This is a genomic window from Halorussus lipolyticus (assembly GCF_029338375.1).
GTDB classification, from domain to species: Archaea; Halobacteriota; Halobacteria; order Halobacteriales; family Haladaptataceae; genus Halorussus; species Halorussus lipolyticus.
In genome coordinates this window covers 224743-281431 of record NZ_CP119805.1, presented here as the reverse complement: position 1 = coordinate 281431, position 56689 = coordinate 224743, and the positions used below count along the sequence as shown (strand labels likewise).

The following is a 56689-nucleotide window of genomic DNA, read 5'->3' as shown; positions in this document are numbered from 1 at the left end:
TCGGTGACGCGGAGCCATTCGAGCGACCGGACGGCCCACGCGACCAGCAATACCGTGAGCATGAGATACACCAGCGTCGGGACTAGTGCCGCTTCGTCCATACTACCCACCGCCGGGAATTTATCGGCGCGAGCGGTAAAAAAGTGACTTCCGTTCGGCGACGCGGCGGTTTTACCACCGAGATGGGGCCTTCGACCGCGCCCCATCCGAGACAGAAATATTGACTACTCTGCCGGTCGAAGGCCTCCCCATGACCCTCCCGCTTCACGCCGGCCACTCCGGAATCGAACCCGAACCTATCTTCGTCGGCCTGCTGGCCGGCGTGGCCATCTGGTATCTGATTCGGTTGGCGGCCCGCTCGGACGCCCGCGGTCGGAACGGGTGAGTCAGTTCGGGTGCGTCGGTTCGGGTGCGTGAGTGCGTCTGCGCGTCCTCATCGTCTCATTCAAACAACAATTTTGTTGTCTTAAAAATCAAGAATATTCCTCAAGTAATTGTGTGCCTGTCTAACTCATCGCTTGGTGAAGAAACACACGAACACCAAAGCGACGGAACGCACGACGAGGCCCAACCCCAGTAGCGAACTTCCGAGACCGATAGCACTCCCGCTTTGCCCGTGCCCACACGCTCAAGACGCCGGCCCCCGACGCTTCCGGCATGACCGACTCGCTCGAACTGGCGGATTTCTACGACCTGACGCTCGTGACCGACCTCGCCGTCTCGCCCGACGGGGAGCGCGTCGCCTTCGTCGCCGACGAGTTCGACCGCGAGGAGAACGAGCGAAAGCAGTCGCTGTTCGTCGCCCCGACCGACGGGACCAGCGACCCCCACCGACTCTCGCGGGCCTCCGACGCCACCGCTCCGGCGTGGTCGCCCGACGGGTCGAAACTCGCCTTCGCCGCGGCGCGGGAGACCGACACCGAAATCGAGGTCTCCCGCGGCGACGAGCAGGAGAGCGACGACGGCGAACAGGACGACGGCGAGGCCGACGAGGAGTCAGACCAGAACGGAGGCGACGACCCCGAGACCCAAATCTGGGCGTTCGACCTCGAAATCGGTGGGGACGCCCGCCAACTCACCGATTTCGAGGAGGGCGCGCGAGGCTTCGACTGGGGACCGGAAGGCGAGCGCCTCGCGGTTTCAGCGCGGGACCCGACCGACGACGAGCGTGAGTACCTCGAACAGCGCCGCGACGACGGCCCAATCGAGACCGAGCGCCTCCAGCACAAGTTCGACGGGCAGGGATGGCTCGATTCGGTCACGACCTACCTGTTCGTCGTGGACTACGAGACCCGCGAAATCGACCGCCTCGACGACGCCTACGGCGGCGGGGCCAGAGAACCGGCGGCCGGACTCCAACCGGCGTGGTCGCCCGCCGGGACCGGGGAGTCCGACGACGGGCGAATCGCCTTCCTCTCGAACCGGACCGAGCGCCCCGACGACAACTACGTGCTGGACCTCTACACCATCGCGCCGGATGGCTCTGGCCTCCGGAAAGTGACCGACTCTGAACTCACCGCGGGTCGTCCTCGGTGGCATCCCTCGGGCGACCGACTCGCGTTCGTCGGCGGGAACCCGGAGAACTGGTATGCGCCCTCGGAGGTCTACGTCGCCGACGCCGGGGGTTCGGCGGACGCCGAGGAGAGCGGTTTCGAGTCGTGGTCGGCCGACTTGGACCGGACCGTGGCCAGATATGGGGACCTCGGGTGGGACGGCGACGACCTCCTCGCGCCAATCGGCGACGAGGGCCTGACCCGACTGGTGCGCCTCGGCGAGGAGGCCGACCCCGAGCGAACCTTCGGCGCGCAGGGCCGAGACCGGACTCTCGAAGGGTTCGACCTGCGAGGCGACACCGCAGTCGTCGCGCTCGCCGACCCCGAGGACGGCACTGACCTCCACGCCATCCCGACAGACGAACTGGATGAAGGTGGGGAAATCACCCGACTCACCGCGCTCAACGACGACCTCATCAGCGAGCGCCACACCCCCGACTTCCGGCGTCTCACCTTCGAGTCCGACGGGCAGGAAATCGAGGCCATCGCGTACTTCCCCTCGGACTTCGACCCCGACAACCCCGACCCCAAGCCCCTCGTGGCCTCGATTCACGGCGGTCCCATCTCCTACGACGCGCCGACGTTCTCCTTCGAACACGCCTACCTGACCGGGCAGGGCTACGTCGTCCTCCGGGTCAACTACCGGGGTAGCTCCTCGTATGGCCGAGCGTTCAGCGAACAGATTCGCGGCGAGTGGGGACCGAGAGAGCGCGACGACGTGCTTGCCGGCGTCGAGGAGGCCGTCTCCCGCGGGTGGGCCGACGACAATCGGTGTTTCGCCACCGGGTTCTCCTACGGCGGGATGACCACGGGCTACCTCGTCACCGAGTCCGACCGGTTCGCCGCCGGCGCGGCCGAACACGGCATCTACGACTTCCGGTCGGCCTACGGCACCGACGACAGCCACGTCTGGTGGGAGAACGACTTCGGCCTCCCGTGGGAGAACCCGGAAGGCTACGAGAAGTCGTCGAGCATCACGGATGTCGGCGAAATCGAGACGCCCCTCCTCGTCACCGCGGGCGGCGAGGACTGGCGGTGCCCGCCCTCCCAGAGCGAGCAACTCTACGTCAGCGTCAAGAAACAGGGCGTGCCCGCCAGACTCGTCGTCTACCCTGACGAGCATCACAACGTCGGCGACCCGGACCGGGCGGTCCACCGCCTCCGAGAACTGACCGACTGGTTCGACCGATTCGACCCACGGACCGAGGAGTGAGCGGGTCGATGGCCGGGTTACTCCTCGGCGTAGAGTTCCCGCTGGAGTCGTCGCCGGTAGAACTCCACGAGGTGATACCGCGTCACTAACACCGCGGCAATCGCCATGACGACCGCGAACGCGCCGGTCCGGGTTATCGCCACCCCGTGGACGTAGCCGTTCAACACCTGCGCGAACCCCAGTAAGACGGGGACGACGCTGGCGAGGGTCGTCCTGACGGGCAGTTCCCGGTACATTTCCCAAAACGAAATCTCGTCCGTGACGGCCATTCGGTAATCGCTCCTTGCCTCACCCTGCGGCTATCACCTGATTACCTTTTCGCATCCGTAATCGGACTTTTCCTCACGGTCGGACCCTCTCGGGCGATACGTTATCGCTGTCAACCCCCGAATTAACGTAGAAACGTCACTGTAGAATTAGGACGACCGAGTTCGGTGGAGTGTGGGTCTCCACCCGGAGTTAGGCCGACTGAACTGCTGACACGGCGGATTCCCTGTCGTTTTCGGGTTCGTAGATGACGTGTTCACCGTCGGCCCGGACCTCGACCCGGCATCCGTGAAGTTCGAAGACGACCCGGCCGACCGAGGCCCGTCCGGCGGTTCCGGGGTCGCCCGAATCACGCCCGGCGAACAGTCGGTTCAAGGCGTCTGGGTCCACGACGTCGTACAGTACGCAGTCGTCGGCCAACAGGTCACAGTCGGCGACTTCGGTGACTGCTCTGACGACGGTAGTACTCGTGTCCCAATCGTTCGATACGACCCGATATGCCGCGCGTCCGTCTCGGTCGAGCGACGGCGCACGCTCTGTGAGGCTCTCCATATCCCGGTTCATGGTTGAGTTGCGCTCCGACTCCGCTTCGTCGTATCACTTTAAGGACATAGGAGTATAAAAAATTCACGGTGAAATCGGGGTGAACAGAGTGTTATAACCGAATAATCGGAATCGGTTGAAAAGTTGTAGCTTCTAAACGGATACTGAAACTATCCGAAAATCATTCCCTACCGTAGTCCGGCAGGGTGTCGTCCTGCATGACCGCGGTCCGACCGCCGTCCACTACCAGACTCGTCCCGGTCACGAATCCGGCGTCGTCGCTGGCGAGGAAGGCCACCGCGCCCGCCACGTCCTCGGGGTCGCCGATACGCCCGGCGGGGTGGATGGATTCGAGGTGGTCGCGCTCGTCCGCCGAGAGGTTCTGCTCGGTGCGCTCGACGGCGACCCACCCCGGATTCACGGTGTTGACCCGAATCTCGGGTCCCAAGTCGAGCGCCATCGCGCGGGTCATCCCGTCGATACCGGCCTTGACGGCATTGTACGGGAACATCTCGGGCATGGTGAGTCTGGCGTGGTTCGAGGAGACGTTGACGATGGCTCCCGACTCCATGTACTCGACGGCGTGCTTGGCCGTCAGCCAGTAGGCCCGGAAGTCGGTTTCGAGGACCAAATTCCAGTCGTCCATCGTCGCCTCCGTGACCGAGGTGTTGGTCTCGACGCCCGCGTTGTTGACCAGCACGTCGATACCGCCGAACTCGTCGGCGGTGGCCTCGACCAGCGCAGAGATGTCGTCTGGGTCGCGCATGTCGGCCTGCACGAAGACGGCCTCGCCGCCCGACTCCCGGATTCGCTCTGCGGTCTGCTGGCCGTCGTCCTCGGTCCGACCGGTCACCACGACTGGGGCACCCTCGCTGGCGAATCGCTCGGCGATTCCCTGTCCGATGCCGCGGGTCGAACCGGTGACGAGGACGGTCCGGCCTTCGAATCGGTTCATGGCCCGACTCTCGGGCGCAGTCTGCTTCAGTTCTGCGCTCGGCGGTCAGTCCTGCCGACTTCTGCGTTCCACCTGTCCGACCGTCGCGTCGGGTTCGACCACCGCGCGGACCTCCTCGCCGTCGTGGCCGAACCGGACTTCCATCCGAGGAGGCTCCTCGGAGAGAATCTCCACGTCGCAGGCGTCGAGTTCGCCCCACATCTGGGTCGGATGGCGGGCCGACACGTCGAAGCCGTGTTCGGCGAAAAAGCCCTGCGCGACGGGGTGGAAGGTCGCAAGCGTCTCGGCGGCCGAACTGGCGACCGTCCCGCACCGCTGGCAGGTGAACTGCAGGAGGGACGTTTCGGGGTTCCGTTCGGTCCCGCCGGGCAGGCGGACGAACTCGCCGTCCATCCGGCCGGCGCAGACGCCGCAGAAGCCGTGGAACAGGCGAGTCATGAGGTGGTGGTACCAGCGAGCGAACGCGCCGGGCAACTCGTCGCGGTCGAACTGGTCTACGGTGCCCGGCGGGAAGGAGAATTTGGCTCCCTCGTCGCAGGCCGAACACCAGAAGTGAGCGCGCTCGTCGGCGTACCCCACCACCATTTCTCCACTGCAGAGCAGACAGTCCCACCCGGCCGAGATGGGTTCGACGGCGGCGTCGGTGGTGTAGGTTCCGGCGTACATCGCCCCGACGATTTGCTGTCCGGCGCGGGTCAACTCGTAGCCAGCGCCGTCGCGTCCGCCACCGCTTTCGCCGGTGTCGGCGTCGCCGTCGCTCCCGTCGCCCACCTTGCGGACGAACGCCCCGACCAATCGGTCGAGGTGGTAGTTGAAGTTCCCGCTGTCGGCGATGTCCACCCGGTCGTGGAGTTCCGAGAATCCGAGCGTCTCGCGCGGGTCGTCGCCCAGCGCCCGGAGGATTTCGACCCGGACCTCGTTGGCGAGCAACTCGAAAGTCTCGTCCGGCGACCGGCGTTCGACCCGCCGGTCGGTTCCGTCGCTTCTCCGGTCGGCCTCGTCGTCCTTCCGACCGGTTTCGGGGTCGCTCGGCCCGGCCTCCTCGGCCGATGCGCCGTCGGTCATGTGTTCGCTGTCGTCGCCGCCCGGCATTGGTGTTTTGATGTGGTCGGGAGCGACGGTCCGGAGCTATGCGGTCCAGCGATGTGGTCGGGAGAGACCATCCAGCGGCCTACCGGTGTGGTCGTCCGGTCGAATAAATCTGGCTTAAAGAAACAATATTATATCTTAAAAGATTGAAAATGTGTCTAAGAGTTCCTTCGACCCTGCCACGCCGAGCCGACGCGGGGGTAGTGTCAGAAAATTTGCAGTAGCGCGTTGCAGATTAGACTTATGCGGCTTTCGCGCCTGCAACTCGAACGATGACCGACGCGGACGCGACTCGAACCGACCCGAACGAAGACGCTTCTCCGCCGATTCGCTACCTCCTCCGGCGGTTCGCCGGCGCTCGCTGGCGGACCTTCGCCGGGGCGCTCGGCCTGCTCTTGGTCGGCCTGTTCCTCCAGCGCGTTCCGGCGCTGTTCATCGGTGTGGCGCTCGACGCGCTTCTCCTCGACAGTCGGGCCTACGTCCTCCCGCTGGTTCCCACCGACTGGATTCCGGCGTCGCTGACCGGGCAGGCCGCCCTGACCGTCTCGGTCCTCGCCGTCGCCATCGTCGCCGAGAGCGGTGCGAAGTGGTACGGCCGACTCGTCTACGAGACGGCCAGCCTTCGGACCCTCCACGAGATTCGGACCGCGGCCTACGAGGCTGGGACCGCGCTCTCGATGGATTTCTACGACGCCGAGGAGACCGGCGACGTGCTGAGCGTCCTCAACGACGACGTGGACAACCTCGGAGACCTCTTTTCGGGGGTCCGCGACGGTCTCGTCTACGGCGGCGAAATCCTCACCGCCTTCGCCTTCATGTTGCTTTTGAACTGGAACCTCGCGCTCGTCCTCGCTCCGCTCCCGGTCCTCATCGCGGCGACTGGCCGAGTCTACGCCCGACTGCTGGAACCCCGCCACGACGAGATTCGGGCGAGCGTCGGCACCGTGAACGGTCGCCTGCGGGACGCTATCGAGGGTCTGAGTACCGTCAAGGCGTTCACCCGCGAGGACCGAGAGCGAGAGCGCGTGGCCGAGGCCTCCGCCGAGTACAAGTCCGCGGCGTGGTCCGCGCTCCGCCTGCGCGCCGTCTACAACCGCGTCTCGTGGGTCCTCGCGGCGGTCGGCATCTGGGGCCTGTTCGCGCTCGGTTCCTACTGGATTCTCGCGGGACCGCCGGTGTTTTTCACGCGGGAACTCTCGGCCGGGACGCTTCTGACGTTCGTCCTCTACACCTTCTCGTTCTTGGACCCGACGCGCCGCCTCGCGGTGGACGTTATCGACCAGTTCGAGAGCGCCCGAGCGTCGAGCAAGCGGGTCGTCGCGCTCCTCCGGAGCGACCGGCGACTCCCGGAACCCGACGACGCGCCGGACCTGCGCGTCACCGAGGGCCGGGTCGAGTACGACGGCGTCTCCTTCTCGTACCCCGCACAGTCACCCGGCGACGCGCCCGACGAGACAGCAGACGACTCGACACTCGAAGACGTGTCGTTCACGGCCGAGGCCGGCGAGTTCGTCGGCGTCGTCGGGCCGACCGGCGCGGGGAAATCCACGCTCGTCAAACTCGTCTTTCGGTTCTACGACCCCGACTCCGGGACCGTCCGCATCGATGGGCAGGACATCGCCGGGGTGAGCGTCGAGAGCCTCAGAAAGCACGTCGGTTACGTGAGCCAAGACCCCTTCCTCTTTCACGGGTCGGTCCGGGAGAACGTCGCCTACGCGAACCCCGAGGCCTCCGAGCAAGCGGTCGTCACCGCCGCCAAACGGGCCGGTGCCCACGAGTTCGTCGCCGACTTGCCGGAGGGCTACGAGACCCAAATCGGCGAGCGCGGCGCGACCCTCTCTGGCGGCCAGCGCCAGCGCCTCGCCATCGCTCGGGCGCTGGTCGGGGACCCGCCGGTGCTGGTACTGGACGAGGCCACCAGCCACGTGGACAACGAAACCGAGGTCGAAATCCAGCGGCGTCTCCTCGAACTGTCGGGCGACCGAACCGTCTTCGCCATCGCCCACCGACTCTCGACGGTCCGGGACGCCGACCGGTTGCTGGTGCTGGACGACGGGGCGGTCGTGGAGTCGGGCACCCACGACGAACTCCTCGGGGCAGGCGGGACGTATGCGAAACTCTGGCGCATCCAGACCGGCGAAATCGCCGCCGGCGACGAGCGGTCTCGTCCCTCCGAAACGGGGGTGACGCGATGACCGACGAGACCCTCGGGGACCTGTCCGACCGACAGTATCCCCTCCTCGCGCTGGTCCGGCGACACGGCCGGTCCGACGCCCACTATCTGGCGGTCGCGGTGGTCTGCGAAGTCGTCTCGACCTTCCTGAGCTTCGCAGACGTGTTCCTCATCGGTCTCGGCATCGACGCGCTGTTCAACGGCGAACCGTTCGCGGTTCCATTCCTGCCCCAGTCGTGGATTCCGACCGCGCCGCTCGACCTGCTGGCGTTTATTACCGGCCTGCTGGTCGGCCTGAACCTGCTGACGAACCTGCTGGCGTTCGTCTCGGAGTACAGTTTCGCCGTCTTCACCCAGCGACTCCTCCACGCGGTCCGCGTCGGCGAGTTCGACGCTGTCCAGCGACTCGACTTGGGATTCTTCGACGGGAGTCGGACCGGCAACGTCATCAGCGTGCTGAACGACGACGTGAACACCCTCGACACGTTCTTCAACGTCATCGTCGGCGCTGGCCTCTGGATTACCGTCACGCTGGTCAGCGCGCTGGTCTACATGACTGCCCTGAACTGGCAACTCGCAGTCGTGGTCCTGCTGTCGGCCCCCGTCATCGCCGGCCTCAACCTGTGGTTCTCCGGGAAACTCGAACCGCTCAAGGACGCGGTGCGCGAGGAGCGCGGCGCGCTGAACGCCCGCCTCGAAACCAACATCAGCGGTATCGACGTTATCAAGTCGTTCACCGCCGAGGACTACGAGCGCAATCGAGTCGCGTCGTCGTCGCTCGACGCCTTCCGGGCGCGACTGGCGAGTCGCCGGACCTCGGTTCGCCAGCCGCCGCTGAATCGACTCGTCGCCGGGGCGTGGTTGCTCCTGACGCTCGCGCTCGGCATCTACTGGATTACGGTCGAACCGCCGCTGTTCTTCTCGGGGACGCTGACCGCCGGGCAACTCGTGCCCTTCCTCTTTTACATGGAACGGCTCACGCTCCCGCTGAAGAACCTGAGTGACGTGGTGAACCACTACAAGTCCTCGAAGGCCGCCGCCAAGCGAATCGACGGTCTGACGAACGCGGGCCGGAATCTCGGCGCAGGCACCGGGACCGCTTCGGACGCCGACCTCGCACTCGACGCCGCTGGTGTCGAATTCGAGGACGTCGAATTCGGCTACCCCGACAGCGAGCGCCGGGTCTTCGACGGTCTCGACTTCGACGTCGAACCGGGCGAGACGGTCGGCCTCGTGGGTTCGACTGGTGCCGGGAAATCGACCCTCGTGAAGCTCCTCGTGCGATTCTACGACGTGAACTCGGGTGCGGTCCGGGTGGACGGGCGGGACGTGCGGGAGGTTTCGACCGAGAGCCTTCGGGAGGCCGTCGGCTACGTGAACCAAGAGGCCTTCCTGTTCGACGGGACGGTCCGCGAGAACATCGCCTACGGAGCGCCCGAGGCCTCAGACGAGCGAATCGAGGAGGCCGCCAGAACCGCGGGTGCCCACCAGTTCGTCACCGACCTGCCCGAGGGCTACGACACTCGGGTCGGCGAGCGCGGCACCAACCTCTCGGGCGGTCAGCGCCAGCGACTCGCCATCGCGCGGGCAGTCGTCGGCGACCCGCCGATGCTGGTGCTGGACGAGGCCACCAGCCACGTTGACAACGAGACCGAACTGGTCGTGCAGGAGCATCTGGACGAACTGACCGCCGACCGGACGACGTTCGTGGTCGCCCATCGGCTCTCGACGGTCCGGGACGCCGACCGGATTCTGGTGCTTGACGACGGCGAGATTGTCGAGCGCGGGACCCACGAAGAGCTTCTGGCACGGGACGGCCGGTACGCGACCCTCTGGCGGATTCAAGTCGGGGAGGTCGAGGAGGTTCAGGTGTGAGGGTGATGAGATGGTTCGGGTGTGAGGGATGGGAGTCAAGTCGAGACGAGAAGCCGTGTCGGGTCTGAGCGGACGAACCTACCGCACTTCGACCCGGTCGCGGTGAATCTGAACGACCCGCGAGCAATGGTCGGAAATCTCTGTTGCGAAGCGATGCCCGTTCGGGCAGAAGGTGTTGGGCACCTTTCCCCTGAGTCCGCAACAGCCGAAGAAGTCGGTGTACTCCTCGATTGGGACGGCCTCCATCCGGTCCATCGTGAGAACGTCAGTCGGATGCAGTAGATAATCGCCCCCGACGCCGGGATAGATGTGGCTCTCTGCTCCGACCACGTAGAACCCCTCGGGAAGGTACTCCCGTCGGCCCTCGCCGGAGTAGCCGTCTTCGCAGAGCCGAGTCTCGTCTTCGAGGAGGGCTACCTCCTCGGAGACCCGAGCGCCGCAGGTCGCACACTCGAAAGACACCATCTGCCGGACGAACGAACAGTCGGGATATAGACTCACCGATAGTGTTTCTCGGATGTCAAATGAAGAAAAACCTGTCCAAAAGAATCAAAATTACTTCTTAAATATATTCAAATTTATGTATCGGCCTCCGATTTGCTCCGTTTCTCCACGGCCAACCCGCCACCTACAAATACCGACCGCCAATCTCTCAAAGCATGTACGACGCGGGCATCGTCGGTTGTGGGGTCATCGGGAATCGACTCGCCGAAGCGTTCGCCGATCACGAGGACACCGCCGTCAGCGCGGCGTGCGACGTGGACGAGACCAAACTCCGCGACTTCGCCGACGAGTACGACTGCGAGGCCTACACCGACTACCGCGAACTCGTCCGGGACGAGAGTATCGACATCGTGTACGTCGGGGTTCCGCCAAAGCACCACCACGAAATCGCTACCACGGCGCTCGACGCTGGCAAGCACGTCCTCTGCGAGAAGCCCATCGCCGAGGACGCCGAGCGCGGCCGGGAGATGATTGAAGCGGCCCAGTCCAGCGACCTGACGACGGCTATCAACCTGCCCTTCCGCTACACGCCGGGGTTCGTGGAGATGCGCGAGCGAATCGCCGACGGCGACATCGGCGACCCCAAGCGCGTCACCCTCAATTTCCGATTCCCGCGGTGGCCCCGCGAGTGGCAGGACGTGGATTGGCTCGAATCCCGCGAGCAGGGCGGGCCGCTTCGGGAGGTCGGCACCCACTTCCTGTTCGGCGTGCAGGAGCTTTTCGGCCCCATCGAGGAGGTCAGCGCGAACGTCACCTATCGCGGTCCCGGAAAATACGAGGAGTCCGTCGCCGGTCACTTCTCTGTCGGCGGTGACGATGCAATCAACGGCACCATCGACCTCGTGACCGACCACGAGCAATCCGAGGAGAACTCGATTACGGTCCTCGGGTCGGAATCGAAACTCTCGCTTCTGGACTGGTACCGACTGGTCGAGAACCGCGGCGAGGACGCCGAGGCGGTCCTGAACGACACTCGAGGCCAGACCACCCTGACGCTCGTGGACGAGTTCGTCGCAGAATTGGACGGCGAGGGCGGGGATTTGGTCTCCTTCTCCGAGGCGAATCGAGTTCAGTGCGTGCTGGACGCGATTTTCGCCTCCAAGGGGGAGACGACCGCAGTCTCGGAGTAAGCCGAGTTCTCACTCCTTCGTCAGAATCATCGGTTCGTCGTTCCCGTGGTCCGCTTCCTCTCCGACGCTCGCCGCGAACTGCTCGGCGTGAATCTCCTTCAATCGCGCCAGTTCGTCGTCGCTCAGGCCCATTCGCTCGCCGAACTCGTCCCAGACGTGGCCCCGGACCGAGAGGTAGTAGGCCTCGTCGGTCTGGGTCACGAGTGGGTCCCGGTGGAACTGGGTCCGGTACTCGTAGACCAGTCCATCGACGCCCGTGCCCTCCCAGTCCCGGACCGCCCGCTGGTGGCGCTCCGCGAGGTCCCGGTCGGTCTCGTCCTCGACGTTCGGAAACGCGGCGAGTGGGTCCGCCATCGTCACCACTCCGCGACGCTCCCGTCGTCGTGTCGCCAGACGGGGTTGTGCCAATTTACTTCGCCCGCGCGCTCGCGGACCACCTCCTCGTCGATTTCCACGCCGAGGCCCGGCGCGTCGGGGAGTTCGACGTAGCCCGAATCGTATGCGCCGACCGAGGAGTCCGCCAGATAGTCCAACACGTCGCTGGTCTGGTTGTAGTGAATGTCTAGACTCTGCTCCTGAATCAGGGCGTTGGGGGTGCAGGCATCGACCTGCACGCAGGAGGCCAGCGCGATAGGTCCGAGCGGGCAGTGGGGTGCCAGCGCCACGTCGTAGGCTTCGGCCATCGAGGCGATTTTCTTGACCTCCGTAATCCCCCCGGCGTGGCTCAGGTCGGGTTGAATCACGTCCACCGCGCCCGATTCCAGCACCTCCTTGAAGTCCCACCGGGAGAACATCCGTTCCCCCGTGGCGATAGGCGTGGTAGTGTGGCCTGCGATTTCGGGGAGCGCGTCGTTGTGTTCCGGCAGAACCGGCTCCTCGATGAACATCGGTTCGTAGGGTTCGAGGGCCTTGGCGAGTCGCTTGGCCATCGGCTTGGCGACCCGGCCGTGGAAGTCCACGCCGATGTCGATTTCCGGGCCGACCGCCTCGCGGACCTCGGCGAGGCGCTCCTCGGCCGCCCGAATTTTGGCGGGCGACTCGACGCGCTCCATCTCCGACGTGGCGTTCATCTTGAGCGCGGTGAATCCGGCTTCGACCTTTTCTCGGGCCGCGTTTCCAACGTCTGCGGGCCGGTCACCGCCTATCCACTGGTAGACCCGGATTCGGTCCCGCGCTTTCCCGCCCAGCAGTTCGTACACCGGCGCGCCGAAGTGCTTGCCCTTGATGTCCCAGAGGGCTTGGTCGATGCCCGCGATGGCCGACATCAGGACCGGTCCTCCTCGGTAGAATCCGCCGCGGTAGAGCGTCTGCCAGTGGTCCTCGATTCGGAGGGGATTTTCGCCCAGCAGGTAGTCGTCCAGTAGCTCCTCGACGCCGGCGCGGACGGTGTGGGCGCGGCCCTCCACGACCGGTTCGCCCCACCCGACGGTCCCGTCGCTGGTTTCGAGGCGCAGGAACAGCCATCTCGGAGGCACCTCGAACAACTCGTAGTCGGTGAGTTCCATGCTGGCGGGGTACGCGGCCGACCGACTAAACCCTCCGGGACTTAATCTCGCAAGAGTTAAAACCCGGAAATCTGAAAATTCAGAGCGATGGACAAGCTCGACGGCGTCCCGCTCTCAGCACTGCAGGAGCAACTCGACGCGGCCGAGAGTTCGAAGGCGACCAAGCGTCTGATGGTGGCTATCGCCTACAAGGACGGCGTGCCGGTTTCGACGCTTTCGGACCGATACGACGTGCCCGAATCGACGCTGTACTACTGGCTGGACCGTATCGCCGAGAAACCGCTGTCCGAGGCCGTCGAGGACGACGAGCGTCCCGGCAGGCCCTCGGAACTGGATGACGCCGAGCGCCGGTCGGTGTTCGACGCCATCGCCGACTCGCCGGAGGCCTACGGCTTCGAGGCCACCTCGTGGACGCCCGAACTCGTTCGGGAACTCATCGAGCGCGAGTACGGCGTCTCCTACTCGCTGGGCCACGTCCGCAGGCTGATTCGAGACGCCGAAGCCTCGATTTAGCTGATTCTCGGGATTCGAGTCCTCGTTTCGGGGTTGCTCGGTTGCTGTAATCGTGAACCTCGGCGCGAACCGCGAGACGAGGACGGAAATAACGGTTTCTCAAACTCCGCCCGGTCACTTCGCACCTCCTCAGTCTCGACAGTAACTGGGGCTGTGAACGTTTGTTGAAGCCCCCGGTCGCTCGCGTGACCGCGAGCGACCGGCCCCTTCATCCCGCCCGATGGGCTGAGTAACCGAGCGTCTGCTGGCGGTCGGTCGGCCAAGCGCATTCTTGTTGACTGGCGCACCGAGCGCGACAGCGGTGCAAGTCCGGGTTTCCCTCGCTCGCTGAAAGACAACTACTCAATTCCTTAGAAAACAAAAACATTGCTAAAGAAACTAAACGCAATCCTCTACGCGCTATCGTCGTCGTCGCACCGCCAGTATCCCCGCGGCCGCTAGCCCCACCGTCGCCGTCGCGGCCTCGCCAGCGAGGAGGCCCGCCGCTCCTCCGAGACCAACGCTCCCGAGGACCGGAATCCCGTCGCTCGAGGCGCTCTGCTGGCGGTTGGGCGTCGCCGGGTCGTAGCAGAACGCCAACTGATCGATGGGGAAGGGGTTGCCGCCGGGGTTGTCCGGCGCGCGGAGTTCGGCGCGCTCGGTGACGGTCTCGGGGAAGGCGTAGACGTTCGCGCCCGGTCCGCCGTAGACGATGGCGGCGTCAACCCGGAGCGACGAGTCGAACGTCACCGAGACGGGTTCGCCCGCCCCGTTGCGCGCTACGTTCACCAGTTCCATCTCGAAGGTTTCGCCCGCGACGGTGAACTCGAAGGTGTTCGGTCCGACGCGGGTCGCGTTCTCGCTGGTGAACGCGCCGTCCTCGTAGGTCAGGCCCACCGCCCGTTCGAGACCGAGGTTGTCGCTACACTGCGGGAATCCGGCGACCGGCCTCGGCGTGACCTCGGGCGCGGGAATCGTGGTGGTTGTCGTGGTGGTCGTTGTGGTTGTCGTGGTAGTCGTCGTAGTTGTCGTAGTCGTGGAGGTAGTTGTAGTGGTCGTCGTAGTCGTCGTTTCAGTGGTCGTCGTGGTGGTGGTCGTGGTGGTAGTTGTCGTGGTCGTGGTTGTGGTCTCTGTGGTGGTCGTGGTCGTCTCCGTCGTTGTCGTCGTGGTTGTCGTTGGTTCCTCTGTAGTCGTGGTGGTTGTCGTCGTCGGTTCTTCGGTCGTGGTAGTTGTCGTCGTCGGTTCTTCGGTCGTGGTAGTTGTCGTAGTGGTTGGTTCCGGTGTCGTCGTTGTCGTGGTGGTCGGTTCTTCGGTCGTCGTGGTAGTCGGTTCTGCAGTAGTCGTGGTCGTCGCCGTGATGGTCGTCGTCGCCGTGGTCGTTGTCGTCTCGTCTGCCACTTCCGGGCAGTCCGCCACGCCGACCGCGGCCGACTCGGAGCCGTTTATCGCCACGTCCTCCGTGACCGGCGTGACGACGTACTCGCCGGGCGCGAGGTCGTCCAGCGTCCTCGACTGGCCGGGCGGTAGCGTCACCGTCTCCTCGAAGCCGTCCGGTCCCGCGACGGTCACCCGGACCGCCCGACCGTCCTCGTTCGTCAGCGTCAGGGCCTCGCACTCGTCGCTCGCCGCGGCGACGTTTATCCCAGCGGGGGCTGGCTCCTCGGTGGTCGTGGTCGTGGTGGTCGTGGTGGTCGTCGGCGGTGCCTCGATTGTAGTGGTCGTGGTCGTCGTCGGTGTTGGCGTCGTCGTCTCTGTCGTGGTAACTCCGGTAGTCGTCGTCTCGGTCGTGGTGGTCGTCGTCGGTTTTTCTGTCGTCGTTGTCGTCTCGGTCGTCGTCGTGATTTCGAGCGTGGTGGTCGTCTCAGTCGTCGTTGGCGGCGTTTCGGTCGTGGTAGTCGTCGCCGGTGTCGTCGTGGGGGTCGGTGTGGTCGTGGTCGGCGTTTCAGTCGTGGTGGTGGTCGTGGTCGTCGGCGTCTCGGTGGTGGTCGTGGTCGTCGGCGTCTCGGTGGTGGTCGTGGTCGGCGTTTCTGTCGTGGTGGTGGTCGGTTCCTCGGTAGTCGTGGTGGTCGGTGTGGTCGTGGTTTCCGTCGTCGTGGTAGTCGTCGTCTCGGTCGTCGTGGTCGTTTCCGTGGTGGTCGTCGTGGTCGGCGTCGGGCACGCGCCGACCGTGACGCTGGCTATCTCGTCGCCGTTGACCGTCGCGGGCCGAGTGGGTTCGACCAGTCCGCCGGCCTTCGCCTGCACCCGGTAGGTGCCGGGCGGAATCCCGAACGTCTCGCTCTGGCCGGGGTTCAGGATGACGACCTCGGTCAGGCCCGACTCGCCAGTCACGGTGAACGTGATGCGCTCGGTGGTCGGGTTGGTCAGTCTGAGGCGCTCGCAGGCCGGACTCGCGGCTCTGGCGTTCGGCGGTGGACCCGGCTCCTCGGTGGTGGTCGTGGTGGTCGTCGCCGTGGTGGTCGTGGTCGTCGGCAGGTCCAGCGTCGTGGTGGTCGTGGTCGTCGTCTCGCGCTCGACGCACTCCTCGAAGTCCGGGTTCGACTGGCGGGCCACGTCGCCGCCGCGCCTGACGACGACTTGCCGGATGACCTCGCCCCGGTTGTCTCCGGTGCCGAAGAAGACGTTCCGGCTGGTGAACGTCCCGCGGAAGGTCTGTCTGTCGCCGTCCTCGAAGACGAGCGTCACCGAGTCGTAGCGGTGGGCGTCCACCGCGACCTTCGCGCAGTCGAAGTCGTATCTGGGTTCGAGCGGTCTGGGGGTCTCGGTCGTCGTGGTCGTCGTGGTTGTGGTGGTCGTCGTGGTGTCCGGTTCCGCGCAGGCCTCGAAACTCGGGTTTCTGCGCGTCACCGTATCGCCGTCTGGTCCCCGGACCGTGACCGATTTGAGGACCTTCCCCTGATTGTCGCCGGTGCCGACGAACTGCGCTCGGTTGGCGTAGTCGCCCCGGAAGGTCTGGCTCGCGCCGTCGGCGAAGGTCAGCCTGACGACCCGGAACTGGTCGGCCTGCACGACCGCCTTCTCGCAACTCACGAAGAAGATTCGCGGGACGAAGGGTTCCTCGGGTTCGGGGGTCGCGGGTTCGCAACCGCTCACGTCGTTTCGCCGGACCTCGAACCTGTCTGGGCCGTTGAACACTTTGACCTGCGTGACGACCTCGCCGTCGTTCGCCCCGGTGCCCGAGAAGGTGTTGACGCCACTGTAGATGCTCCGGAAGGTCTGGGTGTCGCCGTCTCGGAAGGTCAGGACGACGCGGGTGTACTGCTCGGCCGCGACGGTGACTTTCCGGCAGTCGAAGGCCACCCGGATGCGGAGGGGTTCGGGCGTCGGGGTCGCGGTGGTCGTCGTCTCGGTGGTCGTGGGTGTCTCGGTCGGGGTCTCTGTCGGTGTGTCAGTCGTAGTGGTGGTCGTCTCGGTGGCTGTCTCGGGCTTCTGCGGGCAGTCGCCGTTCACGACGTAGGCCGACCCGGTGTTGGTGCTTCCGTCGGTGAAGGGCGCGCCGACCAGCAGGTCGGTGGCCGAATCGTTGTTCACGTCGCCGCCCGAGAGCGCGTAGCCAGCCAAGTCGCCCTCGGTCTCGCCGCTGAACTTGGCGTGCGCGCCGGACAGCGAGTGTCGCTCGGCGATTTGCGAACCGTAGAGGAGGTACGCGGCCCCCGCGTTCGGCGCGGTACTGTTGTTGAAGGGTGCGCCGACCAGCAGGTCCCCGTAGGTGTCGTCGTTCACGTCACCGGCACCAGCGAGCGACCACCCGGCGAGGTCACCGCCCTCCTCGCCGGGGAGCGCGGCGTCGGCCTCTGTCGAGAGATTGACCACGCGCGGGATGTCGCCGCCGTACTGGACGTAGGCCGACCCGGCGTCCTCGGCGGGCACGTCGTGGAAGGGCGCGCCGATGGCTACGTCGTCCCGGCCGTCGCTGTTCAGGTCGCCAGCGTCGGCGACGGCGAACCCGGCTTGGTCGCCCTCACCGGCCCCGCGGAAGGTGACCGGGGCGTTCACCAGCAGAGAGGTCCCCGAGAGTTGCGGGCCGTAGGAGAGGTAGACAGCGCCGGCGTCCTCGGCCACCGAGTCGTTGCCCCGAGCGCCGATGAGTACGTCGCTGGTGCTGTCGTTGTTCGCGTCGAGCGCCGCGACGGACGACCCGGCGTAGTCCCGTCGGCCAGCGCCGAGATAGGTCACGTTGGCGTTGCCGAGGCCGAACGTGCCGACGCGGGGCATGTACGTCAGGTAGGCCGCGCCGGAGTCGGGGGCCACGCCGTCGTGCTGTGGCGCGCCGACCAGCAGGCCCGCGCTTCCGTTGCTCGCGTTGGGCATCGTCGCCAGCGACCACCCGGCCCGGTCGCCCGCCGCCGCGCCGAGGAGGGTCGCGGTGGCGAACTTGAGTCGAACCGTCTCGGGCAGGTTCCCCCCGCCGTAGACGACGTAGGCCGCGCCGGAGTTCGGGCCGTTCACGTCCGCGAGGGGCGCGCCGACCACGATGTCGGCGTAGCCGTCGTCGTTCAGGTCGCCCAACTCGACCGAGAACCCGGCGTGTTCGCCGGGAGACCGCGCCCGGAAGGTGACGTTGGCCTCCGAGAGTTCGACTTCGCTCCGGTTGACCGGGCCGTAGAACAGGTACGCTGACCCGGAGTCCTCGCCCGCCGAGTCGTTGCTCGGCGCGCCCACCAGCAGGTCGGCGTGGCCGTCGTTGTTCACGTCGCCCACGTCGGTCGCCCACCCGGCGCGGTCGTTACTCGCCGCGCCGGTCAGTTCGGCGTCGGCGTCCGAGAGGTTCCCAGACCCGGCGGGTCCTCGGGGGATGGCTCCTCGGCCGCACCGAGTCGCCGGGTCCGTCTGCCCTTGGTCCTCGTTTCTTTCGGCATTCCCTGAATTGCTACTAGAATCTTTTCGGTTGCTATTAGATTGCTCTATATTTCCTTCATCGCTTGCGCCCGCTGGCGGAGACGAGGACGCAGACGGCGCGTCCGGTCCGGACGCGCCATCCGAACCGGGCGCGGAGGGTGAGTTTGCATCGGGCGCAGGAGGAGGCCCGTCGGCGTTCGCAGGCCCGTCCACCTGCTCGGGGCCGCCGACCGGCGGTCCCGCTGACGCGAGCGGCATCCCGCTCGCGCCGACGATGCTACTGGCGACGAGAAGCCACGCGAAAACGAGCGCGTCTCTCCGGCGTCTCAAATCGCCTCCCTCCCCCGGTGTCATTGTGACTCTCTCGCAGAATAACCCACCTCCCGTCTTTGTTATGGGGAGGTCAAAGGGAGCGTAACGTCGCGTTGGGACTGCTTGTCGCAGAATAAGCTCGGCTTATTCGCCGATGAGAGGACTGAATCCCCGGCCTATGGCCAGAGGGCCGGACCCCTCCCTTTCGCTGGAGGGCCGGACCCCTCCCTATCGCTGGAGGGCCGGACCCCTCCCTATCGCTGGAGGGCCGGACCCCTCCCTATCGCTGGAGGGCCGGACCCCTCCCTATCGCTGGAGGGCCGGACCCCTCCCTATCGCTGGAGGGCCGGACCCCTCCCTTTCGCTGGAGGGCCGGACCCCTCCCTATCGCCGGAGGACGAGGAGGGCCACCGCGAGCGCGAGGACGGCCGCGCCGACGCCGAATCCGGGCACACTACCCTCCGGTTCTTCGGTCACCGTCTCGGTTTCGCCCTGTATGGCCTCGTTAGTGGTGTCGTCGGCGTCCTCGCCGCCGTCGGCGGTCGTCGTCGTCTCGATGGTCACGTTCTCGCTGGAGACGGTCGTGCCGGGGGAACTCGACTCCTCGCCGATTCTGACCAGCCAGCCGTCTTTGGCCTGCGCGCCGTTTCCGGAGGTCTGGCCCGCGAGGACGTACCCGCCGTCGTCCCGGATGGCGGGCCACGGCTTGTCCCACCCGTCGGTGCCGTAGTAGTTCGTCCAGTTCGTCTCGCCCTCCTCGTCGGTCATCACGACGTAGCCGTCCACGTCGCCCTTCGGCCCGGCGTCGGACCCGCCAGTGACGAGGTAGCCCTGTTCGGTCCGCATCGCCGAGTCGAGCCACTGGGTGCCCTCGCCGCCGGGTCGCCGTTCCCACTCGACCGCGCCGTCAGCGCCGAACTTGACCAGCCACCCGTCTCGCGGGCCGGTGCTGTCGCTCTCGGTCTCGCCCGCGACGAGGACCCCCGCGCTGGCGTTGCCCTCGACCGACCCGGAGGCGGCCGCCCACACGTCGTCTCGGTCCGGTCCGCCCGCGGTGGCCTGCCACGCTTTGCTCCCGTCGTCCTCGATTCGGAGCGCCCACGCATCGTCGCTGTCGCCCTCGATTTTCCCGGCGAGGTAGTAGCCCGAGTCGGTCGGCACGACCGCCCGGAGGTAGCCGTCGGAGTACTCGTCGGGCGTCCGGTAGCCGGTCTGCCACGACTCCGAGAGGTCGCCCGCGAGTTTGACCGCCCATCCGGCGTTGCCGCCGTCGCCGGGGGTCCACCCCGCCAGCAGGTACTCGGTGCCGGCCTCGGCCTCTCTGCTCTCGACTGCGTAGAACGCCCCGGACCCGAGGACGCGCTCGTCACGGACCTCGCCCGCGGGGTTGAGTTCCACGACCCACCCTTTTGCGCCGTCGGCGTCGGTCCGGCCCGCGAGGAGATACCCCTCGCCCGCTCGGGTGACGCCCCAGAACCGGTCGGTGCCGGGGCCGCCGAGGGTCTTGGACCACTCGCGCTCGCCCTCCCCGTCGGTCTTGACTATCCACGCGTCCCTGCTCCCGCCGCTCTCGGTCCACCCGACCAGCAGGTAGCCCCCGTCGTCGGTCTTCACGAGGTCGGCGAAGATGTCGTCGCCGCTCCCGCCGTAGGTCCTCTGCCACTCCTCGGGGAGTTCCGGCGGCGCTCGCGCGTCGATGGGGGTCGATGCGTTCTCCTCGGGTGTCTCGGCCACTGCCTCCGGTGTCTCGGCCACCGGTCCGCCGGTCGCAGTCGCCGGGACGACCCCCGCGAGGCCAGCGCCGACGACCAGCACTGCCAGCGCCACTGCACGTGCCTGTTTCATGCGCGTCTCTGGGGGCCAGACGAGTTTTGTTATAAACCGTCTGTAGTCCAGTACAGACGGTCTACGACCGCGTAGGGACTGCCTATGGCGGATTGAGTAGTTGATTTTATGTCCCGGCGCGCGCCGGGCGCGCGGTTCTGCGCGCCCAACCCGCGCGAGGTCTGCGGAAGCGAAGCGACCGCAGGCTCGGCGGACGCGGTTTGTCCGCCGGTGGACGAGCAACGGACCGAAGGGAGTAGCGCAGGAGGTTGGGGAGGTGTGAGGCTGTCGCGGTGCGGTTGCGGCGTTGTGCGGAGCGTCGCGGTGCAGGGCGGTGCTGTGCGGTGGACGGCTTTGCTCACGCCTGAAGCTAGCTTTTCAGCATTCCTCTGCTGGCGGTCACGATACTTGCCCCGGAGTCCAAAGCCAAGGCGAGACCCAAAACAGAACCCGAAATCGAGGAGCAACCCACGAGTGCCTAGCCGGGACCCGGCGATTTAACCGGCCTCCGGACGACGATTCCCGTATGAAAGCCGCCGTCCTGCGCGAGTACGCCGACCTCCTCGAAATCGAGGAGGTCCCGTCACCCGAACCCGACCCTCACGGCGTCGTCGTCGAAACCGAGGCCTGCGGCATCTGCCGGAGCGACTGGCACGCGTGGCAGGGCCACGGCGAATGGGCCGACGACCGCGTGCCGAAGGGCCAGATTCTCGGCCACGAACCCGCCGGGACCGTGATTTCGGTCGGCGAGTCGGTCCAGCGCGTCCGGGAGGGCGACCGCATCGCGGTGCCGTTCAACCTCGGCCGAGGAGACTGCGAGTACTGCCGGAACGGGCACGGTAACGTCTGCGCCGATGGACTCGCGCTCGGGTTCGAGGCCGACGCGCCCGGCGCGTTCGCCGAGCAGGTCCACGTTCCCTACGCCGACTACAACGCGGTCGAACTCCCCGCGAACGTCTCGCCGGTCGAGATGGCCGGCCTCGGATGCAGGTTTGCGACCGCGTACCACGGGTTGGCCCATCGCGCGGACCTCGCGCCCGGCGACTGGGTGGCGGTCCACGGGTGCGGCGGGGTCGGCCTCTCGGCGGTCCACGTCGCCGACGCCCTCGGCGCGAACGTCGTCGCGGTCGATTTGGCCGACGAGAAACTGGCGAAGGCCGAAGAACTGGGGGCCGACGAGACGGTGAACGCCGAGGAGGTCGGCGACGTGCCGGACCGAATCAGGGCGCTCGTCGGCGGTGGTGAGCGCGAACACCGCGAGCCTCGTCGGAGTTCGTCCGACGGTGCGCACGTCTCGGTGGACGCCCTCGGAGTCGCCGAGACCTGCCGGAACTCCATCGACTGCCTGCGAAAGCGCGGCCAGCACCTCCAACTCGGCCTGACCACCGACGACGAGCGCGGCGAGGTCGCCCTGCCGACCGACGCCATGACGATGCGCGAGATTACTTTCCTCGGGTCCAGAGGGATGCCCCCGACCAGATACGGCGAACTCCTCCGGATGATGGACCGGGGCACCGTCTCGCCCGCCGAACTGGTGACCCGAGAGGTCGCGCTTGAAGACGTGCCCGACCGCCTCACTGCGATGAACGACTACGGGACCGTCGGCATCGAAGTGGTCACGGAATTCTGATTTCGCAATCGTAATTACTTCTTAAGACATTACTATACTATTTTTGGGAATTAGAATTATTGCCGATTCCCGCCTGAAACGCCGGTGCAAGCCCACGCAGGGTTTATCTACCACACCGCCTTACTAACAGACTCATGAGTGGGCCCATCCGCCAGCGAGAGCAAGTGCAGGAGTCCGAGACGGAGGCGCAATCCGAAGACACCGAGACCTGTCCGGAGTGTGAGGCCGGCACGCTGGTCGCGGACGCTGGCGGAAGCGAACTGGTCTGCGAGGACTGCGGCCTCGTCGTCGAGGAGCGCAACGTGGACCGCGGTCCCGAGTGGCGCGCGTTCAACCATCAGGAGCGCCAGTCGAAGAGTCGGGTGGGGGCACCGACCACGAACACGATGCACGACAAGGGCCTGACGACCACCATCGACTGGAAGAACAAGGACGCCTACGGCCGGTCGCTCTCCTCGGAGAAGCGAAGCCAGATGCACCGCCTGCGCAAGTGGCAGGAGCGGATTCGGACCAAGGACGCCGGCGAGCGCAACCTCCAGTTCGCGCTCAGCGAACTCAATCGGATGTCCTCGGCGCTGGGCGTCCCGCGGTCGGTCCAAGAAGTCGCCTCGGTCATCTACCGGCGGGCGCTCAAAGAGGACCTGATTCGCGGGCGCTCCATCGAGGGGGTCGCCACAAGTTGCCTCTACGCCGCCTGCCGGAAGGAGGGCATCCCGCGGAGCCTCGAAGAAGTATCGGAAGTCGCGCGAGTGGACCGCAAGGAAATCGGCCGGACGTATCGGTACATCTCCCAAGAACTCGCGCTGGGGATGGAACCCGTAGACCCCAAGAAGTACGTCCCGCGGTTCTGCTCGGAACTCGACCTGTCCGAGGAGGTAGAGAGCAAGGCCAACGAAATCATCGACGTGACCGCCGAGAAGGGCCTGCTCTCGGGCAAGTCGCCGACCGGGTACGCGGCCGCCGCGATTTACGCCGCGTCCCTGCTCTGCAACGAGAAGAAGACCCAGCGAGAGGTCGCCGACGTGGCGCAAGTCACCGAAGTTACCATTCGAAATCGGTATCAAGAGCAAATCAAGGCCATCGGACTTTACAACTGAGAAGCACGTAGTAGAGTCTGCGACCCAATCGTTCGGCGGAGACGACAATGGAAATGAAAATCGACCAGCGATTCGAGAGCAGACTGGACGAAGCGTTCGGGGGGAACGCCGGGACTCGGCGGGTTGTGGCTCGACAGGCGCGGGACTTGGCGGACTCGGGGCAGTTCGAGGCCGACATGGGCCGGGAGCTGACGGTTTCGGTCGTCGTGGAGAACCTCAGAGACGCCCCGGAGAGCCTCGCGCTCCCCGAGAAGTGGAACTGGTGGATGGGTGCGCTCGAACTCGCCTACGGAGGGTACGACCGGTTTCGCGTCCTGCGATGGGCGGGAAAGCAATAGCGGTCAGGCCAACCCGCCGGTCGCGCCGAGATACGCCACGTAGAACTGGACCGCGTTGAATCCGCCGTGGATGAGCGACGGCACCACCAGATTTTCGGTCCGCTCGTAAGCCAGCCCCAGAATCGGCGAGAGGACCAGCAGGATGGCCAGATACGCGAGTTTCCCCTGTCCCTGTAGCGAGAAGATGTGAACCACCGCGAAGATGAAACTCGCTATCCCGATGGCGACCCACGGGCCGAAGGCCTCCCGTAGCCGACCCTGCACGACGCCTCGATAGAGTAACTCCTCGCCCGGCCCGATGAACAGGAACGAGAGGGGCACCAGCAGGAGGAAGACGGTCGGGTCCTGCTCGCCGAACTCCGTGACCGCGTTCGACGCCGACTGGACGCCCAGCGCCGAGAACAGCGCCGAGAGCGCGATGAGGCCAGCGAACAGCGCGACGAGGCCCCCGACGAACCAGCCCAAATCCCGGAGCGTCGGCACCCGCGCCCGGACGAATCCCAGTCCTCGGTCGGTGTAGGTCAGATACCCCAGCGCGAAGGTTCCGAACGCGACACCCTGTCCCATCACGACCGAAATCGCCAGCAGGAGCGTCGGCTGTTCCATCAGCGGAATCCCCGCCTGTATCAACACCAGTGCGGTCAGGCCGACGACCAGAATTGCGAATCCGTACCCGCCGAGACCGAGCAGGGCCGCCGCGAGGAGGCTCCTGCCCGGCGAGGAGGGCGTGACGCCCTCGACGTTGACTTGTTCCATCGGTCCTCCCGGACTACGACCCGGAGCTACTTGAAGTTCGCTCGCAGGGCCTCGGCGGGCGTCGTGGCCCGGCGGACGTAGCGAGTGGTCTCCTCGCGCTCGACGTCGAAGACCTGCATCGAAAGTACCAACCGACCCCCGTCGAGGGTCGCGCGGAGCATCGGTCCTCTGCTCGTGGCGACGACGTAGGGCGGGGCCGCCACGGGCGTCGCGGAGAGCGAGTGGCCGGTGGCCCGGACCGCGCCGACGAGGACGTGGGGCAACTGCGCCCAGACCTCCTCGGCTTCGAGTTCTGCGCGGAGCGAGTCGGCGACTCTGGCGCTGTCCGCGGTGGCGTCTCCGTCCCACCCCGAAGCCACGCTGTCGGCGCATTCGAGGACGGTTTCGAGTGTTTCGGCGTGAGATTCGAGGACGAACCGGCGGGCGCGCTCGGCGAGGTCGGTCACGGATACACCCCTCCTTTGGAGGCCGAAGCATAAATCTCGGGGGAAAAGCCTACAAGTGAGGGGCCGAACGGATGAGGTAGAGATGGAACAAATGATTCCGCTATTCGGGCCGATTCCGGGCGGGATGGAGATGATGGTCATCCTCCTCATCGCCGTCCTGCTGTTCGGCGCGAACAAGATTCCGAAACTCGCCCGTTCGACCGGCGAGGCGATGGGCGAGTTCAAGAAGGGACGACAGGAAATCGAAGAGGAGCTTCAGGAAGCGCAGAACGAGGTCACGTCGCCCGATACCGACGCCGAACCCGTCAACGAGACGGAGACCAACACGGATACTTCGGAAGCGTAACGACGGCGATTGACTTTTTGCGGCTCTCGTAACCTAATTCGATTACACAGCCGGCGGTATCGGCCCCGAGGTTAAGGGGCTTCGGTACCCAGTTACGAGTACATGAGTAGCGAAGAACTTCAAGAAACCAACACCGAGGAGCGTTTCTCGTTCAAGAAAGACGAGAGCGCGGCGCTCAAGTCCGACAAAGGGCTGACCGAAGAAGTCGTCCGACTCATCAGCGACGACAAGGGCGAACCCGACTGGATGCTCGACCGGCGACTTCGGGCGCTCGAACATTGGCAGAACATGCCGATGCCGACCGACTGGCCGGGCCAACCCGACCTGACCGAGTTGGACGTAGAGGAAATCGTGCCCTACATTCGCCCCGACGTGGACAAGCGCGAGGGGGCCGACAGTTGGGACGACCTGCCCGAGGACATCCAAGACACCTTCGAGAAGTTAGGGATTCCCGAGGCCGAGCGCAAGGCGCTGTCGGGGGTCGGTGCCCAGTACGAATCGGAGGTCGTCTATCAGAACATGCAGGAGCGCTGGGAGGAGAAGGGCGTCGTGTTCTGCAACATGGATGAGGCCGTCCAAGAACACGAGGACCTCGTGAAAGAGTACTTCATGACCTCTTGCGTGCCGCCGTCGGACAACAAGTTCGCGGCGCTTCACGGCGCGGTCTGGTCGGGTGGCTCGTTCGTCTACGTCCCCGAGGACGTGACGGTCGAGATGCCGGTACAGGCCTACTTCCGGATGAACTCCGAGGGAATGGGCCAGTTCGAGCATACCCTCATCATCGCCGAGGAGGGGTCGGAAGTCCACTACATCGAGGGGTGTTCGGCCCCGAAGTACGGCACGCACAACCTCCACTCCGGCGGCGTCGAGGTGTTCGTGAAAGACGACGCTCACGTCCAGTACTCGACGGTCCAGAACTGGTCGAAGAACACCTTCAACCTCAACACCAAGCGCGCCATCGTCGAGAAGGGCGGACGCATGGAGTGGGTCTCGGGGAGCATGGGGTCGAAGGCGACGATGCTGTATCCCTCCTCGATTCTGAAGGGTCGCGGGGCCTCGGCCAATCACATCTCCATCGCGTTCGCCGGAGAAGGACAGGACATCGACACCGGCGCGAAGGTCTACCACAACGCGCCCGACACCAACTCGACCATCGAATCGAAGTCCATCTCGAAGGACGGCGGCCGGACGAACTACCGGGGACTGGTTCACATCTCGGAGGGCGCAACTGGGTCCTCGACGGCAGTCGAGTGTGACGCGCTGATGTTCGACAACGAATCCACCTCCGACACCATGCCCTACATGGAAATCGCCGAATCGAAGGTTGACGTGGCCCACGAGGCCACGGTCGGCAAAATCGGCGACGAGGACATCTTCTACCTTCAGAGCCGGGGCTTGGACGACGACGACGCCAAGCAGATGATCGTCTCCGGCTTCATCGAACCGATTACCGAGGAGCTACCCATCGAGTACGCGGTCGAACTCAACCGACTCATCGAGTTGGAGATGGAAGGAAGCCTCGGATAGTCGTCGCGCTCGGACTGGTTTCGCCGTTCTTCTTTCTGCGCTGGCGTCTCTGGATTTCCACCGCCCGTGAAACTCGTCGGATTCCGATAGCCGTTTAAACGAGAAGGAAAATTGTCGCGTATGACCGAGGACCCCGCCGCGAGCGACGACGCCGACTGCGGCGGGTCCCTCTGCGTGGACAAGGTGCTGACCCTTCTCAGCGACCGATACCGACGCCACGTGCTGGCGTGTCTCGACGGTCTGCCCGCGCCAGTCACCCTCGAAGGCCTCACCGACCAAGTTGCAGGCCGAGAGTTCCAGCAACCGCCGGACAAGGTGTCGATGATAAAGCGGACCCAAATCGCCACCGCGCTCCACCACACCCACCTGCCGAAACTGGAGGAGGCCGGCATCATCACCTACGACACCGACGAGGGGCAAGTGACCGAGATTACCATCGACGAACTCCTCGAAGGCTTCCTCGACAAGATTCGCCGCCACGAGGGCTGAGCCGACTTTCTGCGGCGGGCGCTCGGTGGAACAGACCACCAGCGAACGCTCGGCCGGACAAGTAACTGGGTGGGATGAAGGGGCCGGCCGGTCGCGTACAGTTTAGTCGCCTGAGCAGGCAACTATTCGGGGTCGGTCGGTGCGGAGAGACCCCGAATATCCTGCTCAGCGACCGCGACCGGGCGGGGGCTTCACGAAACGTTCACGGCTACGATGTCCGCGGAATTCGTAGTGGTGGAAAACGAATGAACGAGGACTTCCGAAACGACGTTTCGCGCCGCAACCGCAAAGTCACTCTCGCCCGTCGGGTGTGGTATGGGTAGCACTCAGACAGACGGCGGACGGTCGCCGCTCGGAACGCTCGTTCTCCTCGGGTTGACCTTCGCGGTGGGGTATCTTCTCGGGTCCCAGACTGACAGCGAGGCCGAGGAGTGGCAGGACGTCGAGACCGAACCGACCGAAATCACCATCGACGGCGACGAGGACGACGAGAAGTAGCGGCCTCGGCAAGCGGCCTCGGCAAGCGGGTCGAGAACCGGGCGAGGCAATCGAGCGGCGACGAGACAATTCTAAAGGAGTCTTTGAAGCAACTATCTCGTTCTTTAACACCTGCATAGGATTTTCTGGTGGGGACGCTAGCGGGTGAGTGAATCAATCGAACTGCACGGCACTCCGACCGCACGACTGCAACCACAGGACCGCACAGCACTCCGACCGCACGACCGCACAGCACTGCAACCGAAGGACCGCACGGCACTCCGACAGCACTGCCCGCACCACCGCCGCACCGCGCCCCGTTCCTCCCCGCACCGCCCGCGCAGAACTGCGCGCGGGCGGTGCGCGTCCCGTGGGTCGTGAAAATTCACGAACCGAGGCCCGTCGAGATGCGCGAAAGGGGCAGGGCGGTCGGTCCCCGCGGAAGCGGCAGGGCCGGTCCCTGCGGAAGCGGCGGGGTCGGTCTCCGCGAAGTTGGCCTCAGTACCCCGTCGCGTTCCCGTCCTTCCGGGGTTCGGTCGCGCCCGAGATAACCGGATTTCCGGATTCGACGCCCTCCAACCGGGTAATCTGCGCGCCGCCGAACATCACCGGCGGGAGGACCCGCACGTCGTGGCCCATCCGGGCGAGTTTCGACTGGGTTTCGCCGTCGAGTCGCCCCTCGACCGCCAACTCGCCGGATTCGCGGTAGCGCCACCGCGGTTGGTCGAGCGCCGCTTGGAGGGGCATGTCGTAGTCCACGACGTTCGAGACCACCTGCACGTGACCCTGCGGTTGCATGTACCCGCCCATCACGCCGAAGGCGGCCCAGTCGTCCTCGCCGAACTTGGCGAGGGCCGGAATCAGGGTGTGGAAGGGCCGCTTGCCCGGTTCGAGACTGTTGGGATGCTCGGGGTCGAGCGAGAACGACGCGCCCCGATTCTGCAGGGCGATGCCGGTGTCGCCAGCGACCAGTCCTGATCCGAACCCGGCGAACCGGGAGTTGATGAACGAAACCACGTTGCCCTCGTCGTCGGCGACGGTGAGGAGGACCGTATCAGCGTCCTCGGCATGGGAATCCGGCACGCCGAACGACACGTCCGAATCGGCCGTTTCGCCGATGCCCTCCGCCCGCTTTCCGGCCCACGACTTGGATTCGAGGGGCGGAATCTCCTCGAATTGGGGGTCGGTGATGTAGCGGTGGCCGTCGTGGAAGGCCCGCTTCATGGCCTCGGCGAAGTAGTGGATGCGCTCGGCCGAGTCGAGGGGATGGTCGCCCGCGCCGACCTTCTCGGCGATGTTGAGCGCCTCCAGCGCGATGAGACCCTGATTGTTCGGCGGGAGTTCGTAGATTTCCGCGCCGTTGTAGGTGGTCGAAACCGGGTCGAGGAACTCCGCTTCGTGGGCAGAGAGGTCCTCGACGGTCATGAACCCGCCCTTGTCCTGAATCTCGCCCGCGATTTGCTCGGCAATCTCGCCCTCGTAGAAAGCGTCCGCGCCCTCCTCGGCAATCGTCCGCATCGACTCGCCGAGTTCCGGCAGGCGCATGGTCTCGCCGACCGACGGAGCGCGGCCGTCCTTCAGGTAGGCCTCGCGGGCGTGGTCGTCGGTAAACAACTCCTCCGCGCCGGTCCAGTGTGACGCGATAATCTCCGAGACCGGATACCCCTCGGTGGCGTACTCGATAGCGGGTTGAAGGGCGTCGGCGAGCGTCAACTCGCCCAACTCCTGCACGGTGGCCTCCCACCCGCGGGCCGTGCCGGGGACCGTGACCGCGTGGGGGCCGAGGAAAGGCATTCCGGCGTCAGCGTCCGCGTCGGTCGCGTACCCCCGCGATTCGGGGTAGTAGTCCGAGGAGTCCTCGTCTTCTCGCAGGGCCTGCTCGACGTTTTCGATGGTGGCGTCGGCCGGGGCACCCCCACACGAACGCATCGCGCCGACCTCGCCGTCGGCGGTCCGGTAGCACGCGAACACGTCGCCGCCGAGGCCGGTGCTGGTCGGTTCCACGACGTTGAGCGCGGCGGCGGTCGCCACCGCCGCGTCGAAGGCGTTACCGCCCTCGCGGAGCATCTGGACGCCGGCCTCGCCAGCGAGCGGTTGGCTCGTGGCGACGAGTCCGTTCGGCGCGTAGACGGTCGAGCGTCGGGACGCGAATCTATCGGGATTTGGGTCCATCGTCCGTGCTTCTCAGAACTCGTCCTAAAACAACCCACCGAATATATTTGGGTCGCCGACTTTGAGGGTGGCCGTCGCTGGTCCGCCATGACGTTCTCCATCTGCGTCCGCGAGGAGACCGACGAAACAGACGACGGCCCCGTCTTCGGCGTCGGCGTCGCCACCGATGCGCCAGCGGTTGGAGCCTTAGCGCCCTACGTCGGACACCACGGCGTCGTCAGCACCCAGAGCTTCGTCAACGTCCGATTGGGCAGGCGCGGCGTCGAACTCCTTTCGGACCTACCTATCGACCACGCGCTGGAGGGCCTGCTGGCAGTTGACGACCACAGTCAGAACCGGCAGGTCCACGGACTCGACGCCCGCGGCAACGCCTTCGCCTTCTCCGGCGAGAACTGTGACGGGTGGTTCGGCCACGAGGTCCGCGACGCATCCGGAATCACCGCGGCCGGGAACATGCTCACCGGCGAGGACACCCTGAGCGCCGCAATCGAGGCCTACGAGGCGGCCGAGGGAGACCTCGTATCCCGGCTCATCGACGCCCTCACAGCAGGCAGGGAGGCCGGCGGCGACGAGCGCGGGCACTCCTCGGCCGCGGTCAAAGTCAAAGCGCCGAAGACCGAGGCCTACCACGACCTGCGGGTCGATTACCACGACGAGCCGATTTCGGAACTCCGAGGAGTCTACGAGGCCGCGAAGGACGCCAGCGAGGGGTTCAGCGAGGACTCGAAGGGTCGAATCTTCGACTGAGTGCTTTTCAGCGTCGAGACCCTATCGGTGGTAATGGGAGAGGGAACGCAGGTAGCGAGGCGACACTCCGCCGACGAGACGCCCGACGAGGCCCCGGCCGCAATCGCCGTCGAGGGACTTCGCAAGCAGTTCGGCACCGGCCCCGACGCGGTGACGGCGGTAGACGACGTGTCCCTCGAAATCGAAACCGGGTCGGTCGTCGGTCTCCTCGGGCCGAACGGCGCGGGCAAGACCACGACCATCAAGTGCATTCTGGGCATGGTCCTGCCCGACGAGGGCGAGGTCCGGATTCACGGCGACGACGTGTACCGGAACCCCCGCAGAGCCTACGCCCACGTCGATGCGATGCTGGAGGGCGCTCGCAACGACTACTGGCGACTGACCGTCAGGGAGAACCTCCGGTACTTCGCCACCATCAGCGGGGTCCATCCCGACTCCATCGCGGACCGCCACGAGCGCCTGCTGGAGAAACTCGACCTCGCCGAGAAGGCAGACGAGCCGGTTCGGAGCCTCTCTCGGGGAATGAAACAGAAGGTCTCGCTGGCCAGCGTCCTCGCCAGCGAGTCCGACGTGGTGTTTCTGGACGAACCCACGCTGGGCCTCGACGTGGAGAGTTCGCTGACGCTCCGGCGGGAACTCCGGCGAATCGTCGAGGAGCGCAACCTGACCGTGGTGGTCAGCAGTCACGACATGGACGTCATCGAGGACGTTTGCGACAGGGTGGTCATCATGCGCGACGGCCGGGTCATCGCCGACGACACCGTGTCGGCGCTCCGCGGGAGCTTCGACGCGCGGGGGTACCGAATCACCAGCGAGGACTTCGACTCGGACCTGCTGGCCGGGATTCGGGACCGGTTCGAGGTCGCCGACGTGGAGCGACTTGACGGTCGCACTCGGGTCGAAGTGGCGACCGACAGCGAGGGATTCTACGCGCTGATAGCCTACCTCCGGAGCCACGACGTGACCCTCGATTCGGTCAACACGGTCGAGGCCGACTTAGAAGACGTGTTCGTGGAACTGACGGGAGGAGAGAAATGACGGAGCAGTCCGGAAGCGCCGCCCGGTCCGACGGTCGGCGACCGGCGGGGTACGCCCAACTCGCCAAGGCGGTCCTCTACCGGGAGTATCTGGTCTTCGTGCGCTATCCCGCCAACGCAATCGGGGGCATCGTCATCTCGGTGTTCTTCTTCGGCCTGCTGTTCTACGGTGGCCGAATGTTGGCCGGGCAGGCGCTCACCGACTCCATCGAGGGCATCATCGTGGGCTACTTCCTCTGGACGCTCTCGGTCGGGGCCTACAGTTCCATCTCGAACGACATCGGGAGCGAGGTCCAGTGGGGGACGCTGGAACGCCACGTCATGACGCCCTTCGGGTTCGCGCCGGTCGCCTTCCTCAAGGGGGTCGCCAAGGTAGTTCGGACGTTCGTGACCTCGGTGGTCATCCTCGGCGTGATGCTGGTCCTGACCGGGACGACGCTCCGACTCAACGTCTTCACGACCGTGACGATTGCGGTCCTGAGTATCTCCTCGGTGCTTGGCTTGGGGTTCGCGGCGGGCGGGATTACCGTCCTCTACAAGCGCGTCGGGAACTGGTTGAACCTGCTCCAGTTCGGATTCATCGTTCTCATCTCCGCCCCGGCGTTCGACGTGGGATGGCTGAAGTTCCTGCCGCTGGCGCTCGGGAGTTCGATGCTCCAGCGCGCGATGATAGACGGGACTCGGCTCTGGGAGTTCCCCGCAGGAGAGGTAGCGATTCTCGTGGGTGTCGCTGTCGGCTACGTCGCGCTCGGGTATCTCGTCTTCCAGTACTCGACTCGGCGCGCGCGGCGGTTGGGCGTGCTGGGCGACTACTGACGGGGGATGTCCCCGATTACCGCTCGTGAACCCGCATCGGCATCCCGTTCCGGGGGTGCATCGTCAGGGAGGGGAGCAGGTCGAGGTCACCTTCGCGGGTGTATTCGAGGCTGTACTGCTGGGCGGTGCGCGCGAGGATGAGTTTGGCCTCCAGTTTGGCGAGGTGCTTGCCGATGCAGTGGCGCGGCCCGCCGCCGAACGGGAAGTAGGTGAACCGCGGGCGGTCGGCGTTCCGGGTCCAGCGGTCGGGATTGAACTCGTCGGGGCGGTCCCAGTAGCGCTCCGAGCGGTGGAGCGCCCACTGCGAGAGCATGACGGCCGACCCCTCGGGAATCCGATAGCCGCCGAGTTCGGTGTCCTCTTTGGCCTCGCGGAACATGGTGTAGACCGGCGGGTAGAGGCGCATGGCCTCGTCGATGACTCGCTCGACGTACTCCAGTTCGCGCACGTCGGCCATCGTCGGGCGCTCGTCGCCGAGGACCTCCTCGATTTCGTCGTGAACCCGGCGCTCGGCCTCGGGGTGCTGAGAGAGGAGATACCACGTGTAGGTCAAAGTGAGCGCAGTCGTGTCGTGGCCCGCCAACAGCATCGTCATCACTTCGTCCCGAATCTGGCGGTCGGACTGCTCGCCGCGGTCCTGCGCCCGGAGGAGAATCGACAGCAGGTCGTCGGGTCCCTCGTCGGTCTCGGGATTCCCGTGGGTGCCCCGGCGTTCGGCCACGATGTCGTCGATGACGCCCTCCAAGGTTTCGACCGCAGTCCGGTACTCGCTGTCGCCGGGCATCGGGAGCCACTGGGGCGCGGCGAATCGCACGGGGTCCGGTTCGAAGCGCGCGCCGAGGGGGACGAGAGCCTCACGGATGGTCTGGACGCGCTCGTCGTTCAGGTCGGTGCCCAGCATCAGGTCCACGATGACCGCGAGCGTGACTTGGGTCATGTCGAGTTCGACGTCTACCTCCTCGCCGTCCGCCCAGTCGGCCAGCAGGTCGTCGTTGTGGTCTACGATGTCGTCGGCGAACCCCATCACGCGACTCGGTGAGAACGCCGGATTGGCGAGTTCGCGCTGTTCGCGCCACATCTGGCCCTCGCTCAGGAGGAGGCCCTTGCCGAGCAGGTCCCCGAGCGCGTCGCTCTGGAAGTCGGGCTTGCGGTACTTGTCGGCCTCCGAGACCAGCACGCGCTCCACGTCGTCGGGGTCGGTCAGGAGGTACGTCTCCAGCGGGCCGAGGTCGAACTGCACCACGTCGCCGTAAGCCTGTTCGCACGCCGACAGAAATCGGAACGGGTCGCGGGCGTACCGTCGGCTACTGCCGAACAGCGGTTCCCCCTTCGGTCCGGGCGGTGACGAACTCATCAATACACTGTTGGGCGCGAAAAGGATGAATCCAGCGGTCACCAGCGGTAGCAATCGGCAGGTGCAATTCGCTGTGCCTCGCTACAAACTCGACAGTCGCCGAGACCGTGAGTGTTTCTTGAAACCCCTTCCCGGTCGCGGTCACGCGAGCGGAGCGAACGTGATTTTCGTGATGTGGCAAATCTCCGATTTCCAACACCTTGGAAGGCGCGGTTTGTCTACCAGCGGCCGCTGGCCGGCATACTGTCACCCGACTGATGCGGGCCGAGAGTTCAAGTACGAAGCCGGGACGAATCCACCGCGTGACCTGACCAATCGACCCGGAGGAGTCGAGGCGGGAGCGCGGGACGCTCCTTCGGGACCGAATCGACGTGCCGCCTGCTCGATACGGGACGACCACTAGATAACTCCCGTTGTCTTTGAGAATCTTCTGTAATCTTCTAACAATTCTATATCAGTCTCAAAGACAGCAGAGAAGCCGACCTACCACTGGGTGTCGCCCGGCGCGTCCGGGTCGAACCGATGGCAGGCCACCATCCGGTCGTCGGTCTCGACGTGCCGAGGCACCCGTTGCTCGCACGGCGACGGGAAGGCGTCAGTGACGACTTTGGCGGCGCGCTCGGTTTCGCCACCGGCCAGCGCGTCCGCCGCGGTCCGAATCGCGTCGCCAGCGTTCGGCGGGAGGTCGGCCAGTTCGCCGGGGAGCGACTGCTCTACGAGGTAGGCGCTCACGCTCGCGTCACCGGTGTCGCGTCCCTCGGACTCCAGTCGTGTCCGGGCGGCCTCGGGGTCGAGTTCGCCGTCCAGCACCCGGTTTCGGAAGGTGAACGCCGCGCGGAACTGCGGTTGGGTGCCCGCCCAGCCGTCCGGCGGAATCACCGCCGGGCATCGGGTGTTGAACCGGCACCCCGACGGCGGGTCGAGCGGCGACGGGACCGTGCCTTCGAGGATGACGCGGTCCGGTCGGTCGCCGGGGTCGATTCGCGGCACCGCCGACAGCAACGACTTCGTATAGGGATGGTCCGGGTCCGCGAATAGTTCGCCAGCAGGCGCAACCTCCACGATTTTCCCGAGGTACATCACCGCCACGCGGTCGGCGATGTGCCGGACGACCGAGAGGTCGTGGGTGATAAAGAGGAGCGACAGGCCGAGGTCCGACTGTAGCTCCTCCAGTAGGTTCAGAATCTGCGCCTGCACCGACACGTCCAGCGCCGAAACCGGTTCGTCGGCCACCAGCAGGTCGGGTTCGACCGCCAGCGCCCGAGCGACGGCAACGCGCTGTTGCTGGCCGCCCGAAAACTGGTGCGGGTAGCGGTCCACGTGGCCGGGCTTGAGACCCACGCGGTCGAGCAGGTCTTTCGCTCGGTCCAACCTGTCCTCGTCGCTCTCGCCGAGGCCGTGGACCTCCAGCGGCGCTGTCAGGATGTCGCCGACCGTCTGGCGCGGGTTCAGCGACGCCAGCGGGTCCTGAAACACCACCTGCATCTCCCGGCGGTAGGGCCGCATCTCCCTGCCGGTCAAGCCGGCGATGTCCTCACCGCGGTACTGGACCGACCCCGCGGTCGGTTGATGGAGGTTGAGGACGGTCTGGGCCAGCGTGGACTTGCCACACCCCGACTCGCCGACGACCGCCAACGTCTCGCCCTCGCGGACCGTCAGGTCCACGCCGTCCACGGCTTTGACCGTCCCGGTGTCGCCGACGAGTTTGTCCAGCAGGCCTTGGGACTGGTCGAAGTGCTTCTTCAATCCGGAGACCGACAGAATCGGTTCGGTCTCGGCGGTCGCTTCCGCATCGCCGGTCGTCTCGGTGGTCTGGGCCGTCATAGCCGGTCCTCCTCGGGACCGCGACGGAGGCAGGCCGCCTCGTGGTCGGCGCGGGACCCTGCTTCCGCGTCGGTCGATTCGCTCTCGCCGATTTCCGCCTCACCCACTTCTGCCTCGGCCAGCGCCCGGCCGACCGGTCGGAAGTCCGGGTGAATCTCGTAGCACTCGGGCTTGGCCTCGGGACACCGCGGCGCGAAGTGGCAGGCGTAGGGGATGTCTACCAGTTCGGGCACCGTGCCCCGAATCGGCTCCAACTCCTCGCGCGGGTCGTCGATTCGTGGCGTGCTGGCGATGAGACCCTGCGTGTAGGGATGCTGGGGATTCTCGAATAGCTCGTCGGCCGGTGCGCGCTCCACGATTTCCCCGGCGTACATCACGTTCACCCAGTCGCAGACCTCCGCGACCACGCCGAGGTCGTGGGTGATGATGAGAATCGAGGCGTCGAACTCGTCTTTGAGGTCCCGGAGTTCGTCCAGAATCTGGGCCTGAATCGTCACGTCGAGCGCCGTGGTCGGTTCGTCGGCAATCAGCAGGTCCGGCTCTGCCGACAGCGCCATCGCAATCATGGCGCGCTGGCGCATTCCGCCGGAGAACTCGTGGGGGAAGTCGTCGGCCCGACTCTCTGGTTCGGGAATCTCGACGGCCTCCAGCATCTCGATGGCCCGCCGCCACGCCGCGCCGTTCTTGGCCGCGCCCAGAATCTTGCGCTTGATTTCGGCGGGCAGGCGAACCGACTCGCCCACGTCCTGATGGAGGCGGACCGTCTCGGCGATTTGCTCGCCGACGGTGAGCGTCGGGTTCAGGCTGTTCATCGGGTCCTGAAACACCATCGAGATGGACCCGCCCCGAATCTCGCGGAGTTCGGCCTCGGATTTGTCGCGGAGCGACTCGCCGTGGAGTCGCACGTCGCCGCCGACGATTTCGCCGGGGTCCTCCACGAGGCCCACGACGCTCTCGGCGAGGACGGTCTTGCCCGACCCGGACTCACCCACGAGGCCGACGATTTCGCCGGACTCGATGGTCAGGTCCACGCCGTCTACCGCTTCGACGGTACCCCGAGGAGTCGGGAACTGGGTCCGGAGGTTCTCGACTTCCAGCAGACTCATCGCTCCTCGACCTCCCCTTCGCTCACGTCGAAGATGTCCCGGAGACCGTCGCCGAGCATGTTGAACGCCAGCACCGTCACCATGATGGCCAGTCCCGGCATCACGCTAATCCACCACGCTTGGCTGATGAACTGTCTGCCGTCCGATAGCAGAAGCCCCCACGTCGGCGTCGTGGGCTTGACGCCGAGACCGAGGAACGAGAGGCCGGCCTCCGCGAGGATGGCGAGGGGAATCATCAGCGTGGCCTGCACGATGAGCGGCGCGACCGCGTTGGGCAGAATCTCGCGGAACATGATTCGTCGGTTTGTCATCCCGATTGCTCGGGCGGCGGTGACGTACTCCTCTTCCCGAATCGAGAGGACTTCTCCTCGGACGAGTCGCGCGAAGTCGTCGATGTAGGCGATGCCGATGGCGATGACGACGTTCAGAACCCCGAGTCCCCCAGTAACAGCGATGATGCCGACCGCGAGAATTAGCTCGGGGAAGGCCCACTGGAAGTCCACGTAGCGCATCAGCACGCTGTCTATCCACCCGCCGTGGAACCCCGCGAGCAGGCCGATGGTGGTCCCGATGGTGAACGCGACGGCGACTGTGGCCAGCGCGACCATCAGCGAGACCCGCGCGCCGAAGATGACACGCGAGAGGAGGTCGTGGCCGAACGAGTCGGTCCCGAGGGGATGCCAGACGCGCTCTGTCTCGCCGTCGCTGTCGAAGTCGCCCTCAGAGTAGCTATCCGGCGGTTGCATGAACGTGTAGGTCTTGTCCGGATTGTAGGGCGCGACCATCGGTGCGAAGACGGCCGCGAAGACGAACAGCAGGACGACCCCCGCCCCGAACAGCGCCATCTTGTCGGCCAGCAGGCCATCCTTGAGACGTTCGAGGGTGGACTTGTGCTCCTCGACGTACTCGTCGTCCTCGCGGTACTCCGGCGGTACTTCGGTGGAACTGCTCACGCCGTCTCACCCCCGTATCCGATTCGCGGGTCGATGACGGTGTAGGTCAGGTCCACGAGGAGGTTCGTGAACACCATCACGCCCGCGACGACGAGGATGACGGCTTGGGTCACGGGGTAGTTCCGGTCGAGGATGGAATCGACCAGCAGTTGGCCGAGTCCCTGAATCCCGAAGACGATTTCGACCGTGACGCTCCCGACGAGGACCAGCGCGAGTTGGATGCCGGCCACCGTCACGACCGGAATCATGGCGTTCTGGAGCGCGTGCTTGTAGAGTCGGACGCGATTGCCCACTCCCTTGGCCATCGCGGTGCGCATGTACTGCTGGTTCATCACCTCCAGAAGCGACGAGCGCATCATCCGCATCACGATGGCGGCGTAGGGCAGGCCAACGGCGATGCCGGGCAGGAAGACGCTCCGGAACCACGGGACCAACCCCTCGGAAATCGGCGTGTAGCCGAACACCGGGAGGAGGTCGAACCAGACGCCGAACACCAGCGCGAGCAGGATGCCGACGAAAAAGGCGGGCATCGACAGGCCGAGGAAGGCCGCGACGGTGGCCACGTAGTCGGCCGGTTCGTGTTTTCTGGTCGCACTCACGATGCCGGTCGGAATGGCCACCGAGAGACCGACGACGATGGCGACGACGGCGATGGAGACGGTTTTGGGCGCGGCGTCGGCGATGAGCGTCGTGACCGCCTCGCCCGAGACGACCCCCGTGCCGAAGTCCAGCACGAGGAGGTCGGCCATCCAGTCGAGGTATTGGACGTAGACCGGTTGGTTGAGACCCAGTTGTTCGCGGAGCGCGGCGACCGACTCCGGGGTGGCCTCTTGGCCCAGCATCGCGTACACCGGGCCGCCGGGAATCAGTCGCAGGCCGAAGAACACCGTGGTCGCCACCAGCCACATCACGAACACCGAGTGCAGGACGCGCTTGGCGATGTACTTTCTCATTGACATGGGAATACCTCCGAAATCGAGGGGTCGGAGCGCCGTGTCACCGGATTCGGGCCTCCTGAATCATGCTCGGTCTCCGGTCACTGCTGGACCCACGTCGTGTGGAAGTTGCGCATGAACGGGATGTGGACGAACCCGTTGACCCTATCGACCTGTGCCGCGATGTCGTCACGGTGGTAGATGTAGGCGTGGGGCGCGTCGGCGATGAGTTGGTCCTCGATTTGCTGGAGCGTCTGAGCGCGGGTCTCGCGGTCCAGTTGCCGGCGCTGTTCGCCGAGCATCTGGTGAACTTCGTCGTTGTCGTAAAACGTCCAGTTCCAGACGCCGCCTTGGTCGGGCCTGCGGTAGAAGTTCCACAGCGACTGGTCGGGGTCGGGGTCGCCGACGCTCCCGGTGACGGTAGCGTCGTAGTCCTGATTGTTGAAGAACCGCTCGTTGTACGTCGCGTTGGTCACTTGGTCCACGCTCACGTCGAACCCGGCGTTGTTGAGTTGCTGGCGCAGGACGCGCGACTCCCGGAGGGTGTCGGGGGTAGCGAGGAGACTGAAACTGGCTCCCGACGCCCCGGCCTCCTCGATGAGTTGCTGGCCCTCGTCGGGGGCGTAGTCTTGGTCGGTCGGCTTGTCGTCGCGCCAGACCCACGCCGTCGCCTTGTTGATGGGGCCGGTGTCGGGCAGGGCGTTGCCGAACAGCGCCTGCTCGACGTAGGCCTCGTTGTCGATGACCTTCGCAATCCCTCTCCGGGCCTGTCGGGAACTGAATGGTTCGCGCTGGGAGTTCATCGCCAACCCTATCCAGTTGACGCCGGGCGCGCGGAGCGCCTCGACGCCGCTGGCCTGCTCGATGCGACTCACGATGTCGAGGGGCACGACGTTGATGAAGTCGATGCCGCCCGACCGAATCGCGTTCGAGATTGTCGCCGGTTCCGAGAGGAGACGAATCTCGACTCGGTCGAGGTAGGGCAGTTGGTTGCCGTTCTCGTCGGTCTCGAAGTAGTCGTCGTAGGCTTCCAGCACGATGCGCGAACCAACCTCGTGTTCGGTGACTCGGAAGGCCCCGGTCCCGACCGGGGTCTGGCTGTACTGCTCTTGGCCCATCTCCTCTATGGCCTCCTGATTCACGATGGTCCCCGCGCGGCCCGGACCCCGCGTGAGGTAGATGAGCGCCGGGGACATCGGTTGCTCCCAGTTGAGTTCGACGGTGTAGTCGTCCTGCACGACCACGCCGCCGTCGTCTATCGGTTGCAGGGTTTCGAGTTTCGCCGCCGCGGGCGTCTCGTTCTCGATGGTCCGGTTGAGCGTGTAGCGCACGTCCTCGGCGGTAAACTCAGTCCCGTTGTGGAAGGTGACGCCCTCCCGGAGTTGGAAGGTGAACCGGCTTCCGTTGTTGCTGATTGTCCAGTCTCGCGCGAGGTCCCCGCGGACCGTGAGGTCCTCGTTGAGCGTGACGAGGCCGCTGAAGACGTTCGCGGCGATTTGGAACTCTTGGCCGAGGTTGATGGTCGGCGGGTCGAGCTTTCGGACCCCCGAACCGCCCGACCACGCCGCGGTCAGCGTGCCGCCCTGTTGAGGTTGGTCCTGCATCGCGGCCGTGTCGTCCTCGCGCGCTTCGACTCGCTCGGCGTACCCCGCCAGACCCCCCAGTCCGGCCGCCGCGAGCAGTCCCATGGTCGTTCTTCGGTCCACGACGGGGCCGCTGACGGCCTCGTCGTCGAATTCTTGGTTGTAATCCCCACCCATGGTACTCCAAGACAGAGCCAGCCCCCTTCGTTCTGCCACCAAATATATCCGGGTTGGCCAGCGCAGGGTTCTGAGCGTTGTGGGCGTGACGGGTCGAAACCGGCGGAGAGGCCGGGGGCGAACGCGGCGCGAGCGCCGCGTTCGACCACCTAAACAATCGGAAGAAACAAGTAATTATTTTTTTAGGAAAGGATTTTACGTCCAAATACGACTGACGAGCCGTTTCGCTCGGTGGTGTACTGTCTGCTCTTGTGGCTCTGGTGCGAGGACTTTCGAAGCTACCATCCAGTTTCTACCTGTAAAACCATATTCCGCTTCTCGAAGAAACGACCGAAGATTGAACCGACCAGCGCGCGTACAATCCTCGCAATGCGGGAAGTGACGCTTCGGATTCGCCACCACGGCGAACCCGAGAGCGACGTGAGCGCCGACCACCCGGACGTGACGCTCGAATCTGTCTCCTCGATGACGGGGAGCGCCGCCGAGCGCAAGCGAATCATCGGCATGACAGGCCCGGCCGAGGAGGTCGCCTCCTTCCTCGAAGATTTCGAGGAGTCCGCCGCGGTCCTCGGCGTAGACCGCCTGACGCCGCTGGAAGTGCCGCGGGTCCTCGTGGCAATCACCTTCGACAGCTATCGGTGGGACAGCATCGCCCAGCGGTTGACCGACATGGGCATCCACTACCGGACCGGAACTACCATCACGGCCGGGTGGGAGCGCTGGACGCTCTACCTCGACGATTCCGACGACTTGGGCGAGATTATCGCCTCGCTGGAGCGGGCCGGAAACGAGACCGACCTCGTGCGCGACGTGTCACTCGGCGAACTCGAAGGGAGCGAGCAACTCCAACTCTCGCGGGTCCTGCACGAACTCACCGACCGCCAGCGCGAGGTGCTGGCCACCGCTATCGGACTGGGTTACTACCAACCCAAGCGCGAGACCACCATCGAAGAAATCGCCGACGCGGTGGGGGTCGCTCCGACCACGGCGTGGGAACACCTGATGCGCGCCGAGTCGAAGGTGATGACCGAGTTGGGCAAGCACCTCTCGCCGCCGCGAAACGCTCGGTCGGCGTAGAGAGCGCCACTCACGGCAGAAGCAGGTCCCGAACCGTGGGCGTGGTCGCCAGATTCGCCGACGCCAGCGAGTACATCGCGTAGGCCTCGGCGTAGGGGTGTTCGGACTCGAAGGTCGGGTTCGCGCCGAGCGACCAGTCGCCGATGGCTATCTCCTCGCGGGGCCGGTCTGCGAGTTCCCGCGTAATCGGGTCGTCCGAGTCCGAAAGCAGGTCTCGGAGTTTCCCCGTCGCTTCCTGCTTCGTCCGGGCGACCAGCGGCATGCCGACGGAACCCTCGGCGAACTCGCGGTCCACGTCCGCCATCGCCGACTGGAACCCTCGGGCGTGCTGGAGCGCCATGGCGTGTTCGACTGCGACGAACGCCAACAGGCCGGTGCGATTCCCGAACGAGGGCGGGTGGGCGTCGGTCGCCGTGGAGTAGCCGTTGTTGAATAGTTCCCTGACAGCCCGCTCGTGGGGCCCCTCGCCGTCGGGGTAGTAGCGTTCGACGGCCTTCTGGCGGTCGGGAAGGAGCGTGTCGATTCGCTCTGCGAGGTCCCGCCACGTCCGGTCCAAGTGGCTTTCGAGGTCTGTAGACTCTGTTCCCGCGTCGAGATTCGACCGGTGAGACCGGTAGACCGCCTTCGCGTCACCGAGCCATCGCTCGCCTTCGATGAGGCTCCGAATGGCCTCCACGACCACGTTCTGGTCGTGGAGGCTCCTGTCGGCCTCCTCGTCGGGCACGTTGTCGGCGTTTAGCCGGGCGAACACGACTTTGCGCTCGGTTCGATAGCAGTACGCGAGGCCCCGGCGGGGGTCGGCGACCTCGTAGGAACTCGACGCCACGAAGTCGTCTATCTTCTCCCGGAGGACCCGCGACTCCTCCCGAAGCGCGTCCATCTCGTAGTCCTCCGAAATCGCCTTCGCGGCGGCGAGCGACCACGCCGCGCGGCCGAGGCCGAACCGGAGCGTCCGGAGCGCGTCGGTGGTCGGGTCGGCCCCCTCGGCCTCGGCGAGTTGGTCGCGGGCCACCTCGACGCTGTTTTCGAGGGACATGTCGAAGTCCTCGGCCTCGGAGTCCACGTCGGACTCGTCCACCTCGGCCCACGCCTCCTCGGCCCGGTCGATGGTCTCCCGGAGGTGTTGGCGGGACTCGGCGAGGGCGTCGTCTGCGACCGGGAGCGAGGAGTCTACCTCCGGAATCGAGCGCCACTTGGTGCGCTGTTCGAGAATCGGGGCGGGGACGAACTTCGCGGGCAGGAACCGGTAGCCTGCGAGGGAGGCGGTCCCGCCGACTGCGAGACTACCGAGGAGTCGCCTGCGGGTGATGGAGGGCATGGAGACACCGGGAGGTGCGAACGGCGCGAGGAAAGGTTTTGTGGAGCGCCGACCTCATTCGACCTGCAACAGTTGGAGCGCCTGCCGAACGTGAAACTTGGCCTCGTCGAGTTGGTCGGCCCCTAGCGCGTCGTTCAAGTGTTCGACTGCTCCCTGTCGCTCGTCGGGTCCGTCGTCCGACCTATCGCTCGGTTCGCTCATTGGTTGCTGTATAGGCTTCAAACAACTTAAACAACCGTACATTCAAGGGAACAAACAGTTGTACCTGATGCCGGGTCCCGTGGTCGAACTGCCGGTTCGAGGACGCAGACGTTTGCTATCGTCGTAATTTAGACGCTCGCCGTCGTTCTGCTTACGCGCGCAAAGTACTATATTAACCTCGTATCTTTCGAGTGCCACTCGTCGCTCTCGCCCTCGAACCGAGTTCGGAGAATCCGGCTCGTTCGGTTTCTAGCCGTCAGAATACAGCTTTATCGGTATATTTATGCCAATCGTTTCGGGAACTGTACGTGTGTCACTTATTGGTGCCTTTATCACTTCGATTGCGGTACGCGACGAGTGTCGCGGGGGTGACTCGCCGTGAGCGACGACGGTGACGGTTTCGAGGAGGTAGAGAAGGACATCGCTCCCGAGGGGCCGCCCGCTGACCCGGACGCCGAGGCCTCGGACTTCGTGGAGTACGGCATCGAGGACAAACCGCCGCTGGGCGAGTCCGCGCTGTTGGGTTTCCAGCACTACCTGACGATGATAGGCGCGTCGGTCGCCATCCCGCTGGCGCTGGCGGGCGCGATGGGGATGCCCGGCCAGCAGGTCGGCCGACTCATCGGGACGTTCTTCGTGGTCTCGGGCGTCTCGACGCTCGCCCAGACCATCATCGGAAACCGCTACCCCATCGTGCAGGGCGGGACGTTCTCGATGCTCGCGCCCGCGCTGGCCATCATCGGCGTCCTCACAGCCCAAGGTGCCGGGTGGAACCTCATGCTACGCGAACTCACGGGCGCGGTCATCGTCGCCGGACTGGTCGAAATTCTCATCGGCTACTTCGGTGTGATGGGCGCGCTCAAGCGGTTCGTGAGTCCGGTGGTCATCGCGCCGACCATCGCGCTCATCGGTCTGGCGCTGTTCAACGCGCCCCAAATCGCCGACCCGAACTTCGGGACAGCGGGGACCGGCCAGAACTGGTGGCTGTTGGGTCTGACGCTGGTCCTCATCGTCGGCTTCTCCCAGTATCTCGACAAGTACCACCGGACGTTTCGACTCTACCCGGTCCTGCTCGGCATGGCCACGGCGTGGGTCGTCGCGGCGATTCTGTCGGTGACGGGCGTCTACGGCCCGAACTCGGTCAGCTACGTTGACCTCGGTGCGGTCGCCAGCGCACCCGCGGTCCAACCCATCTACCCCTTCCAGTGGGGACTGCCCCGGTTCACGCCCGCGTTCGTCGTCGGCATGATAGCCGGGATGTTGGCCTCGGCCATCGAGAGTTTCGGCGACTACCACGCCGTCGCCCGGATGGCGGGCAAGGGCGCGCCGAGCAAGAAGCGCATCAACCACGGTATCGGCATGGAGGGCGTCGGCAACGTCCTCGCGGCCGTCATGGGCACCGGGAACGGTTCGACCTCCTACACCGAAAACGTCGGCGCAATCGGCATCACGGGCGTCGCCTCGCGCTACGTGGTCCAAATCGGCGCTGGCGTAATGATAGTCGCTGGGTACGTGGGCTACGTCGGCCAACTGTTCGCCACCATCCCCGCGCCCATCGTCGGGGGCCTCTACGTCGCCATGTTCGGCCAAATCGCGGCGGTGGGTCTCTCGCAACTCAAGTTCGTGGACTTGGACAGCAACCGGAACGTCTTCGTCGTCGGGTTCGCGCTGTTCGTCGGACTGGCGATTCCCTCCTACATGGGCAACGTCGCCGACGGCGCGGCAGGGTTCCAGCAGGGGATGGCGCAGGTGCCCGTGCTGGGCGCGATTCTGGGGACAGAGGTCGTCTCGACCACCATCTTCGTCATCGGTTCGACCGGGATGGCGGTCGGCGGCATCGTCGCGTTCTTCCTCGACAACACCATCGAGGGCACCGCCGACGAGCGCGGCATCACCGAACTCGAAGCGATGTCGGAAGACGAGAGCGATTTCCGGTCCTTTTTCGACCGGTACCGGTCGTCGGACTCCGAGGAGCGCGCTCCCGGTGCGGACTGACTGATTCTCGGTCGCTCGGGAATTTCGATTGAAGACGACGGCGGCCTCGAAACGCCGCGGGTGGTTCTCCGAACACCGCACCCTTTTCCACCCCGCACTTCCAACTCCCGAGCGATGACCGCCCTCTCCGACGCCGTCGGCGACGACGAAATCCGCGAGCGCCTGCCGCTCAGAACCGGCGGGACCGTCGTGGTGACCGACGACCGCCTGCTGGTCTCCGCGGACGACGAAATCACCAGCATCGCGCTCGACGACGTGGCCGAGGTCACAATCGAGGCCTTCGACTGGTTCCTCGCCGTCTTGAGCGTCCTGCTGGTGGGCTACGGTCTCTACTCGATTCCGAGGAGCGTCCTCCTCGGGGGCGCGTTCGCCGTCTTCGGCGCGGGAAGCCTCTACTGGACCTACCGCAAGCGCGGCAAGGCCCGCATCAAGGTGGCCGACCGCCCGAAGCCGATTTCGGTGTTCCCGGCCGACACGGCGGCGTTCGCGGACGCGCTGGAATCGCTTCGGGTCGAGGCGGATGGGGCCGACGAGGCGGGTGGGACGAACGAAGCAGGTAGGGCGGACGAGTAAATATAAATATTTCTTTTACAATTATTCCTGTTCCTTAGGGAAATGTGAATGTGTCTTGGACCGTACTACGACTTCGCCTCGTCTTCGGACTGCGACTCCGCAACTCGACTCTTGCGTAACTGCTTGACGAGGTTGAGGTGCATGAGGTGGAGGTGCATCCCGATGCCGAACAGCAACAGTCCCATCCCGACGAAAATCAACGGCAGGAGGACAGCATCGACGGCGCTCGCTACCGACCCGAGATTAGAGGGCAACCGTCCGACCACGGCGAGGACGAACGCCGAGACGATGACGCCGAGTCCCGCCTTGACGAACCGAGAGTAGCGACCAACCTGCTCTATCCGTCCCTCGATGTCCTCGGTCGTCGGGGAATCGCGGTCTGGGACCATGCAGGGACTAACGGGACCGACCGACATGGTTCTCGTGGCGGCCGCCCGGTCGAGACGACGACTCGCGGGCGCTATTCTCACTCCGGGCGGGGATGAATCGGCCCTTCGCCGTCAGTCAACCGACCGCCGTCGCGTTCGTTCGACACCGCCAGCACCTCGGCCACGACCGAGAGCGCGATTTGACTCGGTTCGCCCGCGCCGAGGTCCAACCCGACCGGGGTTGCGATTCGCTCGGCGTCTTCGTCGGCGAGTTCTCCGTCCACCTCGGCGAGTTCGTCGCGCATCGCCTCGAATCGCTTGCGCGGCCCCATCAGGCCGACGTAGGTCACGTCGGTCTCCAGCAGGGCCGCCAGCGCCTGCCTGTCGGCCATGAAGTCGTGACTCATCAGTACCGGGTAGGTGTCCGCCGGCCGGGAGACGACTTCGGCGACCTCAGCGGGCCGGACCGCGACGACCTCGTGCGCTGACGGGAACTCGTCGGGGTCGGCCCGCGCGCCGTCCTCAACGGCCACCGTCACGCGAAATCCGGCCTCGCGGGCCAGACGAACCACCGGGCGAACGTCCTCGCCGTGACCGAAGACCAGCAGTTCCGGAACCGGTTCGAGGCCGTCGGCGAAAACGTCGGCGGTCCCGCGCTCGGTTTCGATTTCGACGGTCGCCGAGCGCCCGGTGACAGCGAACTCACCGGCGCGCTCGCGGACTGCCCCGAGGAGGCCGTCGGGAATCGAGGGGCGGGCCTCGGTGGTTTCGACGCTTCCCTCCTCGCCGACCACGGCCCGAGCGCCGACCTCTGCGTCGGGGTGGTCGCCGCCGACTACCGTGAGGACGGCCACGCGCTCGCCCTCTGCGACTCGTTCCAGTGCGGGCCGAAAGCTCTGGTCGGCGGGTTCGACCAGCACGTCGATGACGCCGTTCTGTCCGAGGCCCCACTCGGTGTCGTCGGCAGTGCGGTCGAACGTCTCGCGGACCGGCCCGTCGGCCGCGCGCTCGGCGAGGGCCGCGAGCGGACCGCCCCGAGCGTCACCACCGACGAGTCGCTTCGCGCCGGGTCGTCGGTAGGCCGACTCCTCGACAGCTGTGACGGTTGCGACCGCTGTCCGCCAACCGGGTTCCGAACCGCCAGCGATGGCGTCCCGGAGGCCCTCGCGCACCGACAGCGCGCTCGCGCCCCAGTCCTCGTCGCTCATGCGTGGAGGTGGCGAATCTGCGTATTTAGGTGTTTGCGTCACCGGACGGTGCATCTCGAAACCGGAACGTGGTCCCAAATCCCACGCCTCGAACCCCGAACGTAAAGATATATCCGTCGCTCCGCCGCTATGTCGGGCATGGAACTCGCAGGCAAATCCGTCCTCGTCACCGGCGGGGCGGGCCTCATCGGAACCCACCTCAGCGAGTCGCTCGCCGAGGACAACGACGTACTCGTCGCCGACAACTGCTCGAAGGGCAACCGCGAGTGGGTGCCCGAATCGGTCGAGTTCGCCGAGTGCGACCTCACCGACGAAGCCGACGTGGCCGAAGTCGTCACCGACGATTTGGACGTTATCTTCCACCTCGGGGCGCTCTCGGACGTGAACCGGGGCGACCACCGCCGCGTCTTCGAGGCCAACAACACGATGGTCTACAACCTGCTCGAACGCATGGACGAGGTTGGCCTCTCGAAAATCGCGTTCGCCTCGTCGTCGGCGGTCTACGGCGAGGCCCCGCGCCCGACCCCCGAGGACTTCGCGCCGCTCGAACCCGTCAGCACCTACGGCGCGAGCAAGTTGGCCGGCGAGGGCCTGCTTTCGACCTACGCCCACTCACACGACTTCACGACGTGGATGTTCCGCTTCTCGAACGTCGTGGGTCCCCACCAGCGCAACAACGTCATCTCGGACTTCATCGAGAAACTGCTGGACGACCCCGAGAGCCTCGAAATCCTCGGCAACGGTCGCCAAGAGAAGTCCTACCTCCACGTCGAGGACTGCGTGGCCGGCATGCAACACGTCGTGGAGAACACCGACGAACCGACCAACATCTACAACCTCGGCACCCGGACGACCATCTCGGTCACGCGCATCGCCGAACTGGTCAGTGACGTGGTTGGCTGTGACCCCGAGTTCGAGTACACCGGCGGCGACAGAGGTTGGACCGGCGACGTGCCCAAGATGCGCCTCTCCATCGAGAAGGCCAGCGCAATCGGGTGGTCACCCGAGCGAGAGAGTAGCGAGGCGGTCCGGACCGCCGCCGAGCAGTTGCACGAGGAGCTACGCTAAGACTCACTCCGCTCCAAAAACGCCCTTCTCTGCTAACTCCTCGATTTCGGCCTCGGCGTAGCCGATTTCGCGGAACAACTCTCGGTTGTCCTCGCCCAACTCGGGCGGTGCCGACTCGAATCCGCTGTCGGCGTTGGCGTAGTTCAGGGGATGCTCGATGACCGGAACAGTCCGAGTCTCGCCGTCGGCGCACTCGCGCTCTACTTCCGTGACGACGCCGCGGGCCTCGGTCTGGTCGTTGTAGAGGGCGTCCTCGACGCTCTGGATTGGTCCGGCCGGAACGCCGGCCTCCTCGACCAGCATCTCCATCCACTCGTCGGTGGTCCGCTCGCGGAGTTCGGCCTCGATTTCGGCTTCGAGCGCGTCCATGTTCGCCACCCGGTCGGCGTTGGTCTCGAAGTCCGTGTCGGCGAACAGGTCCGGGCGGTCCAAGGCCTCGCAGAACTCCCGCCAGAGCTTCTGATTGAGGCAGGCGATATTGATGTGCCCGTCTTCGGTCTCGTAGGTCTGGTAGGGTGCTAAAACCGGGTCTTGGGTGCCCATTCTGGTGGGGTCCTCGCCCGCGAACACCCTCCCGGCGTGCTTGGTCAACCACGGCAGGGTCGCGTCGAGCATCCCGAGGTCGATGTACTCGCCGTCCCACTCGTCGGCCGGGGTCCGCTCGCGGTCGTAGAGCGCGTTCACGATGCCGAATCCGGCCCACATCCCGGTGATGAGGTCGGTCTGAGGCAGGCCGACTTTGACCGGGGGTCGGTCCGCTTCCCCCGTCACGCTCATGATACCTGACATGCCCTGCACGAGGAGGTCGTACCCTCTGCGCTCGCTCCACGGGCCGGTCTGGCCGAACGCCGAGATGGCGCAGTAGACGATGCCGGGATTTCGCTCGCGGATGGCGTCGTAGTCCACGTCGAGGCGCTCGGCGGTGCCCGGCCGGTAGTTCTGGACGAACACGTCGGCCTCCTCTGCGAGGTCGTAGAGCGCCTGCTTGCCGGCCTCGGATTTCAACTCCAGTTCGACGCTTCGCTTGCCGTAGTTGACCGTCCAGAAGTAGGGCGACTCGCCGTCGATGAAGGGCGGTCCGGCGCGGCGATTGTCGTCGCCCGCGTCGGGGCGCTCGACCTTGACGACCTCCGCGCCCTGATTGGCCAGCATCAGGGTGGCGAACCCGCCCGTGACGAACGTCGAGAGGTCGAGGACCCGAATGTCGTTGAGGATTTTGTCGGTCATGCCGAGAGGGGCGCGTGGAGTCGGTAAAAAGGTTCGGCCGAGTGGGAGGTCGGCCTCGCTTACTCGTGAAGCCCGCCGACTTCGGCGTAGAACGATGACTGGAGTTGGTCGGCCATGTCCTCGTCGCGGTCGATTCGGGCGTCTACGACCGTTGGCACGTCGTTTGCTTTGCCCTCGGCGAGCGCGTCGGCGAGTTCGTCCGGCGTCGTGGCGCGAATGCCCTCGGCACCGAAGCCCTCGGCGACTTTCACGAAGTCGGTGTCGTGGAACTCGACGCCGGCGATGTCGCCCTCCTCGTCCTGCATCTGGCGGACCATCCCGAGACTGGTGTCGTTCAGGACGACGAACGTGGGCGCGACGCCCTGCTCGACGGCGATTTCGACGCTGGTCATCGTCATCGTGAATCCGCCGTCTCCGGCGACGCCGATAACGTCCTTGTCGGTGGTGAGCGCCGCCGAAACTGCGGCGGGAGTCGCCCATCCCATGCCGCCGACGCCGCCCGACCCGAAGTAGGTCCGGATGCCGGGCGTCTGGAGGTAGTTCAGGAGCCAGAAGCGGTTGTTACCCGAATCGGCGGTGACGATGGTCTCGTCGTCAACGACCGCCTCGATTTCCTTCACGGCGCGCTGAGGTTTGATGGGCGCGTCGTCAGAGTCGCATTTGGGGTCCGAGAAGGATTCGCGGGCCTCCTCGGCCCGGTCGAGCGCCCAGTCGTTGCTTCCCTCGCCTGCATCGACCAAGGCTTGCAGGCTCTCTTTTGCGTCCCCGATGAGGCCCACGTCGGCGGGGTAAACCCATCCCGCGTTCCGGGTGTCGATGTCGGCATGAATGATGGTCTGCTCGTCGGGGCGGATGAAGGAGGGGGCCTGCCAGTTGGTGTCCATCGGGTTCATCCGGCACCCGGCGACCAGCAGGGCGTCGGCCTCGCTCACGACCTGATTCGCGCCCTCGTGGCCGAACGACCCGATGACGCCGCCGGCGAGGTCGTGGGTCTCCGGAATCGTGGACTTGCCGAGGTAGGAGGTCACGACCACCGCGTCGTAGGCCTCCGCCGCGGCCTGCAACTCGTCGTAGGCTTGGGCGGCGTGGATGCCGTTTCCGGCGACGATGACGGGTTTCTCTGCGTCGGCGAAGGCCTCGGCGGCCTGTGCTACGTCTCTCTCGGTCGGCGCGGAGTCCCAGTTTTTGACCTGCTCGTCGGCGTCCCACACCGGCGGGGTCGGGTCCTCGGGCACGTCCTCGGTGATGGCGTCGCCGTCGAAGATGACCGCGGTCGGGCCGGGTCGGCCCGCGGTGGCGTGCTTGAACGCCAACTGGACGCTCCGGAGGGTCTCGGTCGGCGAGCGCGGGAACCAGTATTCCTTGGTCACGGCGTCGAGGATTTTGGGGAGTTCGAGGCCGCCGTAGTCTCCTCTGGACTGCTGGTAGGGCGCGAGCGTCGAGTAGTCGCCGCGCTCGCTGGCCTCGGTCAGCGCGACCATCGGCGACGACGACAGGCGGGCCTCCATCTGGCCGATAGTTCCCAAACTGCCAATCCACGGCCCCTGTCCGGCGAGGACGCCCGGTTTCTGGGTCAGACGGCCGTGCATCTCGGCCATGACGCTCCCCTCCCGCTCGTCGCGGGGCCGAACCACGTCGATGTCGGATTCGGGCAGTTCGTCCAGCAGTTCGATGACGCGGCCGCCGGGGTAGCCGAAGACGTACTCGACGCCCAACTGTTCGAGGTGGGCGACGACCTCCTCGTTGGTCTCGGTCATTGGCCGAAGTGACTCGGGCGCATGACTTTGGTTTGTCGCTTCGCTGGGAACTCCGAAGGTAGTCTGGGGAAAGGGCCGGAGTGGGGACGCTGACCGAACAAGGACCCAAAATTATTTGTTAAAGATTGGCATAAATTGCTTAGAGCAATATTACACAGCTCACGACGAACGACCTCGAAAGTGTCTCCCGTCGGAGCTTTCCTGAGAGTTTAGCGGTACAAGCACGTAGGACGGTGGCATGAGTTCCGCCAACCCGCAGGGGCTACAGGCGTTTCCCGACGAACTACAGGACCGGGAGTCGTGGCTCGAACCGTTCGACTGGTACCGGGAGATGCGCGACGAGAACCCCGTCAGGTACGACCCCGAGCGCCAATCGTGGGACGTGTTCCGGTACGACGACGTGAAGACGATTCTGGACGACGACGAGACGTTCTCGGTGAATCCGCGCCTCGCAAACGACTTCGTGGAACCGGACAATCCGGGCGAAGGGCTAATCTTCGACACGATGCTGTTTCAGGACCCGCCCCGCCACGACGAACTCCGGAGCGTCGTGGACGACGAGTTCCAACCCCGGACCCTCCGCGAGCGCGAACCCCACTTCCGCGAACTCGCCACTGAGATGCTGGAGTCGGCCATCGCCGACGGCGACGAGATGGAACTCGTCGCGGACCTCGCGTACCCACTTCCGGTGACGGTCATCGCGGAACTGCTGGGCGTCCCGGCCGACGAGCGCGACCAGTTCAAGGAGTGGTCCGACACGCTCGTTTCGGCCGCGAGCGACGACGAGGCCAGCGAGGAGTTCGCAGAGCGCCAACAGCAGACCCAGATGGAGATGGCCCAGTACTTCATGGAGATGATAGCGGACCGCCGGGAGAACCCGCGGGACGACCTGATGTCCCAAATCGTCACCGCGGAGTTGAGCGACGGGCGCAATCTCTCCCAAGAGGAGGCCCTTGGCATGTGCATCTTGCTCCTCATCGCGGGCAACATCACGACCACGAACCTGATTACGAACGCGGTCCGGTGTTTCGCCGACGCGGACGCCGACCTGTTCGACCGCCTCCGGGGGGACGAGCGCAAACTCACGAACGCGCTGGAGGAGACCCTGCGCTACCGGTCGCCGGTGCAGGCGATGACTCGCATCGCCACCGAGGACGTGACGATGCGCGGGGAAACCATCGAGGAGGGCGACCGAATCGTCGTCTGGCTCGGGTCGGCCAACCGCGACGAACGCCGGTTCGAGGACGCCGACACCTTCAAACCCGACCGGTCGCCCAACCAGCACCTCGGGTTCGGCCACGGCACCCACTACTGTCTGGGCGCGCCGTTGGCCCGCCTCGAAGCCAAAATCGCGCTCTCGGAACTGCTGGACCGCGTGGAGGACGTTCGACTCGCCGAGACCGAACTCCAACCCACCCGGAGTTCGTTCATCTACGGCGTCGAGTCGCTCCCGATTCGGTACTCCCAGCGAAGCTAAGTCACTCCGATTCGGTCTCCGCGCCGACCCTCGCCGACTCTCGATTTTCGTCGCCCTGCCGCGAGAGGACGAACAGCGTCACCGCCACCGCCAGCGCCGAGATGCCCCCAATCGCGGCGAACGCGACTCGGAGGCCCGGTCCCTCGATGAGCGCGCCGAACAGGGGCGGTGCGAGCGCGCTCCCGGTCATGGTTCCGACCGTGATGATGGCGAAGTTCCGCCCGAGGTCCGACCGCGCCGAGAGACCGTCTGCCAACTTCGACCGAGCAGGCCCCGCGAGCGCCCGAGTTCCGCCGACCACGAGGAGGCACCCGACCGCGGCGAGCGCCGGAATCGAGAGCGTGGCGAGCAGACCAACCAGCACCACGACCGAAGCGTAGCTTCCGAGGATGAGCGGCCCGGCCGAGAACCGGTCCGAGAGGTCCCCGCCGACGAGGACCGCCACCGCGCCCACCACGAACATCGCCGAGAGGGTCAGATTCGCGGCGTCGAGCGCCAGTCCGTAGCCCTGCTGAAGGAGGACCACGGCGTAGGAGGTCAGGCCCCAACTCGCGGTGGAGGCCACCAGCGCGAGGAGCGCCAGCGCCAGCACCCCCGGCGAGGCCAGAATGGCCCGGCATTCCTGGTGGACCGACTCCCGGCGCGAGAGCGAGTCGGAATCGTCCTCGGACGCCTCGCTGGCCTCCGGCGCGGTCACGCCTTCGCCGACGTACCGCTGGAACGCGACGAGGGTGACGACGGCGTAGAGCGCGCCGAACGCCCCGATGAGCGCGACTGCTCCTCGCCACGAGAGTCCTCGGAAGCCCAGAATCACAGCGAAGAAGACCGGGGGAAAACCGAATCCGAGGCTCCCCAAGAATCCCCGGACGCTGAAGGCCCGAGCGCGGAGGTTTTCGGGCGTGGCGTCGGCGAGGAGCGGGAAGTGCGCGGGGTGGTGGCCCGCGATACCGATTCCCAGCAGGGCTTGGCCGACCAGTAGAATCTCGAAGGTGGGCGCGAAGGCGATTAGAAAGACGCTGGCGGTGCTGAGACCCAGCGAGAGGCCGAGCGTAAGCCTGCGGTCGTAGTTGTCCGCGAGGTAGCCGAAGGGGAGTTGAAACAGGGTGTTGGCCCCGCCCTGCACGCCCATCGCAATCCCGAGCATGGCGAGCGAGACGCCGAACTCCTCGGAGAGGATGCCCAGAATCGGCGGAAAGAGGACCAGATACGTGTGGTTGACGAACTCCGCGCCGCCGACCAGCGAGACGACGAGGAGGGATTCGCGCGAGAGGTCCGGGAGTCGGTCGGTGAGCGAGACGGGGCGCACGGTGTTTCGTTTCGGAATGGTAGGAGCGCGGGGAAGTATGCTGGGGTCGCGGAAAAGGGATGAGAGCATCCAGAGGAAAATATAGTTACCAAGTGAAGCAATCACCTCGTTTAGTTCCTTTTCAAATTTGGAAGAAAATATCTTACTTGGATGACGGAAACAAAAAGGCCTATATTATAGACAACATGATATACATGTAATGAGTCCTCTTCCCTCCGATGGGGATCCCTTTGATGGAGAGGAAGATCTGCGTACAGACGTTCATTTAGCGATTGATCTGGCATTAAAAGAGATCTTTGATAAACGAGATCGGGAGATAACCGAAATTGAGGAGGAAAAGTTAACATATTTTGCTATTAAGAACTTTGATTTAGATCTTACTTATAGTTGGTATCTTGCTGGCGCAAATACTAAGGTGAGTTATGGTACTTCTCTTACCGCGAAACCTGGTACAGAAAGATATTTTGGTAGTCTTCAATCCGAGACGCCATATACCGACCGGTTAAACAAACTTCGTGATTTCTTTGAAAATGAAGTGTTTTTTGGAGACTATTCTCTTCGCAAGATATGGTGGGAGGATAGGTTCTCATTCTTAAGAGATTTCTATCAAGAATTTGCGCCAGAAAAATACAGGGATTTGTATATAATTTCTACTAATATAAAAGAGAAGCTTTATAATATAGACAAGTTGATTGAAACAGAATCCAAAAACACAACCCTTAGCGATTTTGACGGAGGTGGATCTGATGCTTTACTTCCACCACCCAAAGAGAAAGAAATCCGATATTTGATTTCGGATTTGCATTTAGAACTATCATCAATCGAAGAGCTTTCAGATACCAAGGCAGTTGTTGCTTCTGGAACTGATTTAATAGAACAGATACTTTATAAATTATCTCAGAAAGAGACGACGACACAAGAGCAACGGCGCATTTTAGATGAGCTTCACGATTTCTTCTATTATTATGTTTGGAAATATCCGGCTTTACTAATCTCTGCTGACAAAGCGTGTGGTCCGAATGCGAAGGCTCTAAAATTTGAGAGCTTGCGTGAATTTAATGGATTCGAAAAGCAAGTAGAAGAAGAACGAGAAAAACTCGCTAATTGGTGTTACAAAGCAGATTTGCTACCTAATATTGAGGATTATACTTCACTAGATATAGATGAAGAAAGCGACATTATTTTACCTAATGAGCAAGCAAATCAGGATGAATGAGCACTAGTAAAGAAGTCAATTTTGACACATCAGTACTTCTGAACTATGTCTATGCGAAACTCCCTGGGGAAATAGAGGAAGACAAAGGTTCAGAGCGGCTAATTGAGAACTCGGACATATATAAAGTAATCGGCGGGAAAGTGAGCGGTGAATTTGAACGATGTTGCGAGCGAAGGAATAAAATTTATGATGATCTTTTGGATTGGTTAGAAGAAAATCCGGATTTAGACATCTACGATTATGATATTTCTCAACGAGATATTCAAAGCTCTCCAAATGACACCTCTCACATCAGATATGATGTACAATGTGGTTGGGGACATGAAGAACGCCGAAAACAACTTTCTGATTTTCGCCGTCTGTCACAGAATATCGAAACGTTACAAAGAGAAATAATAGAATCCTTAATTGACAAGTCGTATCCGGAATCCTCTAATAGTAAACTGAAAAAAGAATTGGGTGATTTAGACATAGATCACGACAAAGATGTCATTGTGGATGCAGTGGAAATCCATAAAAAAGATTCAATTGGTATTCTTGTCGCTATTGATAGTGACATCGTATACAATTCTGATAGGATTAACAATAGGATTCAGAGCATCGAAGGTAGTAAGTTAAAATTACAAATTATGAAAGCGGACGACGTTTAAATACACTAAGTAGAAGAATATATTAAGACTGGTGAACAATTGGTTCTCAGGAAATAGATACGTACTACAATCCAGAGCCCTTTACTGCACTTTTTTACGTTGCCGGACAGATTTGCAAGCGATGACCGAATCAGAGACCGTACTCGTCACGGGCGGCACCGGATTCATCGGCTCTTACGTCGCGCAGGACCTCGTAGAGGAGGGCCACGACGTGGTGGCCTACGACCTCTCGACCGACACGCGAATTCTGGAGAAACTCGACATCGCCGAGGACGTCGAAATCGTCCGCGGGGACATCACCGACCCGACCAGCGTCATCCGGGCGGTCCGCGAATCGGGCGCGACCCGAATCGTCCACCTCGCCGCACTCCTGACCAACCTCGCGCGGGACAACCCCCGAGGAGCGGCCGAGGTCAACATCATGGGCACGAACAACGTCTTCGAGGCCGCCCGGACCCTCGATGACCAAGTGGAGCGCGTGGCGTGGGCCTCCTCGGCCGCAGTCTACGCCCCGCCGGAGAACTACGAGGGCGACTGGGTTGACGAGGAGGATTTGGTCTACCCCGACACGCTCTACGGCGCGACCAAGGAGTACAACGAGCATCAGGCCAAGGTCTACTTCGAGGACCACGGCGTGAGTCACGTCGGCCTGCGCCCCACCGTCGCCTACGGTCCCTACCGCGAGACCGGCGGGTCGGCCTTCCTCGCCAACATCATCGAAAAGCCCGCGGTCGGCGACTCGTTCTCGGTCGAATACGGCGACCAAGTTATCGACTGGCAGTACGTCAAGGACATCGCCCAAGCCTTCCGGAAGGCCGCCTTCGCGCCCGAGGACGACCTGAGCCAGCGCATCTACAACGTCCGGGGCGAGGTGGCGACCATCCGCGAGGCCGCAGAGGCGGTTCGCTCCATCATGCCCGACGCCGACATCGAGGTCAGCGACGAGGGCGAACTCCCGTGGACCCAGCAACTCGACATGACCGACGCACAGGAGGACTTGGGCTACGACCCCGAGTACGACCTCGAAACCGGCTTCCGCGAGTACATCGACGCCCTCCGCGCCGAGGAGGGTCTGGACCCGCTGGAGTAGCGCGATAGCTCGATTTCGACACCGCTTTTTGCGCAATTGCCGGTCCAAAAGCGGAGCGACGACGGTTAAACAAT

The 56689-nt window shown here is 64.7% G+C and carries 50 protein-coding genes (1 of these 50 cut by a window edge); 24 read left to right on the top strand and 26 right to left on the bottom strand.

Translation table 11 applies throughout. The annotated features are described in order from the left end of the window. Positions 1-101, bottom strand: the 5' portion of a protein-coding gene (locus P2T57_RS18375; RefSeq protein ID WP_276302196.1) for a hypothetical protein. Its footprint begins 85 nt before the window's first position; only the first 101 of its 186 coding nucleotides appear in the window; the start codon lies at positions 99-101; the stop codon falls past the left edge of the window. Between the two features lie 149 nt (positions 102-250). Here P2T57_RS18375 and P2T57_RS18370 point away from each other — a divergent pair, with 149 nt between their 5' ends. Then, positions 251-385 (top strand): hypothetical protein, encoded by a 135-nt coding sequence (locus P2T57_RS18370; RefSeq protein WP_276302195.1) that lies wholly within the window; start codon positions 251-253, stop codon positions 383-385. Between the two features lie 272 nt (positions 386-657). After that, complete coding sequence (locus P2T57_RS18365) at positions 658-2766, top strand: alpha/beta hydrolase family protein (RefSeq protein WP_276302194.1); 2109 nt, start codon at positions 658-660, stop codon at positions 2764-2766. 17 nt (positions 2767-2783) lie between these two features. On the opposite strand, the gene P2T57_RS18360 is transcribed toward P2T57_RS18365, so the two are convergent. The 4 genes from P2T57_RS18360 to P2T57_RS18345 all read right to left on the bottom strand — a co-directional run bounded on the left by P2T57_RS18360 (position 2784) and on the right by P2T57_RS18345 (position 5596). Next, the gene (locus tag P2T57_RS18360; protein ID WP_276302193.1) at positions 2784-3035 is read right to left on the bottom strand and encodes a hypothetical protein; all 252 of its coding nucleotides are present in this window, start codon (positions 3033-3035) and stop codon (positions 2784-2786) included. A gap of 190 nt (positions 3036-3225) precedes the next feature. After that, a complete protein-coding gene (locus P2T57_RS18355; RefSeq protein WP_276302192.1) occupies positions 3226-3597 on the bottom strand; it encodes a HalOD1 output domain-containing protein in 372 nt (123 codons plus the stop codon). A gap of 160 nt (positions 3598-3757) precedes the next feature. Next, a complete protein-coding gene (locus P2T57_RS18350; RefSeq protein ID WP_276302191.1) occupies positions 3758-4531 on the bottom strand; it encodes an SDR family NAD(P)-dependent oxidoreductase in 774 nt (257 codons plus the stop codon). A 45-nt stretch (positions 4532-4576) separates the two neighbouring features. After that, on the bottom strand, positions 4577-5596 hold the full coding sequence (locus P2T57_RS18345) for a winged helix-turn-helix domain-containing protein (RefSeq protein WP_276302190.1): 1020 nt from the start codon (positions 5594-5596) through the stop codon (positions 4577-4579). A 296-nt stretch (positions 5597-5892) separates the two neighbouring features. Between P2T57_RS18345 and P2T57_RS18340 the strand changes: the two genes are divergently transcribed. Beyond that, a complete protein-coding gene (locus tag P2T57_RS18340) occupies positions 5893-7815 on the top strand; it encodes an ABC transporter ATP-binding protein (protein ID WP_276302189.1) in 1923 nt (640 codons plus the stop codon). Beyond that, a complete protein-coding gene (locus tag P2T57_RS18335) occupies positions 7812-9668 on the top strand; it encodes an ABC transporter ATP-binding protein (protein WP_276302188.1) in 1857 nt (618 codons plus the stop codon). Before P2T57_RS18340 ends, P2T57_RS18335 begins: the two co-directional genes overlap by 4 nt. 78 nt (positions 9669-9746) lie before the next feature. Here the strand turns inward: P2T57_RS18335 and P2T57_RS18330 are convergent, their stop codons facing one another. Further along, positions 9747-10133, bottom strand: coding sequence for a hypothetical protein (locus tag P2T57_RS18330; protein ID WP_276302187.1), 387 nt, complete (start codon positions 10131-10133; stop codon positions 9747-9749). A 194-nt stretch (positions 10134-10327) separates the two neighbouring features. Here P2T57_RS18330 and P2T57_RS18325 point away from each other — a divergent pair, with 194 nt between their 5' ends. Beyond that, positions 10328-11302, top strand: coding sequence for a Gfo/Idh/MocA family protein (locus tag P2T57_RS18325; protein ID WP_276302186.1), 975 nt, complete (start codon positions 10328-10330; stop codon positions 11300-11302). Between the two features lie 9 nt (positions 11303-11311). Here P2T57_RS18325 and P2T57_RS18320 read toward each other — a convergent pair whose 3' ends face one another. Together P2T57_RS18320 and dgoD are read right to left on the bottom strand one after the other, a co-directional pair. After that, entirely contained in the window at positions 11312-11656 is a 345-nt protein-coding gene (locus P2T57_RS18320; protein WP_276302185.1) for a DUF8048 family protein, read from the bottom strand. Positions 11657-11658: 2 nt separating this feature from the next. Beyond that, positions 11659-12807: a galactonate dehydratase gene (gene dgoD, locus P2T57_RS18315; RefSeq protein ID WP_276302184.1), complete on the bottom strand. Its 1149-nt coding sequence runs from the start codon at positions 12805-12807 to the stop codon at positions 11659-11661. 87 nt (positions 12808-12894) lie between these two features. On the opposite strand from dgoD, the gene P2T57_RS18310 reads away from it, so the two are divergent. Next, positions 12895-13320, top strand: coding sequence for a helix-turn-helix domain-containing protein (locus P2T57_RS18310; protein WP_276302183.1), 426 nt, complete (start codon positions 12895-12897; stop codon positions 13318-13320). Between the two features lie 399 nt (positions 13321-13719). Here P2T57_RS18310 and P2T57_RS18305 read toward each other — a convergent pair whose 3' ends face one another. Together P2T57_RS18305 and P2T57_RS18300 are read right to left on the bottom strand one after the other, a co-directional pair. Further along, a complete protein-coding gene (locus P2T57_RS18305) occupies positions 13720-18468 on the bottom strand; it encodes a VCBS repeat-containing protein (protein WP_276302182.1) in 4749 nt (1582 codons plus the stop codon). Positions 18469-18834: 366 nt separating this feature from the next. Further along, the gene (locus P2T57_RS18300; protein WP_276302181.1) at positions 18835-20295 is read right to left on the bottom strand and encodes a hypothetical protein; all 1461 of its coding nucleotides are present in this window, start codon (positions 20293-20295) and stop codon (positions 18835-18837) included. Positions 20296-20800: 505 nt separating this feature from the next. On the opposite strand from P2T57_RS18300, the gene P2T57_RS18295 reads away from it, so the two are divergent. The 3 genes from P2T57_RS18295 to P2T57_RS18285 all read left to right on the top strand — a co-directional run bounded on the left by P2T57_RS18295 (position 20801) and on the right by P2T57_RS18285 (position 23339). Beyond that, positions 20801-21904 carry a zinc-dependent alcohol dehydrogenase family protein gene (locus P2T57_RS18295; protein ID WP_276302180.1) on the top strand — a complete coding sequence of 368 codons (1104 nt, stop codon included), beginning with the start codon at positions 20801-20803 and terminating at the stop codon, positions 21902-21904. A 134-nt stretch (positions 21905-22038) separates the two neighbouring features. Then, positions 22039-23001 carry a transcription initiation factor IIB gene (locus tag P2T57_RS18290; protein ID WP_276302179.1) on the top strand — a complete coding sequence of 321 codons (963 nt, stop codon included), beginning with the start codon at positions 22039-22041 and terminating at the stop codon, positions 22999-23001. Positions 23002-23054: 53 nt separating this feature from the next. Further along, a complete protein-coding gene (locus P2T57_RS18285) occupies positions 23055-23339 on the top strand; it encodes a WNWW family protein (protein WP_276302532.1) in 285 nt (94 codons plus the stop codon). 3 nt (positions 23340-23342) lie between these two features. Here the strand turns inward: P2T57_RS18285 and P2T57_RS18280 are convergent, their stop codons facing one another. Then, positions 23343-24095 (bottom strand): CPBP family intramembrane glutamic endopeptidase, encoded by a 753-nt coding sequence (locus P2T57_RS18280; protein WP_276302178.1) that lies wholly within the window; start codon positions 24093-24095, stop codon positions 23343-23345. 26 nt (positions 24096-24121) lie between these two features. Then, positions 24122-24541: a DUF7988 family protein gene (locus P2T57_RS18275; protein ID WP_276302177.1), complete on the bottom strand. Its 420-nt coding sequence runs from the start codon at positions 24539-24541 to the stop codon at positions 24122-24124. Between the two features lie 82 nt (positions 24542-24623). Between P2T57_RS18275 and P2T57_RS18270 the strand changes: the two genes are divergently transcribed. The 4 genes from P2T57_RS18270 to P2T57_RS18255 all read left to right on the top strand — a co-directional run bounded on the left by P2T57_RS18270 (position 24624) and on the right by P2T57_RS18255 (position 27401). Continuing rightward, positions 24624-24887: a Sec-independent protein translocase subunit TatA/TatB gene (locus P2T57_RS18270; RefSeq protein WP_276302176.1), complete on the top strand. Its 264-nt coding sequence runs from the start codon at positions 24624-24626 to the stop codon at positions 24885-24887. 102 nt (positions 24888-24989) lie between these two features. Continuing rightward, entirely contained in the window at positions 24990-26414 is a 1425-nt protein-coding gene (sufB, locus tag P2T57_RS18265; RefSeq protein ID WP_276302175.1) for a Fe-S cluster assembly protein SufB, read from the top strand. Positions 26415-26534: 120 nt separating this feature from the next. Next, the gene (locus P2T57_RS18260; RefSeq protein ID WP_276302174.1) at positions 26535-26903 is read left to right on the top strand and encodes a DUF7344 domain-containing protein; all 369 of its coding nucleotides are present in this window, start codon (positions 26535-26537) and stop codon (positions 26901-26903) included. 315 nt (positions 26904-27218) lie between these two features. After that, positions 27219-27401, top strand: a complete 183-nt coding sequence (locus P2T57_RS18255; RefSeq protein ID WP_276302173.1) for a hypothetical protein — start codon at positions 27219-27221, stop codon at positions 27399-27401. A gap of 477 nt (positions 27402-27878) precedes the next feature. On the opposite strand, the gene ggt is transcribed toward P2T57_RS18255, so the two are convergent. Next, a complete protein-coding gene (gene ggt, locus P2T57_RS18250; protein ID WP_276302172.1) occupies positions 27879-29552 on the bottom strand; it encodes a gamma-glutamyltransferase in 1674 nt (557 codons plus the stop codon). Between the two features lie 87 nt (positions 29553-29639). Here ggt and P2T57_RS18245 point away from each other — a divergent pair, with 87 nt between their 5' ends. From P2T57_RS18245 to P2T57_RS18235, 3 genes are read left to right on the top strand one after another with little or no spacing between them, the layout of a single operon-like run. Next, positions 29640-30299, top strand: coding sequence for a DUF1028 domain-containing protein (locus P2T57_RS18245; RefSeq protein WP_276302171.1), 660 nt, complete (start codon positions 29640-29642; stop codon positions 30297-30299). Between the two features lie 33 nt (positions 30300-30332). Continuing rightward, a complete protein-coding gene (locus tag P2T57_RS18240) occupies positions 30333-31337 on the top strand; it encodes an ABC transporter ATP-binding protein (protein ID WP_276302170.1) in 1005 nt (334 codons plus the stop codon). After that, the gene (locus tag P2T57_RS18235) at positions 31334-32152 is read left to right on the top strand and encodes an ABC transporter permease (RefSeq protein WP_276302169.1); all 819 of its coding nucleotides are present in this window, start codon (positions 31334-31336) and stop codon (positions 32150-32152) included. Before P2T57_RS18240 ends, P2T57_RS18235 begins: the two co-directional genes overlap by 4 nt. A 16-nt stretch (positions 32153-32168) precedes the next feature. Here P2T57_RS18235 and P2T57_RS18230 read toward each other — a convergent pair whose 3' ends face one another. The 6 genes from P2T57_RS18230 to P2T57_RS18205 all read right to left on the bottom strand — a co-directional run bounded on the left by P2T57_RS18230 (position 32169) and on the right by P2T57_RS18205 (position 40084). Beyond that, positions 32169-33506 carry a cytochrome P450 gene (locus P2T57_RS18230; protein ID WP_276302168.1) on the bottom strand — a complete coding sequence of 446 codons (1338 nt, stop codon included), beginning with the start codon at positions 33504-33506 and terminating at the stop codon, positions 32169-32171. Positions 33507-33989: 483 nt separating this feature from the next. Beyond that, entirely contained in the window at positions 33990-35330 is a 1341-nt protein-coding gene (locus P2T57_RS18225; RefSeq protein WP_276302167.1) for an ABC transporter ATP-binding protein, read from the bottom strand. Next, positions 35327-36436, bottom strand: a complete 1110-nt coding sequence (locus P2T57_RS18220; RefSeq protein ID WP_276302166.1) for an ABC transporter ATP-binding protein — start codon at positions 36434-36436, stop codon at positions 35327-35329. The genes P2T57_RS18225 and P2T57_RS18220 overlap by 4 nt, the downstream gene beginning before the upstream one ends. Beyond that, positions 36433-37389 carry an ABC transporter permease gene (locus P2T57_RS18215; RefSeq protein WP_276302165.1) on the bottom strand — a complete coding sequence of 319 codons (957 nt, stop codon included), beginning with the start codon at positions 37387-37389 and terminating at the stop codon, positions 36433-36435. Before P2T57_RS18215 ends, P2T57_RS18220 begins: the two co-directional genes overlap by 4 nt. After that, positions 37386-38348: an ABC transporter permease gene (locus tag P2T57_RS18210; RefSeq protein WP_276302164.1), complete on the bottom strand. Its 963-nt coding sequence runs from the start codon at positions 38346-38348 to the stop codon at positions 37386-37388. Before P2T57_RS18210 ends, P2T57_RS18215 begins: the two co-directional genes overlap by 4 nt. 77 nt (positions 38349-38425) lie before the next feature. Next, a complete protein-coding gene (locus P2T57_RS18205; protein WP_276302163.1) occupies positions 38426-40084 on the bottom strand; it encodes an ABC transporter substrate-binding protein in 1659 nt (552 codons plus the stop codon). Between the two features lie 369 nt (positions 40085-40453). Between P2T57_RS18205 and P2T57_RS18200 the strand changes: the two genes are divergently transcribed. After that, positions 40454-41161 (top strand): helix-turn-helix domain-containing protein, encoded by a 708-nt coding sequence (locus tag P2T57_RS18200; RefSeq protein ID WP_276302162.1) that lies wholly within the window; start codon positions 40454-40456, stop codon positions 41159-41161. 10 nt (positions 41162-41171) lie between these two features. On the opposite strand, the gene P2T57_RS18195 is transcribed toward P2T57_RS18200, so the two are convergent. Continuing rightward, positions 41172-42479: a hypothetical protein gene (locus P2T57_RS18195; RefSeq protein ID WP_276302161.1), complete on the bottom strand. Its 1308-nt coding sequence runs from the start codon at positions 42477-42479 to the stop codon at positions 41172-41174. Between the two features lie 54 nt (positions 42480-42533). Next, positions 42534-42680 (bottom strand): hypothetical protein, encoded by a 147-nt coding sequence (locus tag P2T57_RS18190; RefSeq protein ID WP_276302160.1) that lies wholly within the window; start codon positions 42678-42680, stop codon positions 42534-42536. 420 nt (positions 42681-43100) lie between these two features. Between P2T57_RS18190 and P2T57_RS18185 the strand changes: the two genes are divergently transcribed. Both P2T57_RS18185 and P2T57_RS18180 read left to right on the top strand, forming a co-directional pair. Further along, positions 43101-44675, top strand: a complete 1575-nt coding sequence (locus tag P2T57_RS18185) for a uracil-xanthine permease family protein (protein WP_276302531.1) — start codon at positions 43101-43103, stop codon at positions 44673-44675. 114 nt (positions 44676-44789) lie between these two features. Beyond that, a complete protein-coding gene (locus P2T57_RS18180; RefSeq protein ID WP_276302159.1) occupies positions 44790-45248 on the top strand; it encodes a hypothetical protein in 459 nt (152 codons plus the stop codon). Between the two features lie 65 nt (positions 45249-45313). Here the strand turns inward: P2T57_RS18180 and P2T57_RS18175 are convergent, their stop codons facing one another. Further along, positions 45314-45637 (bottom strand): hypothetical protein, encoded by a 324-nt coding sequence (locus tag P2T57_RS18175; RefSeq protein ID WP_276302158.1) that lies wholly within the window; start codon positions 45635-45637, stop codon positions 45314-45316. Positions 45638-45714: 77 nt separating this feature from the next. Next, on the bottom strand, positions 45715-46824 hold the full coding sequence (locus tag P2T57_RS18170; protein ID WP_276302157.1) for an XdhC family protein: 1110 nt from the start codon (positions 46822-46824) through the stop codon (positions 45715-45717). Between the two features lie 138 nt (positions 46825-46962). On the opposite strand from P2T57_RS18170, the gene P2T57_RS18165 reads away from it, so the two are divergent. Beyond that, positions 46963-47892, top strand: coding sequence for an NAD-dependent epimerase/dehydratase family protein (locus tag P2T57_RS18165; RefSeq protein WP_276302156.1), 930 nt, complete (start codon positions 46963-46965; stop codon positions 47890-47892). 3 nt (positions 47893-47895) lie between these two features. Here P2T57_RS18165 and P2T57_RS18160 read toward each other — a convergent pair whose 3' ends face one another. Together P2T57_RS18160 and P2T57_RS18155 are read right to left on the bottom strand one after the other, a co-directional pair. Next, entirely contained in the window at positions 47896-49119 is a 1224-nt protein-coding gene (locus P2T57_RS18160) for a CaiB/BaiF CoA transferase family protein (protein WP_276302155.1), read from the bottom strand. 59 nt (positions 49120-49178) lie between these two features. Beyond that, entirely contained in the window at positions 49179-50876 is a 1698-nt protein-coding gene (locus tag P2T57_RS18155; RefSeq protein WP_276302154.1) for a thiamine pyrophosphate-binding protein, read from the bottom strand. A gap of 238 nt (positions 50877-51114) precedes the next feature. On the opposite strand from P2T57_RS18155, the gene P2T57_RS18150 reads away from it, so the two are divergent. Then, on the top strand, positions 51115-52353 hold the full coding sequence (locus tag P2T57_RS18150) for a cytochrome P450 (protein ID WP_276302153.1): 1239 nt from the start codon (positions 51115-51117) through the stop codon (positions 52351-52353). Position 52354: 1 nt separating this feature from the next. Here P2T57_RS18150 and P2T57_RS18145 read toward each other — a convergent pair whose 3' ends face one another. Further along, the gene (locus tag P2T57_RS18145) at positions 52355-53659 is read right to left on the bottom strand and encodes an MFS transporter (RefSeq protein WP_276302152.1); all 1305 of its coding nucleotides are present in this window, start codon (positions 53657-53659) and stop codon (positions 52355-52357) included. A 199-nt stretch (positions 53660-53858) separates the two neighbouring features. Here P2T57_RS18145 and P2T57_RS18140 point away from each other — a divergent pair, with 199 nt between their 5' ends. The 3 genes from P2T57_RS18140 to P2T57_RS18130 all read left to right on the top strand — a co-directional run bounded on the left by P2T57_RS18140 (position 53859) and on the right by P2T57_RS18130 (position 56615). Beyond that, positions 53859-54875 carry a DUF8098 family protein gene (locus tag P2T57_RS18140; RefSeq protein WP_276302151.1) on the top strand — a complete coding sequence of 339 codons (1017 nt, stop codon included), beginning with the start codon at positions 53859-53861 and terminating at the stop codon, positions 54873-54875. Further along, complete coding sequence (locus P2T57_RS18135; protein WP_276302150.1) at positions 54872-55525, top strand: DUF8169 family protein; 654 nt, start codon at positions 54872-54874, stop codon at positions 55523-55525. The genes P2T57_RS18140 and P2T57_RS18135 overlap by 4 nt, the downstream gene beginning before the upstream one ends. A 121-nt stretch (positions 55526-55646) precedes the next feature. Further along, positions 55647-56615 (top strand): NAD-dependent epimerase/dehydratase family protein, encoded by a 969-nt coding sequence (locus P2T57_RS18130; RefSeq protein WP_276302149.1) that lies wholly within the window; start codon positions 55647-55649, stop codon positions 56613-56615. Positions 56616-56689: the final 74 nt, after the last annotated feature.

What these genes read in the sequence shown, in the direction of transcription:
- P2T57_RS18165 (WP_276302156.1), top strand. Translation starts at nt 46,963, where the DNA reads ATGGAACTCGCAGGCAAATCCGTCCTCGTCACCGGCGGGGCGGGCCTC.
- P2T57_RS18205 (WP_276302163.1), bottom strand. Translation starts at nt 40,084, where the DNA reads ATGGGTGGGGATTACAACCAAGAATTCGACGACGAGGCCGTCAGCGGC.
- sufB (WP_276302175.1), top strand. Translation starts at nt 24,990, where the DNA reads ATGAGTAGCGAAGAACTTCAAGAAACCAACACCGAGGAGCGTTTCTCG.
- P2T57_RS18345 (WP_276302190.1), bottom strand. Translation starts at nt 5,596, where the DNA reads ATGACCGACGGCGCATCGGCCGAGGAGGCCGGGCCGAGCGACCCCGAA.
- P2T57_RS18330 (WP_276302187.1), bottom strand. Translation starts at nt 10,133, where the DNA reads ATGGTGTCTTTCGAGTGTGCGACCTGCGGCGCTCGGGTCTCCGAGGAG.
- P2T57_RS18180 (WP_276302159.1), top strand. Translation starts at nt 44,790, where the DNA reads ATGACCGCCCTCTCCGACGCCGTCGGCGACGACGAAATCCGCGAGCGC.
- P2T57_RS18200 (WP_276302162.1), top strand. Translation starts at nt 40,454, where the DNA reads ATGCGGGAAGTGACGCTTCGGATTCGCCACCACGGCGAACCCGAGAGC.
- P2T57_RS18255 (WP_276302173.1), top strand. Translation starts at nt 27,219, where the DNA reads ATGGGTAGCACTCAGACAGACGGCGGACGGTCGCCGCTCGGAACGCTC.
- P2T57_RS18210 (WP_276302164.1), bottom strand. Translation starts at nt 38,348, where the DNA reads ATGTCAATGAGAAAGTACATCGCCAAGCGCGTCCTGCACTCGGTGTTC.
- P2T57_RS18130 (WP_276302149.1), top strand. Translation starts at nt 55,647, where the DNA reads ATGACCGAATCAGAGACCGTACTCGTCACGGGCGGCACCGGATTCATC.
- P2T57_RS18340 (WP_276302189.1), top strand. Translation starts at nt 5,893, where the DNA reads ATGACCGACGCGGACGCGACTCGAACCGACCCGAACGAAGACGCTTCT.
- P2T57_RS18325 (WP_276302186.1), top strand. Translation starts at nt 10,328, where the DNA reads ATGTACGACGCGGGCATCGTCGGTTGTGGGGTCATCGGGAATCGACTC.
- P2T57_RS18220 (WP_276302166.1), bottom strand. Translation starts at nt 36,436, where the DNA reads ATGAGTCTGCTGGAAGTCGAGAACCTCCGGACCCAGTTCCCGACTCCT.
- P2T57_RS18270 (WP_276302176.1), top strand. Translation starts at nt 24,624, where the DNA reads ATGGAACAAATGATTCCGCTATTCGGGCCGATTCCGGGCGGGATGGAG.
- P2T57_RS18260 (WP_276302174.1), top strand. Translation starts at nt 26,535, where the DNA reads ATGACCGAGGACCCCGCCGCGAGCGACGACGCCGACTGCGGCGGGTCC.
- P2T57_RS18150 (WP_276302153.1), top strand. Translation starts at nt 51,115, where the DNA reads ATGAGTTCCGCCAACCCGCAGGGGCTACAGGCGTTTCCCGACGAACTA.
- P2T57_RS18135 (WP_276302150.1), top strand. Translation starts at nt 54,872, where the DNA reads ATGAGCACTAGTAAAGAAGTCAATTTTGACACATCAGTACTTCTGAAC.
- P2T57_RS18365 (WP_276302194.1), top strand. Translation starts at nt 658, where the DNA reads ATGACCGACTCGCTCGAACTGGCGGATTTCTACGACCTGACGCTCGTG.
- P2T57_RS18230 (WP_276302168.1), bottom strand. Translation starts at nt 33,506, where the DNA reads ATGAGTTCGTCACCGCCCGGACCGAAGGGGGAACCGCTGTTCGGCAGT.
- P2T57_RS18235 (WP_276302169.1), top strand. Translation starts at nt 31,334, where the DNA reads ATGACGGAGCAGTCCGGAAGCGCCGCCCGGTCCGACGGTCGGCGACCG.
- ggt (WP_276302172.1), bottom strand. Translation starts at nt 29,552, where the DNA reads ATGGACCCAAATCCCGATAGATTCGCGTCCCGACGCTCGACCGTCTAC.
- P2T57_RS18350 (WP_276302191.1), bottom strand. Translation starts at nt 4,531, where the DNA reads ATGAACCGATTCGAAGGCCGGACCGTCCTCGTCACCGGTTCGACCCGC.
- P2T57_RS18335 (WP_276302188.1), top strand. Translation starts at nt 7,812, where the DNA reads ATGACCGACGAGACCCTCGGGGACCTGTCCGACCGACAGTATCCCCTC.
- P2T57_RS18310 (WP_276302183.1), top strand. Translation starts at nt 12,895, where the DNA reads ATGGACAAGCTCGACGGCGTCCCGCTCTCAGCACTGCAGGAGCAACTC.
- P2T57_RS18320 (WP_276302185.1), bottom strand. Translation starts at nt 11,656, where the DNA reads ATGGCGGACCCACTCGCCGCGTTTCCGAACGTCGAGGACGAGACCGAC.
- P2T57_RS18190 (WP_276302160.1), bottom strand. Translation starts at nt 42,680, where the DNA reads ATGAGCGAACCGAGCGATAGGTCGGACGACGGACCCGACGAGCGACAG.
- P2T57_RS18195 (WP_276302161.1), bottom strand. Translation starts at nt 42,479, where the DNA reads ATGCCCTCCATCACCCGCAGGCGACTCCTCGGTAGTCTCGCAGTCGGC.
- P2T57_RS18300 (WP_276302181.1), bottom strand. Translation starts at nt 20,295, where the DNA reads ATGAAACAGGCACGTGCAGTGGCGCTGGCAGTGCTGGTCGTCGGCGCT.
- P2T57_RS18170 (WP_276302157.1), bottom strand. Translation starts at nt 46,824, where the DNA reads ATGAGCGACGAGGACTGGGGCGCGAGCGCGCTGTCGGTGCGCGAGGGC.
- P2T57_RS18155 (WP_276302154.1), bottom strand. Translation starts at nt 50,876, where the DNA reads ATGACCGAGACCAACGAGGAGGTCGTCGCCCACCTCGAACAGTTGGGC.
- P2T57_RS18240 (WP_276302170.1), top strand. Translation starts at nt 30,333, where the DNA reads ATGGGAGAGGGAACGCAGGTAGCGAGGCGACACTCCGCCGACGAGACG.
- P2T57_RS18225 (WP_276302167.1), bottom strand. Translation starts at nt 35,330, where the DNA reads ATGACGGCCCAGACCACCGAGACGACCGGCGATGCGGAAGCGACCGCC.
- dgoD (WP_276302184.1), bottom strand. Translation starts at nt 12,807, where the DNA reads ATGGAACTCACCGACTACGAGTTGTTCGAGGTGCCTCCGAGATGGCTG.
- P2T57_RS18295 (WP_276302180.1), top strand. Translation starts at nt 20,801, where the DNA reads ATGAAAGCCGCCGTCCTGCGCGAGTACGCCGACCTCCTCGAAATCGAG.
- P2T57_RS18290 (WP_276302179.1), top strand. Translation starts at nt 22,039, where the DNA reads ATGAGTGGGCCCATCCGCCAGCGAGAGCAAGTGCAGGAGTCCGAGACG.
- P2T57_RS18160 (WP_276302155.1), bottom strand. Translation starts at nt 49,119, where the DNA reads ATGACCGACAAAATCCTCAACGACATTCGGGTCCTCGACCTCTCGACG.
- P2T57_RS18175 (WP_276302158.1), bottom strand. Translation starts at nt 45,637, where the DNA reads ATGGTCCCAGACCGCGATTCCCCGACGACCGAGGACATCGAGGGACGG.
- P2T57_RS18355 (WP_276302192.1), bottom strand. Translation starts at nt 3,597, where the DNA reads ATGAACCGGGATATGGAGAGCCTCACAGAGCGTGCGCCGTCGCTCGAC.
- P2T57_RS18360 (WP_276302193.1), bottom strand. Translation starts at nt 3,035, where the DNA reads ATGGCCGTCACGGACGAGATTTCGTTTTGGGAAATGTACCGGGAACTG.
- P2T57_RS18280 (WP_276302178.1), bottom strand. Translation starts at nt 24,095, where the DNA reads ATGGAACAAGTCAACGTCGAGGGCGTCACGCCCTCCTCGCCGGGCAGG.
- P2T57_RS18245 (WP_276302171.1), top strand. Translation starts at nt 29,640, where the DNA reads ATGACGTTCTCCATCTGCGTCCGCGAGGAGACCGACGAAACAGACGAC.
- P2T57_RS18370 (WP_276302195.1), top strand. Translation starts at nt 251, where the DNA reads ATGACCCTCCCGCTTCACGCCGGCCACTCCGGAATCGAACCCGAACCT.
- P2T57_RS18140 (WP_276302151.1), top strand. Translation starts at nt 53,859, where the DNA reads ATGAGTCCTCTTCCCTCCGATGGGGATCCCTTTGATGGAGAGGAAGAT.
- P2T57_RS18285 (WP_276302532.1), top strand. Translation starts at nt 23,055, where the DNA reads ATGAAAATCGACCAGCGATTCGAGAGCAGACTGGACGAAGCGTTCGGG.